Origin of the sequence: Lysobacter sp. Root667, assembly GCF_001427715.1 — a bacterium.
Taxonomy (GTDB): Bacteria; Pseudomonadota; Gammaproteobacteria; order Xanthomonadales; family Xanthomonadaceae; genus Lysobacter.
In genome coordinates this window covers 111034-166616 of sequence record NZ_LMHF01000009.1, presented here as the reverse complement: position 1 = coordinate 166616, position 55583 = coordinate 111034, and the positions used below count along the sequence as shown (strand labels likewise).

The window sequence follows — 55583 nt, the reverse complement described above, 5'->3', positions numbered from 1 at the left end:
CGATCGTCCTGACGCGGCTCGACCTTCTGGTAGCCGTCGACGGTGGCGACGATGCGCGGAGTGAGCGCGGCCAAACCGGCCTTGAGGCCGGCGGCGGCCACCGGATCGGCCTTGGCCGGCTTCGCCGGTGCGGCGGCCGGCGCGACGGCGGCCGGCGTCTCGGGCGCAGTGGCGGCCGGGGCCGCTGCCGGCTCGGTCTTGGCCGCGTCGGAGCTGCTGTCCTTCCAACAACCGGTGCCCAAGGCCATAAACGCGATCGCGCTGCCCAGACCCACTGCGAACTTCTTGCTCATTGTCTTCACTGTCTCCGGTTACCGGCCGTCGTAAGGCCTAGTTTTGCATGTGCTTCGTGATGGACCGTCGACACCCTGTGCCTCAGCCCCAGGGGGCGTCGTAACCGGGGCGGCCGAAAACGATCACGTCCTGATGGTCGGCCCACGCACGCTCGATGTAGCTGAATATGCGCACACCCTGAATCTGCTCGATCATCCGCAACATCGCGTGCGGCTTGGCCAGCGATACGCCGTAGTTGCCGGGCACATACTGGCTCGATTCCGCCGGCGCGTAGTCGCTGTAGCCATAACCGCGCTCGCGGTAACCGTCCATCACCTGAGCCCACTTTTCGGCCCCCAGATACGGCGAGCGCTGATGGACCTGCTCGCACCAGCGTCCGTGCATCGTGGCCACGATGATGCCGTTCGGCGCCAGGAATCGCGCCAGATGCGCCAGCCAGCGCGCCGACTGCTCTTCCGCGACATGGGTGAACAAGGAACCGACCCAGATCAGTTCGAACTCGGTCCCGAAGTCGACCTCGGTCAGTTCCGGCTTGGACACCACCGGCGTCGCGTTGAAGCGCTGCGCGCAATAAGCGACGCCGTCGGTATCCAGGTCGCAGGCATGGAACTGCGCCTGCGGAAACATCCGGACCAGGTGCCGCAGCACCCGGCCGTGGCCGCAGGGCAGATCCAGAACGCGATCCACCCGATGCAGATAGCTCGACATGATCCCCGCGAGGATCACCTCGATCGCACTGCGTCCCACCTCGAAATACCACTGGTTATTCATCAGATCGTTCGGAGCGATTTCCGCGTCGATCGGTGCTGCGTTGTATTCGCTGACCCACTTGTTGATCAAATCGAGGTTGTACATGGACGCTCCCTGTCGAGCTCGCCTTTTATGGATCAGCCCTTGCGCTTGAGCGCGAAACAAGCCTGGTCGTACTTCGCACCATCGAAGTAGCCGGCGACGAATTCGAACTGGTCGCCGAACTGCGTACGCGCGTAGGCTTCCGGAATCCAGGTCTCGCCGTAGAAGCTCTCGTCGCGCGGTCCGCCGCCACCGACACCGGCCGACGAAGCGTGCACGATGCGGCCTTCGCGGTAAGCGGCGCGCGCCGCGTCCAGGTCCGGGAACAGCGAGCCGAGCGCAGCCGCGTACGGCGCCGCCACCGGATCCTGCTCCTTGCACCAGGCGCAGTAGTCGAAGAAGGTTTCGTGGCGCGTGGTGAACGCGACCATCCCGCCCGGCTTGAGAATGCGCGCGAACTCCTGCATCCAGGCCTGGCACGCGGCCTCGGACAGGTGCGAGAACACCGAGTACGAGTAGATCAGGTCGAACGACGCATCGGCGTGCCGGGTCGGCGGGAACGGCGTACAGACCTCGAAGCGCGACGACTGGAACAGATCGCGGGTGACGTCGACGAACCACGGATCGACGTCCAGGCCGTGGATGTTCTCGACGCTCAGGTGCTCCATGAACACCCGCGAGATGCGACCCCAGCCGAAGCCGAAGTCGAGCGCGCGGGTATTGCGGTCCAGCGGCAGGCCGATGCGGCCCGCGGCATCGACCACGTTCTCGTAGAACGCGTGGGCCTGGCGCAGCGCGGCCTCCGACGACAGGCCGGTGGTGTTGCGCTGCAGCTCTTCGGTCGGGAACGCCGGCAGCTTTTCGCCCAGAGGGCTGACCTGAGTGGACTCCAGGCTTTGGATCAGGGTGCCCAGCCAAGCATTCTCGTTACCGCCGATATGTTCCATGAATAGTCTCGTTCTGCAGAAAATGGAGCGGCGCGCAGCCGCCTATGGCTCACGGCCGCAGGCGAAGCCCGCCGCCGTTCCGACTCAGAGCTTGCGCACCAGCGTCAGACCGTCCAGATCGCGCGCATCGCCCCAATCGAGCGTGGTCGACTGAACCACTTCCAGGCCCGCCTCGGCGGCGTAGCGATGGAAGGTTTCCATCGTCATCTTGTTGCGCGCATGCGGATTCATGCCGTAATGCTGACTCGGATCGGCGTCGTAGTTGGAGTGGTGGAACAGCGCCATGCCGCCGGACTTCAGGATCCGCGCCGAGTCGCGCAAATAGGACGCCACCAGATCGGGGCTGAAATGGACCATCGCGTCGTAGCAGAAGATCGCGGTGGCGCTCTCCGCTTCCAGCGGCTGGAAATCGTAGCCGTTGTTGCGAATGACCTGGACGCCCTCGAAGCGCTCCATACGGCGACGGCAAACCTCGAGGTTCTCCTCATGGATGTCCATCAGCGTGAGCTGCCTCGCCATCGGCGCGACCATCTCGGAGTGACGGCCATGGCCGCACGCGAGCTCGACCACGTTATCCAGGTCGAGACGATCGAAGTAGGGACGGAACAGATGATCCGAGTTCCAGAACATGAAAGTCCAGCGTTCCGCATCCGCGTAGTACTGGCTTTCCTTCCACGGTTCACCGACAACTTCGACCGACGATTTAAGATCCGACATAGTCTTTCCCATTTCTCTAGTTAGCGCAGAAAATATTCAAAGAAACCACATAGAAGCGCAGATACGCAGGAGCGCGCGACGGCGACGCTCCGGCCCTACAGATGCCAACCCGAGCTGCCGCGAATATACGCCATCGGCACCGGCCCGGCGTGGTGCATCGCGACAGAATATGCCCGCTTCACGGCGTGTCCGCGACCTCCCGGCGGGCGCGGGCGCGTAACGCAATATTGACGCGCTGTCCTAACCGGATTCCCAGCTCCTCGACGAAACGACAGGTCAGCTCGGACACGAAGATCGCGGCGACCAGGGTTATCGACCACAGAGAACGCAGCCAGGCCGCGCAAGGCATCGAGAAAGTCCAAACACACTGCCGCCGCAAGCGCATGACTGGCCCGTATGGCAGCGGTCATGTCAGTAGGTCCTGTACTTCCTTGCGATCCGAAAGGACCTTCACCTGCTCGTCGGCCAGACCGAAGTAATGGTGCAGATGTTCGGCGTATTCGCGCGCCAGCGCCTGCATCCTGGGCGACACGCTGTACTTCTTGCGCACCAGCTGCTGCATGCGCAGGACTTCGCGCAGATGCGGCAGGTTGTCGCTGCCGATCGTCACGCTGCCCGAATGGCGGCGATGGCGGTTGAGCGCGATCGGCGCGAACGCCAGATCGCCGTGTTCCAGCACCTTGAGATAAGTCAGCCAGTCGCCGGCGATGCGATAGCTGGTGATCTCGTCGATCGCGCCTTTCAGACTGCGCAGCAGCACGTCGCGGCGGAATACGGCAGCGCTGACGTTGGGCACGGTGTTCTTGACCGCCAGGCCATGATCGAGTTCTTCGGACAGGGTCGCGACGAAGGGCTGGGTCCAGCGTTCGCGGCCGAGGTCGCTGACGTAGTCCAGATAGTCCGGCGCCAAGGTCCGGCCGGTGCCGTCGATCTGGGTCGATTGGCAGTAGCTCATGGCAACGGCGGAACGCGCCAGCGGGGCCGTCACCGTGGCCAGGAAATCCGGCGCCGACAGATCGTCCGCCTCGGCAATCCAGACCACGTCGCCGCGCGCGGCTTCCACGCCCTTCAGCCATTGGCGGAATACCGAGCCGGAATTCTGCGACGAAGTGATCACCCGTAGCGGCACGGGCGAGGACGCCTGCAACTCGCGCAGCAGGGACACGCTTTCGTCCGAGGATGCATCGTCCAGCACGATGATTTCGTACACCGGCAGGGTTTGGCGAACGATGGAATCGAGGCGCTCGGCCAGATAGTGCGCATAGTTGTAATTCGGCACGACCACCGAAACCAACGGCCGTTGCTGACGGGTCAGTGCGAGCAGATCCAGCACGTAGGAACGGAACGAGTACTCGGACTCGATCAGTTCGCGCACGCGTTCCGAGATCTCTTGGCGACGCGGCCTATCGGCGAGCAGTTTCAGACACTGATCCGCGTAGGCCTCGATGTCGAGCATCGGCGCCAGCGACCCACACTGATGCTGGATCAGGGCGTCGAGTCCGCCGGTACCGGCAAAGCCGACCACAGGCACGCCGACGTCGAACGACTCCAACACCACCGAGGGATATGGGTCCTCACGCGAGGTCAGCGCATACAGGTCGGCACCGGCGTAGTAGTGATCGGTATTGCTGCGCCGGCCGATGAAATGCACCCGATCGGCCAGGCCCGCGCGCGCGACAGACGCGCGCACCTCGCGCTCGATCGACACGTCCGGATGCCCGACCCAGACGAAGTGGGCGGCGGCACGCTCGCGACAGACGCGCTCGGCCACCTGCACGAACAGGTCCACGCCCTTGCGCAGGTCGGCATAGCCCACGCAGAGCACGATCTCGGCGTCCTGGGCCAGGCCGAGCTCGTCGCGCAGCTCGCGACGCGCGCTGGCGATGTCGTGGCGCAGGGCATTGCGCTTGTACAGACCCTGCGGCCGGATCAGGGCCTGCTGCGGGGCCAGCGAGGCGTAACGCTCGAAGCCCTGCTTCACGGCGTCGGCAGCGAACACCACGCGCACCGCCGCGTCGGCGATGTCGCAAGCGTGCCCGGCCAGGCTGTACTGCTCGATGACGCCGGGGAGCTCATGCACGAGAGACACGACTTCGATGCCCGCCTCGTACAGGTGGCGCGCAAAGCGGCCGCTCACCGTGGTGTTGGCGATGGCCACATCGACCCCGCGCGCGCGCAAGGCCCGCGCGGCGCTCGCCAGTTCGGCGTCGTTGGACGCGTCCAGCACGGTCGTCGGCGCCGAATCGTGGAACTCCGGTTCGAGCATGCCGCCGCCGAGCAGCACCGCCTCGACCGGAACGCCCATGCGTGCCAGTTCCCGCACCAGATTCAACGAAAGGTACTGAGCGCCGTGCGGGTGCGCATCGTGGGCGACGATCGCGACCGCGCCGATATCGGCGCTGGGCCGGATCGACGGAACCTCGATCGCGTCGCGGGTCGCCTGCAGGTAGGCGTAGCCGTAGCGGCGGTCGGGCTCCAGGTGCGCGCCCTCGGCCCATTCGTTCCACGCATTGATGAAGACGACGCTTTCGCCGCAAACCGGATGCTCGTGCGAGTAGCTCACCGCATGTTCGAGCCAGTCGCGGTAACGCTCCGGGGTGGAGTGAGCGAAGCTGTAGCCCTTGCCGGGCTTGCGCGCTTCATTGTCCCAACGCGGCACCACGCCCTTGAACAGCGGGTAGTTCGGCGTCGGCCAATGCTTGCCGCGGTCGGCCAGTTCGGCGTAGTCGAGAATATGCCCCGCATAGTCCGGGTTGACGATCTCGACGGTGTGATTGATCGAACGTAGGCCACGGCCGATCTTGTGCGGCGGAAATTCCAGGGCGGCGTCGAAACCGAACACGCCCGGATCGTCGATGTCGAACTGCACCATCGCCAGGAAGATCTCGCCCAGGCCCTGCTCGCGGCAGTGCTCGCGCCAGACTTCCAGCGTGCGCTTGCAATCGGGCAGCAGCGACGGCCGATAGACGATCAGCAGCGGGCGCCCGTCGATACGGATGTAGCGCGAGTCGCGCAGGTACGGCAACGCATCGTGGATGAAGTTGAGATCGTTGTCGTGACTATGGTTCTGCCCGAGCAGGATGTCCTCGTCGTGACCGTCCCAACGGCGCGTCCAGTTCTCGTTCGCCCAGCACAGGCAGAACGGCAGATCGATGTCGGGATGGGCGATCAGCTGATCGAGCGGGCGCTCCAGCAGACGCCGGCCGGAGAACCAGTAGTGGTGGAAACAGAAACCATGCAGGCCGTACAGCTTGGCCAGTTCGGCCTGCCGACGCATCACGTCGACCAGACGCAGATCGTAGAAACCCAACTCGCCGGGCAGATGCGGCTGGTGATGGCCGATGAACTGCGGCAGCGCCTTGGAAACGTTGGTCCATTCGGTGAAGCCGCGCCCCCACCACTCGTCGTTCTCGGCGATCGGATGGAACTGCGGCAGGTAGAACGCGATCGCCTTCGCCGCCAACTGGGTCGGAGCGGCCAGGTCGGCCGGCGTGGCCACGTACTCGGAGCCGTGCGCGGTCGACGAATGCGCGCGCAACGCTTCGGCGTAGCGCTCAAGCAGCGCGGACGACTGCGGCGCGCCTGAAGCGCACTGGGAGCCCGGCGAGCCGGCCTCGACCATGGCGGGCACGGCGAAGCTGCCGCCATGGTTCAGCCAGCGCTGATAGGCGTTGGTACGGCCGAACACCGACCGGAAATTTCGGAACAGCCATCCCTTGATCGCCAGCCGTCGCTCCCAATCGAGCGGCAAGCGGCGATAGGACGCATGCAGCGCCCGGCCGATCCATGACCTCAACTTAGCCATGCGCTCTCCCGAGCAAGTGCTGAGACATCCAGCGCAGCGGCTTCGTCAGGCGCCAGCTCAGGGAATTGAACACTTCGGTCAATTCTCCCTGACGTTGAATCAAATCGTTCTGCAGCGCGGCTTCGTGCCGGTGCGCGGCATCCAGCTCCTCGTGCAGGCGTTCGAGCGAGCTCAAAGCCTCGGCACCCTGGCGCGCCAGGGCCTCCAGACGCTCGTTCAGATCGGCCACATGCTCGCCCAACGTCGCCAGCTGCGAACCCTGGCGATCGGCGATGTGGGTCGTGCCCAGCAGCTCACGCTCCTTGTCGCTGAGCACCTCGGACAAGGCGATCAGGTCTGCGCTCTGGCCGTCCAGCTTGCCGCGCAGGGCATCGAGTTGAACCTGCATCTCCGGCAGCATGCTGGAGCGCGCATCGGCGCGATCCACACGCTGCAGGACATTGGCCTGATACGTGGCCAGCTCGCCCTTGAGTTGCGCGATCAGCTCTTCGCGCGCGACCGATTCGCGACTGTGCGTCACCAGCTCGGCTTCACGGTCGGCGACACCCTGCTTGAGGTGGGCGATGAGCGTGCCGCGCTCTTCGATCACGTGCAGGTAATGCTTGATCTGGCCATCGCGATCCGCCACGCCCGCGCTCATCACCTCGGCGATCTCGGCGTTGCGCACGCCATCGCCCAGCACTTCGAATAGGCGATTCACCTGTGCGCCGGCATCGCCACGACCCAGCTCGGCCATGCGCCGCACGGATTCGGGCAGCTCGCTGCCGACCAGCAGCACACCCAAGCCATGGGTATGGCGGAATTCGAAACTGGGATAGCGCGCCGACAGCTCGTCCCACAAGCGCCATACACCGAAGTTGCGTTCACGCACCTGGGTGTCGTGGAACAGGATCACGCCGCGCTTTTGCGAAACCTTGGGCAGCCAGGTATCGAAGTCGTGCTTGACCGCTTCGTAGGTGTGCAGGCCGTCGATGTGCAGCAGTTCGACGGTACCGTCTTCGAAGCAGGCCAAGGCGTCGTCGAAGGTCATGCGCAGCAGCTGCGAGAAACCGGCGTACTGCTTCTGGTGGTGCTGCAGCAGGGTGCTGTACACGTCCTCGCCGTAGTGGCCGGCGTGTTCGTCGCCTTCCCAGGTGTCGACCGCGAAGCAGTTGGTCGGCAGCGCGTTCTGCTTCACCGCTTGGCAGAAGGCCAGGTAGGAGGCGCCGTTGTGAGTGCCCAGCTCGACCAGCATGGACGGCTTGAGCTCTTCGACCAGCCATGCCGCGAACGGGATATGGCCCTGCCATGCGCTCGGCGGCAGCTTGACCGGGCGCATGCACATGCTGGGGTTGAGATCGAACATCGTCATGGCTATGCGCTCTTGTAAAAGCGGAATGCAACTCGCATCGCGGCCTGGAATACACGGGCCCGCAGGCCCAGGCGCAGCTTGCGGAACACGCCCACGGTATCGCCCCAGTCCTGGCTGCTCGGATCGGGATGGTTGCGCTCCCAATCCGTGCTGACTTCCAGCAGCTCGCAGGCGCCGAACTTGGCCAGCGCGCGGTAGCCGTCGGGATAGAACCGCCAGCAATCTTGCGGGTAGCGATGCTCCGGGCCGCGTGAAGGCGCGATCAAGAAGATCCGGCCGCCCGGCTTCAGCACCCGCACCATCTCCAGCCAGCTCATCCAGAAGAACTCGACATGCTCGAAGGCCTGTCCGGAGATCACCAGATCGACCGAGCCGGACGCGAACGGCAGCCGGTACGGCGAGGCCAGAACCACGTCCACGCCCGGACCGGCTTCCAGGTCGATGCCGGTGTAGGACCACTTCGACTGGCCGAACAGGGTGCGGTAGGAACCGTTGACGTCGTAGGACCCGATGTCCACGACCGACAGCGACTGCTGCGGGTCCAGATGGCGGGCCACCAGGTCCTGCATGTGTTCGTACGAACTGACGTGCACTTAAGCGCTCCAGGGGGCCGTTCGCGGGCCGCGAACGGACTTGGCGGGGAGAATTCGGGGCGCCAGGGCGCGGCGCGGGTTCATGCAGCGCCCTTGCGCGCCTGCAGGCGGATACTGCGGAACGGGATGCCGACCAGGCCGGTCGACACGCTCGAAGTATGCGATTCGACCACCAGGCCGTCGTGGATCCAGTCGGCCTGCTCGTGCTCCATATAGGTGCCGTCGGCGACCGCGATGTCGAACGAGTAATGGCCCTGGGGCAGGATTGGCATCGCGAACTCGAACACCGCCGATAGCGACTCGCCGGCGGTCACGCCGACCGGCTGGTGCTGGTAGCTCAGATAGGTGTTGTCGCCGAACAGCGGCTGCCCCAGACGGTCCTTGACGAAGAAGCCGACGATCGGTTGCGTCAGGTCTCGATTCACATCGATCTCGACCTCCAAGCGCACCACCTCGCCGCCGACGACCCACGGCATCGTGTGCCCCTCGGTGTCGGTGAGCCTGACCGATGCGATCGAAGCCGCGCCATTGCCGAAGCCGGCGCGGTTGGGATCGAACTTGAACACTTCGATGTCGTTACGCAGCGCGGATTCGTTGATGCGTTCGATCCGGAAATCCGGACGGACGGGTTCCGGTGCGGCGACGCGACGCGCAACGGCCGCGGGCCGCACGGTTTGATCGTAGGTGCTGGCGTGATAGGCCTCGCACACGGTCTTGGCGTCGCCGCTCATGCGCAGATGACCGGACTCCATGAGGATCGCGCGTTCGCACAGGCTGGTCACCGCCGTCGCGTCGTGGCTGACGAAGATCACCGTGCCGGTTTCCTGGAACTTGCGCAGGAAGCGCATGCACTTCTGGCCGAAGAACACGTCGCCGACCGACAGCGCCTCGTCGATCACCAGGATGTCGGCGTCGGCATGGGCGATCACCGCGAACGCCAGGCGCACATACATGCCGCTGGAATAGGTCTTCACCGGCTGCTCGATGAAGTCGCCGATATCGGCGAAAGCCACGATGTCGTCGAAGCGCTGATCGATCTGCTCGCGGGTCAGGCCCAGCACCGCGCCGTTCATGTAGACGTTTTCGCGGCCGGTGAACTCCGGATTGAAGCCGGCGCCGAGCTCCAGCAGCGCGGCGACGCGGCCGTTGACGTCGATGCTGCCGCTGGTCGGGGTCAGCGTGCCGCAGATGGTCTGCAGGAGGGTCGATTTGCCGGAGCCGTTGCGGCCGATGATGCCGACCGTCTCGCCGCGACGAATTTCCAGCGAGACGTCGCGCAGCGCCCAGAACTCTTTGAAGTACGCGCGCGGAGCGCGGCCGGCCAGCCGCTGCAGGCGCGGCATTATCGACTGCTTCAGTCGATCCTCAGGGCGGCCGTAGACCTGATAGCACTTGGACACCGATTCGACGCGGATCGCGATCTCGCGCTCGTCCGCGGCGTCCGGCGCGACCTGGGTTTCGATCTCGGTCATGGCGCGCTCCTCAGACGACATCGGCGAATCCATTGCGGCTCTTCTGGAACCACCAATAGCCGATCCACGCGAACACCACCGCGAGCACCGAATACACTCCCAGCCCGATCCAGTCCGGCGTCTCCCCCGCGATCAGCACGGCGCGGCCCTGCTCGATGATGAAGGTCAGCGGGTTGAACAGGATGTACCAGCGAAATTCCTTTGGCAGCGCCGAAAGCGGGTAGAACACCGGCGCCATGAACATCAGCGCTGTGGTGAACAGGCCGGTGATCATGCCGATGTCGCGCACGAATACCGACGTCGCCGCGAGCAGCCAGCCGAAACCCATCGCCACGAATACCAGCGGCAGCACCACGATCGGGAAGAACACCGCGGTCCATGGGATCTCGTGCCCCAGGGCGAGCTGCGCCACCATCAGCACGACGAAGCTGACCAGCGCGTGGAACAGCGCCGAGCCGATCGCGACCCAGGGCAGCACTTCCAGCGGGAACACCACGCGCTTGACGTAGACGACGTTGCCCAAAACCAGGCCGGGCGCCTTGATGATGCATTCGGCAAGCAGGCCATGAATGATCACGCCGACGAACATGATCGCAGCGAAGCCGGCGCGCGTCTCCTCATGACCGACTCCCCAACGCGCCTTGAAGACGGTCGAGAACACGAAGGTGTAGATCGCCAGCATCAGCAAGGGGTTGAAGAACGACCAGGCCAGGCCGATCAGCGAACCGCGGTAGCGGCTGATCACATCGCGCTTGGTCATCTGGGTGATCAGCGACCAGTTGCGGCGCAGGCTGGCGAACATCGAGCCCAAGCTGGCGGGGTGTTTCGAATGCGGATTCATGCCTGCACCCCCTGCGACCGCGGAACGGCTCCTCCGATACCGCGGATGCCGGCCGAGAGCCGGACATGCGATCGCGTTGCGACCCGCATCAAGCCAACGCGCCTTCTAGTTCGGCGCGCAGATCCGCCAGGTCCTCGACGCCCACGCTCAGGCGAACGAGGTTGTCGGCGATGCCCAGCGCGGCGCGCCGGTCCGGCGGAATCGAGGCGTGGGTCATCACCGCCGGGTGGTTGATCAGGCTTTCCACGCCGCCCAGGGATTCGGCGATGGCGAACAGCTCGCAGCGCTCCATCATCCGGCGCGCGCCGTCCATGCCGCCCTTGACGAAGATGCTGACCATGCCGCCGAAGCCGTGCATCTGGCGTTTGGCCAGTTCGTGCTGCGGGTGCGAAGTCAGGCCGGGGTAGATCACTTTCTCCACCGAGGGATGCGTCTGCAGCCACTCGGCCAGTGCCTGTGCGTTCTCGCAGTGCGCCTTCATGCGCAGGTGCAGGGTCTTGAGGCCGCGCAGCGCAAGGAAGCTGTCGAACGGGCCCTGCACGCCGCCGACGGCGTTCTGCAGGAAGGTCATCTGCTCGGCGATGCCGGCGTCGTCGCCGACCACGACCATGCCGCCGACGATGTCGGAGTGGCCGTTGAGGTACTTGGTCGCCGAATGCATGACCAGGTGCGCGCCCAGTTCGAGCGGACGCTGCAGGATCGGCGAGCTGAAGGTGTTGTCGACGACCACGATCAGGCCGCGCTTGCGCGCGATCTCGGCGATACGGGCGATGTCGACCAGCTTCAGCAGCGGGTTGGTCGGGGTTTCGATCCAGACCAGTTTGGTCTCGGGACGGATCGCGGCTTCGAACGCGGCCAGATCGCTGAGGTCGACCCAGCTGAAGTCCAGGCCGGCCGAGCGGCGGCGCACGCGCTCGAACAGGCGGTAGGTACCGCCGTAGACGTCGTCCATGGCGATCACGTGGCTGCCCGAGTCGAGCATTTCCAGGATCGTCGAGGTCGCGGCCAGGCCGGAAGCGAAGGCGTAGCCGTGGCTGCCGCCCTCCAGGCCGGCGACGCAGCGCTCGTAGGCGAAGCGAGTCGGATTATGGCTGCGCGAGTACTCGAAACCCTGGTGCACGCCCGGGCTGCTCTGGGCGTAGGTCGAGGTGGCGTAGATTGGGGTCATCACCGCACCCGTGGTCGGGTCGGGTGACTGTCCCGCATGGATCGCGAGCGTACCCAGTCCGGGCTTGTGCGCCCCGCCATCCGGCTGTTGTTCAGTCATTGCGTCCTTCCGCTTCGGCTAGCATGCGCAAACGCGAATTCTAACATCGCCCATGAGTCCGACCCGGCGCTTGCCGCCCGACTTCAGTCACAGTGCAGCCTTTCCGTTGTTCGCTTTCGATGCGGCGGCGGGACGCGGCTGGGTGCTGCATTTCGAGCCCCAGGATTACCGCCGCGCGAGCTTCCTGGATCAGCGCGCCCTGGACCACCGAAAGGTCAGCGGCTGGGAGCTTTCGATCGCCGAGATCGAGGCCGCGCTGGCGCCGCCGGAGCCGGGGCTGCCCCTGCACTGGATTTTCCATATCGGACACTGCGGCTCCAGTTTGGTCAGTAAATTTCTGGATATGCTAACCGGCGTGCTCGGCTTGCGCGAGCCCCTGCCCTTGCTGAGCCTCGCCCATGGCGTCGCCGATCCCGCCACGCAACGTTGGCAAGGCCCGGTGCTGCGCTTGCTGAACAGGGGGTTCGGCGACACCCAGGCCGTGGTGGTCAAGCCGACCAGCGCGGTGACCGCCATCGCCGGACGGCTGCTGGCGCAGGCGCCGGGCCGGGCCTGCCTGCTCTGGATCGACCTGCGCAGCTGGTTGGCGACGATGCTGCGCGACGAGGGCCTGCGCGACGACACCCTGGCCGGCGAGCCCCTGCGCCTGGCCGAATTCGGGCCCGAGGGCCTGCCGCCGGCCTCCGGCGACGGCGCCCGTCTGGCCCGGCTGTGGCTGGCCGAGCAGTTGCGCTGGCGCCGGCTGGTCGCCGATCCGGCCCTGGCCGGGCGCCTGATCGACCTGGATTTCGCCGAAGTGCTGGCCGACCCGGCCGGCCAGACCGCGCGCCTGGCCGTGCACTACGGCCTGACGGTGCCCGAAGACTGGGCGGCCCGGATCGCCGACTCGGGGCTGCTGCAGCGCTACGCCAAGGACCCGCGCCAGGCCTTCGACGCCGATGTGCGCGAGCGCGAACTGGCCGCGGCGGCGCAGGCGCATGCGGCGCAGATCGCGCAAGGATTGGACTGGGCTGGGGCGGCGCTGGAAACGCTGGATGCGCAAGCGCTGCGGGCGCGACTGGGATTGCGTGGTTGAGTCCGCGCGGTTGAGTTCGCGTCGGGCGAGGCGAGGCGCAGGCGCTGCATCGCGGTAAGCCGCGCGTTCGCGGCGGCTCGCGCTCAGGCAAGAAAGGTCGTCATCGCATAGCGCGTGCCGCGTCGCACCGGCAGCACTTCGTGCAGCAGCGAGCACGAGAACACCAGCGCCGATCCGGTCGCCGGCGAAAACAGATGCGGGCCGAACTCGGGATAGCGGAATTCGCCGCCCTCGTAACCGCCGGTATTGAGGTTCACCGACAGCGCGAAGCGGCGATAGGCGACGTCGGGAGTTTCGTTGTCGCGATGGGCGCGGAAATACCCCGCGTCCTCGGGATAGGCGAGCAGCTTGAAGGGATCGCGCCGGCCGACCTGGAACTGATAGACACGCGCGATCTCGGGCAGCGCGCGACGCAGCAGGCGTTCGTGCATGCGCGCCTCCAGCGCGGGATCGCGCGGGAAACTCTCGCGCCGCTGCTTCACGTTGGGGTCGAGCTGGAAGCGCTGTTCGCCGTCCTCCAGCACCAGTACGCCGGAGGCGTCGCCGCCGCCGCAATCGCTGTCCAAATGCCGGATCAGGTCCGCGCACAGCTCGGCTTCGAACACGTCGGGGATCTGCAGTACCGGTGCGATGCGCGCGGTCTGTGCGGGCATCAGCGCGGCTTCGCCGGTCGTGGGCAGCGGCGCCATGGCGGCCGGCAAGCGCGTCGCGGCCTGCAGGCGCAGATTGGCGTCGGCCAGCCACAGCGCATCCGCGCCCAGCCCGGCCAGCCAGCGCGGCTCGGTCGCGTAGGCGCGCCAGCCCGTGGGCGGGCGGGCGTACGCGATGGGTCCCAGGCACAAGGCGACCGTGCCGGCCGGCGGCGCCGGCAGAGCGGCGGTCGCGGCTTCATCGGACGGCGTCGCCAGCCACAGCGGCGCGCCGGCGAACTCGGCGTGCAGGGTCTGGGCGACGCCGGCGGCATCGCGCAGGCGTACGTCGGGCAGGCGGTCGCCCGGCAGCCAGCGTTCGGCCGCCGCCGCGCTCACTGCACGCGCCGCCGCAGGAAGTTGAGCAGGTCGATGCGGGTGATCAGGCCGAGGAAGCGCTCGCCATCCATGACGATGGCGACATGGCCGCGATCGAACACCGGCAGCAGCGACTCGATCGGGTCGGCCACCGGGATCTTGTCGAGCTTGCTGACCATCGCCGTCGAGACCGGATCGCGGAATCGCGATTCGTCGCCGTAGACGTGCAGCAGCACGTCGCTCTCGTCGACGATGCCGACGATGTGCTCGCCGTCCATCACCGGCAGCTGCGACACGTCGTACAGCTTCATGCGCTGATACGCCGTGACCAGCAGGTCGTTGGGGCCGACCACCACCGTGTCGCGCTGCGAGTACGGGCGCAGGATCAGGTCGCGCAGATCGTTGTGGCTTTCGCGCTGGATGAAGCCGTTGTCGAGCATCCAGTAGTCGTTGTACATCTTCGACAGGTACTTGTTGCCGGTGTCGCAGACGAACACCAGCACGCGCTTGGGTTCGGTCTGTTCGCGGCAGTACTTCAGCGCCGCGGCCAGCAGGGTGCCGGTCGAGGAGCCGCCGAGGATGCCCTCCTTCTCCAGCAACTCGCGCGCGGTCAGGAAGCTTTCCTTGTCGCTGATCGCGTAGGCCTTCTTGACCCGGGTGAAGTCCGAGATCGGCGGCAGGAAGTCCTCGCCGATACCCTCGACCATCCAGCTCGCCGACTTGTCCGAGAGCGTGCCGCGGTTGATGTATTCCTCGAGGATCGAACCGACCGGGTCGGCCAGCACCAGTTCGGTGTCCGGCGACAGCTTGGCGAACGCGCGCGACAGGCCGGTCATGGTGCCGGAGCTGCCGCAACCGAACACGATCGCGTCGAGCTTGCCGTCCATCTGGGCCAGGATTTCCGGGCCGGTGCCGAGCTCGTGCGCGGCCGGGTTGTCGGGGTTGCCGAACTGATTGATGAAGTAGGCGCCGGGGGTTTCGCGGGCGATGCGCTCGGCCAGGTCCTGGTAGTAGTCGGGATGGCCCTTGGCCACGTCCGAACGGGTCAGCACCACCTGCGCGCCCATCGCCTTGAGATTGAAGATTTTCTCGCGGCTCATCTTGTCCGGCACCACCAGCAGCAGCTTGTAGCCCTTCTGCTGGGCGACCAGGGCCAGGCCGATGCCGGTGTTGCCGGCGGTGCCTTCGACCAGGGTGTCGCCGGGCTTGATCCTGCCGGCCTTCTCGGCCGCTTCGATCATCGACAGGCCGATGCGGTCCTTGATCGAACCGCCGGGGTTCTGCGATTCGAGCTTGAGGTAGAGCTCGCACACGCCGGTGTCCAGGCGCTGGGCTTTGACGATCGGCGTCTGGCCGATCAGTTCGAGTACGGATTGGTGGATGGCCATGCGGTTACGCGGCTTCTGCGGGGCCGCATACGGCGCGGCGGGACCCGGCCATTCTAGCGGCGGTCCGCGCGCCGCGAAGCGCCCAAGCCGGCACGCGCTTAGGCCGCCGTCGCAGCTCGGGCCTGCGTCGGCCGCGGGCGGACCGGCCGGGTTCGTCGGATTCGCTGGAAACTGAGGATCGGCGGGCCGGCGATGCTCACGGCCTGTCCGGTAGCCGCGGGCGGTGGCGGCCGACGAGGATGGCCGCCACCGCCCGCGCTGAAGAAGATTCAGTGGGTTTGCGTGTCGTACAACTGGGTCAATCGATCCTTCGCAGCCAGCTTCTCGCGCTTCATCTTCGCCAGGGTGACATCGTCGATCGGCAATACGCCGAGTTCCGCGTCCATCACCTTCTTATCGAGGTCCTTGTGGCGCTGGTAGAGCTGCTTGAACTCGGGGTTGCTCTTGATCAGCGCGTCGATTTCGGGCTGCGGTCGTTCTTCGAACATGAAAGCCTCCTTCAGCAGAAAAGCAAACGCCCCGGTCGATGACCAGGGCGTCGCGGGGGGTCCGTGAGGGGCGCCAGGCGGGGCGTACGGCCGGCCTCATACAGGCCGGCCACCGACTTGCTTGCGGTGGCGGGGTCCTGCAGAAGGTGGGCTTGCGTCATCGGCCTGGCTCTTCGCCAAGCGGAAATCCGGCCGCTTGGGTATTCGACCCTACTCCTCCTTTTCGGGACCGGCAAGGCCGAACGTCGCATTCGGCAGCTTCGGCATGCAATCCGCGCCGGGGCGGTGCTCCCGGCGCGGACTTAAGCCACAAATAACTGATTTTTAAGATTATTTGTCGGAAACCACGACGTCGATGCGGTCGCCCTTGCCGCTGCGGCCGCTGCTCTGGATCTTGCTCTTGGCGACGCCGCCGGCGACCAGGGCATCGCGCACCGCGTCGGCGCGGCGCTGGGCGAGTTTGGCGTCGCCGGCCTGGGCTTCGACCTTGACCGTGCCCGAGGGGCCGGCCTGGACGTAGGCCGCCAGGGTCTTGACCTGACCGGCCGCAGCGCCGCCCAGGGCGGCCTTGCCGGCCGCGAAGCCGTCGCGGTTGAGGGCGAACACTTCCCCGCGCGCGTCGCGCTTGGACGCGGGCAGCTTGCCGCCGGCCATCAGTTCGGCTTCCTGACGCGCCAGCGCCGCTTCGCGTTCGCGCGCGGCGTTGAGCTTGGCGGTCTGGGCGTCGCCGACGGTCGCCAGCGCGGCATCGGCGTCCTGGATGGTCAGGGCGTCGGCGGCGGCCTGGGCGCGCAGACGCTCGGCCTCCTCGGCCTGCATCTGCGCCTGCAGGCGCAGGCGTTCGGCTTCGGCGCGGGCGCGGTCGGCGTCGCGGCGGCTGGCTTCGACCAGCAGATCGCTGCGTTCGCGGTCGAGGCGGTCGACCTCGCGCTGCGCGGCCTGGCTGTGCGCAGCGATCTCGGCGATCTGGACCCGGCGCTCGGCGATGTAGAAGGCGCCGTCGCGGTCGCGGCGGTTGGCCTCGGCCAGGGCCTGCACGGCCTGGCGCGCCTGCAGGCGCTCGTAGGCGCCGAAGCTGTTGAGCGCGGGGTCCGCTTCGACGGCGGACAGGCGCCGCGACAGCCGCGCCACGTCGGGATCCTCGGCCGCCCGCGCGGACGGCAGCGCCGCGCTCAGGGCCGCGGCCAGCAGGGTGCAGCAGATCGTGTGGCGCAGGCTCATCGGTCGTCTCCGGTCTGCAGGCGGCGGCGCAAATCGGCGATCTCGGCGCGGCGCTGGGCCAGTTCGGCGTTGATCACCGCGTCGCGGCTCTTGGCCGTGGCGAGGTCGGCGTCGACCGCGGCGGATGCGGCCAGGCGGCGCGCATCGTCCTCCCGGCCGCGCGACATCGCCCCCTGGGCCTGGCCCAGGGCGTTGCGCGCCGCGGCCAGTTCCTGCGGGGCGTACTGGTCGGCGTCGGCGCCGTCGGCGCGCGAAACCGCCTGCTGGGCGGCGGACAGCTCCGCGGTCGGCGGCGGCAGTGAGGCGCATGCGCTCAACGCCGAAGCGAGAACTAGTGCCAGCAGCGCGGAGCGCATCTGTGAGAAGCTGATTCGTGCGAAGCTTGCGGTCATAGGGGATGCCGTTGCGTAAGGAGTGCGCTCGGCCATTGTCGGAAGCCGGCGGCGTGCTTGCAACGGTACGTAGTCGTTAACAAGGGGTGTGTGCATGGACATCGGCTATTTCCTGAAGCTGATGACGGAAAAAAACGCGTCTGACATGTTCCTGACCACCGGGGCGCCGGTTTACATCAAGGTCGAGGGCAGACTGTACCCGCTTGGCAACACCGGTCTACCGCCGGGCATGGTCAAGAAGATCGCCTATTCGCTGATGGACGAGGGCCAGGTGCCCCAGTTCGAACGCGACCTGGAGCTGAACATGGCTCTGGCGCTGCCCGATGCCGGCCGCTTCCGCATCAACGTGTTCAAGCAACGCGGCGAAGTCGGCATGGTGATCCGCGCCATCCGCAGCATCATCCCCAGCATCGAAGAACTGCAGCTGCCGCAGGTGCTCAAGGAGATCATCATGGCCCCGCGCGGCCTGGTGCTGATCGTGGGCAGTACCGGCTCGGGCAAGTCGACGACGCTGGCGTCGATGATCGACCACCGCAACAGCAGCACCTCGGGCCACATCCTCACCATCGAGGATCCGATCGAGTACCTGCACAAGCACAAGAAGTCGATCGTCAACCAGCGCGAGGTCGGCCTGGACACGCACGCCTTCCACAACGCGCTCAAGAACGCGATGCGCGAAGCGCCGGACGTGATCCTGATCGGCGAAATCCTGGACGCGACCACGATGGAGGCGGCGATCGCCTTCGCCGAGACCGGTCACCTGTGCCTGGCGACGCTGCACTCCAACAACGCCGACCAGACCCTGGAACGCATCCTCAACTTCTTCAACGAGTCGGCGCACAAGAACGTGCTGATGAACCTGGCCTTGAACCTCAAGGCGGTGGTGTCGCAACGCCTGGTGGTCGGCACCGACGGCCGCCGCCTGCCCGCGGCCGAGATCCTGATCAACACCCCGCACGTGCGCGATCTGATGCGGCGCGGCCAGGTGCACGAGATCAAGCAGGCGATGGAAGAGTCGCTGGAAGAAGGCATGGAGTCGTTCGACCAGTGCCTGTTCCGGCTCTACAAGGAAGGCCGGATCGAGATGGAGGAGGCGCTCAAGGCCGCCGACTCGCGCGACGGCCTGGCGCTGAAGTTCCGCCTCTCCGAGGGCGGCGCCGAGCACGATCCTTACGCGGACATGTACGACGCCAACGCCGCGCATTGAGCGCGCCGCGGGTCTCGCGACAATGAAAAAGCCGGGCGTCGCGAGACGTCCGGCTTTTTTGTCGGCCAACCAGCGGCTACGCACTCACTCCGGCGGCCGGTCCGGCTGGTTCTCCGGCCGCGCCGCGTCGAACGCGGGCAGCTCCAGGCAGGCCTGCTCGATCCGCACGATGGTCGGGAACTCGTCCAGCGGCACGCCGAAACGGCGCGCGTTGTAGACCTGCGGCACCAGGCAGCAGTCGGCCAGGGTCGGCGTGTCGCCCTCGCAATAGCGCCCGGTGGCCGGGTGGTCGATCAGGGTCGCCTCGACCGCTCTGAAGCCCTCGCGCACCCAGTGCTTGATCCAGTCCTCGCGCTCCGGGTGCGGCACGCTCCAGGTATGGTCGAAGTACTGCAGCACGCGCAGGTTGTTGAGCGGATGGATGTCGCAGGCGATGGTCTGGGCCAGCGCGCGCACGCGCTGGCGGTCGCGCGCGGTGGCCGGCAGCAGGGCCGGCTGCGGCCAGGTTTCGTCCAGGTATTCGAGGATCGCGATCGACTGCCGCATCTTGCGATTGCCGTGCTCCAGCACCGGCACCAGGCCGAGCGGATTGATCTCGCGATAGGCCTCGCTGTGCTGCTCGCCGCCGTTGCGGACCAGATGCACCGGCACGGTCTCGTACGCCAGGCCCTTGAGATTGAGGCCGATGCGCACCCGATAGGACGCGCTCGACCGCCAGTACGAATACAGCCTGAGTTGCTCGCCCACTGCCTGTCCCTGGATCTGCCGTCGTGCCGGATCGACCGTCACCTTAGCCGTTGGCCGGCGCGCCGGGGATACCTCTCGTCCGGTGCGCCGCTGCCGTCAGGCGGACGGCTGTTGTTCGATGCGCTGTTCGATCGCGCCGAAAATGCTGCGGCCGTCGGCGTCGAGCATCTCGATGCGCACGGTATCGCCGAACTTCATGAACGGGGTCAGCGGCTTGCCGTGCTCCAGGATTTCGACCGTGCGGCGCTCGGCGAAGCAGGACGCGCCCAGCGAGGTGTCCTGGTTGGCGACTGTGCCCGAACCGACGATGGTGCCGGCCGACAGCGGACGGGTCTTGGCCGCATGCGCGACCAGCTGGGCGAAGTTGAACTGCATGTCGACGCCGGCCTCGGGCGCGCCGAACCATTCGCCGTTGACGTGGGTCAGCAGCGGGCGGTGGACCTTGCTGTCCTGCCAGGCGTCGCCGAGCTCGTCCGGGGTCACGAACACCGGGCTCAGCGCCGAGCGCGGCTTGGACTGCAGGAAACCGAAGCCCTTGCCCAGCTCGTTCGGGATCAGGTTGCGCAGCGACACGTCGTTGACCAGGCCGACCAGTTGGATATGGGTGGCGGCCTGCTCGGGCGTGGCCGCCATCGGCACGTCGTCGGTCACGATCACGACTTCGGCTTCCAGGTCGATGCCGTAGTCCTCGCTGACCACGCGCACCGGATCGCGCGGGCCGTAGAAGCCGGCGCTGACCGCCTGGTACATCAGCGGATCGACGTAGAAGCTCTCCGGCACCTCGGCGCCGCGTGCGCGACGCACGCGCTCCACGTGCGGCAGGTAGGCGCTGCCGTCGACGAACTCGTAGGCGCGCGGCAGCGGCGAGGCCAGCGCGGCGCAGTCCAGATCGAACGCGCCTTCGGCGGTGCCGGCGTTGAGCGCATCGGACAGCGCGTTAAGGCGCGGCGCGGTGTTGCTCCAGTCTTCCAGCGCGCGCTGCAGGGTCTCGGCAACCCCGGTAGCGCGCACGGCGCGGGTCAGATCGCGGGAGACGACGATCAGCGTGCCGTCGCGGCCGCCTTCCTTCAGGGAACCGAGCTTCATCCAGACCTCAAATCGCAGGGCGCCGCAGCGCAATGGTTTCAATTGTAACCGAATCGCCGCGGACCCAGACCCGCGAACCGGCCTACACCCTACGGGAAGCGGCGGTGACGGACGAGTCGTGCTGCGGTGCGCCGATGCGATTCGCCCCAGGCCCGACGCCTACTGCCGACGAGCACGACAGCGAACCCGCAGCCGCCGATCCGCGAGCATCCGGAGGCGGAACATACGGACGCGGAACATCCGGACGCGGAGCCCCAAAACAAAAAACCCGCCGGATGGCGGGTTTTTCGTTGCCGATCCGCGCCGTTGCCGGCGTGGATCGTCCTGGTTTGGCAGCCCCGGATGGATTCGAACCACCGAATGCCTGAGTCAGAGTCAGGTGCCTTACCGCTTGGCGACGGGGCTATAAAACAAATCTTAGCAAAAAACGCAGAATTGCTGCTGCGATTAACGCTTCGAGAACTGCGTGGCGCGACGTGCCTTGTGCAGGCCGACCTTCTTACGCTCGACTTCACGGGCGTCGCGGGTCATGAAGCCGGCCTTGCGCAGCTCGGACTTCAGCGTCTCGTCGTATTCGACCAGCGCGCGGGCGATGCCGAGGCGGATCGCACCGGCCTGGCCGGTGATGCCGCCGCCGGCGACCGTGACGTTGACGTCGAACTTGTCGCTGGACTGGGTCAGCTCGAGCGGCTGGCGCACGATCATGCGCGCCGTCTCGCGACCGAAGAACTCTTCGATCGAACGCTGGTTGATGGTGATCTTGCCGTCGCCCTTGCGCAGGTACACGCGAGCGGTGGAAGACTTGCGGCGGCCGGTGCCGTAGTTCTGCTGGATAGCCATGTGCGTGTCTTTACCTTAGATGTCCAACGGCTGCGGCTGCTGGGCAGCATGCGGATGCTCGGAGCCCTTGTAGACCTTGAGCTTGCGGTACATGGCACGGCCGAGCGGATTCTTCGGCAGCATGCCCTTGACGGCGATCTCGATGACGCGCTCCGGGTGGCGCTCCAGCGCCTGGCCCAGGGTTTCGCTCTTCAGATTGCCGACGTAGCCGGTGAACCGGTAGTAGATCTTGTCCTGGAGCTTGTTGCCCGTGACAGCGATCTTTTCGGCGTTGATCACCACGAGGTAATCGCCGGTATCCACGTGAGGGGTGTAGACGGGCTTGTGCTTGCCGCGCAGACGACGCGCGATTTCGGAGCTCAAGCGGCCGAGCGTTTTGCCCGACGCGTCAACGACGTACCAGTCGCGCTGGACGGTCTCGTTTTTGGCGGTAAAAGTCTTCATGAAAGATCTGCTATGGGTACCTGGTCGGGCTGATTCCGCTTGCGTCCAGAATGGCCGCGGCGTCGGAATTTCGCCTCGCGTTGTGAATGTGGAACGAAAGAGGCGGAATGATAGCGGGGTCGGCCAGCCCCTGCAAGTCGGCCGGACCTGCGTGCTAGCATCGTCCTTTATGTCCGCCGCCCGCCTGCCCTCCGCCGACCCGCTGGTGGCGCTGGCCGACCGCTGCGTCCAGTGCGGGCTGTGCCTGCCGGCCTGTCCGACCTATGGCCACGACCGATCGGAAGCCGAATCCCCGCGTGGACGCATCGCTGTGGCGCGGGCCTGGGCCCTGGACGCCATCGAGCCGACCACGGTCGCCGACACCCATCTCGACCACTGCCTGGGCTGCCGCAGCTGCGAAGCCGTGTGCCCGGCGGGCGTGCAGTATGGGGAATTGCTTAGCCTGGCGCGCAACCGTCAGCGCGAGCGCCGCCCGCCCGCACGCCGGCAGCGCTGGATCGAAGCCCTGGCGGCCCGGCCGCGCGCCTTAAGGAGCCTGCTGGGGCTGTATCGCCTCGCCTACCCGGCCTTGCCCACGGTCTGGCGGCCCCTGCCGCGCCCTCCAGGCCGGCGCGCCGCCCCCACCGAGCCCACCGATGACGGCCGGCGCGGCGAGCTGGCCCTGTTCGTCGGCTGTGTCGCCGAGCCTTATGAGACCGGATTGCGCGACGCGCTGACCCGGCTCTGCCGCAGCCTCGGCTACCGCGTCCGCGCGGTCCAGGACCAGACCTGCTGCGGCAGCCTGCACGCGCACGCCGGCGATCAGGCCCGCGCACAGGCCCTGGGCGCCCGCAACCGCGCCGCATTCGCCGGCGTCGACACCGTGCTGACCCTGGCCAGCGGCTGCCACGAAGCGCTCGCCCAGTCCCTGCACGGCGGCCCGCGCACGCTCGATGCGATCGCCTTCCTCGACCGCCACGCCGACGCCCTGCGCCTGCGTCCGCAGCGCGAACGCGTCGCCTTGCACCTGCCCTGCACCCAGCGCAACGTAGTTGGTTCGGCGCCGGCCCTGCGGCGTCTGCTGGCGCGGGTGCCGGGGCTGGAGGTGATCGAACTGAACGCCGGCTACGGCTGTTGCGGCGCCGCCGGCACTCAGATGCTGACCGAGCCCGAGCGCGCCGCCGACTACCGCGCGCCGCTGCTGCGCCAATTCGCCGACAGCGGCGCCACCCGCCTGCTCAGCGCCAACATCGGCTGCCGCCTGCACCTGAGCGCGGCGCTCGCCGCACCGGTCGCGCATCCGCTGGAGTTCCTGGCCGGGCTGGCCGAGGCCGGCGCGGAAGGCACGCCCGATTCACTGCCGGCGAACCCCGCCGCAACGTAAACTCGCCGCATGAACACGATCCGCGAGCTGACTCCCCTGGACCGCCTGCTCAGCGATGCGCAGCGCGCCCTCGACACCGTCTTCGGCGCACCCCGCGCCGAGCGGCCCAACCCGGCCGCCGACACCGCACAGATCGAACTCGACGACGCCGAGCGCCGCCACGCCGCCGGCCTGATGCGCATCAATCACGTCGGCGAGGTCTGCGCGCAGGCGCTGTACTGCGGCCAGGCCGCGGTCGCGCGCGACGCGGCCACGCGCGAGCACCTGCTCGAAGCCGCGCAGGAAGAAACCGACCATCTGGCATGGTGCGCGCAGCGTCTGGACGAACTCGACAGCCGCCCCAGCCTGCTCAACCCGCTGTGGTACGCCGGCAGCTACGCGATCGGCGCGCTGGCCGGGCTGCGCGGCGACGGCTGGAACCTGGGTTTCGTGGTCGAAACCGAGCACCAGGTCGAAGCCCACATCGACGAACACCTGGAATCGCTGCCGCAAGCCGATGCGCGCAGCCGCGCGATCCTGCGCACCATGAAGGAAGACGAGGCCCGCCACGCCGCCAACGCCGAAGCCGCGGGCGCGCGCCTGCTGCCGCCGCCAATGCCCAGCCTGATGGCGGCCGCGTCGAAGCTGATGAAGACGGTAGCGTACCGGCTGTGAGCGCGCCCAGCGCCGCCCTGAGGTAGGAGCGGCGTGAGCCGCGACCACGAAACTTCGGTGGCCGGCGTGGTCGCGGCTTACGCCGCTCCTACCCGAAGCCCCTAGAAACGAAAAAGGCCGGCTTTCGCCGGCCTTTCGCTGCGCGCGGTTCCGATCAGTCGACCAGGTTGCGGCCGTGGAACAGCTCTTCGATCTCGCGCTTGAGCCGCGCTTCGATCTTCATGCGCTCCTTGAACGACAGGTTCTTGGCCTTCTCCTCGAACAGGTAATTGTCGAGGTCGAATTCCTTCAGGTGCATCTTCGTGTGGAAGATGTTTTCCTGATAAACGTTGACGTCGAGCATCTCGTAGCGCGACTTCACGTTCTTGGCCAGGTAGTCCTGGATCGAGTTGATCTTGTGGTCGATGTAGTGCTTGCGGCCCTTCACGTCGCGGGTGAAGCCGCGCACGCGGTAGTCCATCACCACGATGTCGGACTCGAGGCTCTCGATCAGGTAGTTCAGGGCCTTCAGCGGCGAAATCACGCCGCAGGTCGCCACGTCGATGTCGGCGCGGAAGGTCGCTATGCCGTTGTCCGGGTGGGTCTCCGGATAGGTGTGCACGGTGATGTGCGACTTGTCCATGTGCGCGACCACGGCGTCGGAGATCACGCCCTTGGCAGCCGACTTGTCGATCACCGGCTCTTCCGAGATCAGGATCGTCACCGACGCGCCCTGCGGATCGTAGTCCTGGCGCGCGATGTTGAGGATGTTGGCGCCGATGATGTCCGCCACATCCGTGAGGATCTGGGTCAGGCGGTCGGCGTTGTAGGCCTCGTCGATGTACTCGATGTACCGCTGGCGCTGCTCTTCGGAGACCGCGTAGCAGACGTCGTAAATGTTGAACGAGAGGGCCTTGGTGAGGTTGTTGAAACCCTGCAACCTCAGGCGCGGCAACGGCTTGACCACGGTAGGGGGATTCCCGGTCGGACGGCGAAGACGCGGATTATGCGGCAAACGGCGGCGGGGGGAAACGCGCCCTGTCACCCCGCAGTCATACGCCGGGTGGCGACTGTCTGCTCGGGGGACTGCACATATCGGGCTGGGGTGACGTAGAGTGCCTTAGGTTGACGCTATTTGCCCAATCCCCCGGTTCGCCCTAAGCTCACTCGATAACCTAAGCCCAATCCCATGTCAGCCAACCCGGTAGCCCCCTTGACTGCCCTGCGTCGAACCAATAGCCCGTTGCTGCCCGACGGCGCAACGATCGAACGCTTCCTGGCGCACTGCCACCGCCGACGCTATCCGTCGCGGACCGACGTGTTCCGCCCGGGGGACCCCGCCAGCACCCTGTACTACGTCGTTTCCGGCTCGGTGAGCATCATCACCGAGGAAGAAGACGGCCGCGAACTGGTGCTCGGCTACTTCGGCCCCGGCGAATTCGTCGGCGAGCTCGGCCTGTTCATCGAAAGCGACCATCGCGAGGTGATCCTGCGCACGCGCAGCACCTGCGAACTCGCCGAGATCGGCCACGAGCGCCTCTACGACCTGCTGCTGACCCGGCTGTCGCTGGACGCGCCCAAGCTGCTGTACGCGATCGGCGCGCAGATTTCGCGGCGCCTGCTCGATACCAGCCGCAAGGCCGGCCGCCTGGCCTTCCTCGACGTCACCGACCGCATCGTGCGCGCCCTGCACGACCTGGCCAAGGAACCCGAGGCCATGAGCCACCCGCAGGGCACCCAGTTGCGGGTGTCGCGCCAGGAGCTGTCGCGCCTGGTCGGCTGCTCGCGCGAAATGGCCGGCCGCGTGCTCAAGAAGCTGCAGGCCGACAACAAGCTCCACGCCCGCGGCAAGACCGTCGTCCTGTACGGGACGCGCTGAGCCGCCGACGATGGGCCGCGCCGCCACCTCCGCCGAGACCGCACCCCGGGTGCGTCCGGCGGAATTGGGCGATGCCCACGATGTCGCCCGCCTGCTCGGCGACCTCGGCTATCCCTGCAACCGCGACGAGGCCGCCGAACGCATCGCGGTGGTGCGTCACGATCCGCGCCAGCACCTGCTGCTGGCCGAGATCGACGGCGAAGCCTGCGGCCTGGTCTCGCTCTACACCCTCTATTCGGTCGTCCACGGCAACGAATTGGCGCGGATCACCGCGCTGGTGGTATCGCCGGCCTGCCAGCGCCAGGGCATCGGCCGGCGCCTGCTGCGCGAGGTCGAGCTGATTTCGCGCCGCACCGGCGTGTCGCGGATCGAGGTCACCAGCAACCTGCGCCGCAGCGAGGCGCATGCGTTCTATCGCGATTGCGGCTACAGCGATGGTTCGCTGCGGTTTGTTAAGGCGCTGGGCGACTGAGGGCCTGGGTGTTCCGCCGACGGCGGAATGCTGCTATCCGATGGGGAATGAACGGCTGCGCCGGAAGGACTGCGGGCCTTGGGGGTGCGTGGTCGCGGCTTACGCCGCTCCTACCCCAGAGCGATGGTGAGTGCGGCGAGCGCCGCAGCCTTCTTCGGCACTGCGCCGGCGCGCGAATTCACGCGAATCGCGGCTTACGCCGCTCCCACAGCGGGTCGTACTGGCCTTCTGTGGGAGCGGCGTAAGCCGCGATCGCGACACCCCGCAAGCCGACGCAGGCCCGATTCGCAGCCCAATCCCAATCCCAATCCCAATCCCAATTCCGATCCCTAGCCCGCCGCCGAGGCCACCGCGTCGCCACCGCGCCCGGGGCAACCCCAATTGAGGATCGGCGTGCCCGGGGGCAGCACCTGCCGGAACATCTCGATCCGGCGCGGTTTCGGGTTGACCACGACCGGCCGGCGCGCGGCCTTGAGCAGCGGCAGGTCGGCGCTGCTGTCGGAATAGGCGACCTCGACCGGCGCGGTGTAGCCGGCCTCGCGCAGCATGGTCATCTTCATTTCGGAGTGGCAGTGGCGCAGCGCGCCGACCGCGCCCAGGCGCGGACCGACCAGGGTGCCGACCACCGGCACGTCCTCGTGGGCGACGAAGGCCAGGATCGCGCGCGCCAGCTCCGGCGGCGCGCCGGTGGCGATCACCACCCGGTCGCCGCGCTCGCGGTGGTGATGCAGCACGTCCAGCGCCACCGGCAGCAGCCGGCGCCGGATCTCGTCGGTGTGCGCGGCGACGTAGCGGTCGATGGCGGCGTCGAACTCGCGGCGTCCGCCCATGCCGACCGAACCGACCCAGACGAATCCGGAAATACCGACCCGCCGGGTCGGCAGGAACGCGATCATCGGCCCGAACACCGGCGCGATCAGCAGCGCCAGCAGCTGCCGCCACCACGAGCGCCGGATCAGCCAGGCGAACAGGTGACTGCCGGAATCGCCGTCGTAGAGGGTGTGGTCGAAGTCGAACACCACCAGCGGCGCGTCCTCGCGCGCGGGCGGGAAGCGCCCCTCCGCGCTCATGCCGCGAACAGCCGCTGCAGGGCCGCGCCCGGGTCGCGTTCGCGCATGAAGCTTTCGCCGATCAGGAAGGTCTCGATGCCGGCCGCGCGCATCTTGGCCACGTCGGCGCCGGTGGCGATGCCGCTCTCGGTGACCAGGGTGCGGTCGCGCGGCACGGCGTCGCGCAGGGCGATGCTGGTGTCCAGCGAGACCTCGAAGGTGCGCAGGTTGCGGTTGTTGACGCCGATCAGCTCGCAATCGGTCTGCAGCGCGCGCTCGAGCTCGTCGATGTCGTGGACCTCGACCAGCACGTCCATGCCCAGCTCCATCGCCAGCCCGGCCATCTCGATCATCGGCCCGTCCTCGAGCGCGGCCACGATCAGCAGGATCGCGTCGGCGCCGATCACCCGGGCCTCATAGACCTGGTAGGGGTCGATGGTGAAGTCCTTGCGCAGCACCGGCAGCGAGCAGGCCGCGCGCGCCTCGCCCAGGTACAGGTTGCTGCCCTGGAAGAAATCGACGTCGGTCAGCACCGACAGGCAGGCCGCGCCGCCGGCCTCGTAGCTGCGCGCGATCTGCGCGGGCTGGAAATCGGCGCGGATCAGGCCCTTGGACGGACTGGCCTTCTTGACCTCGGCGATCACCGCGGCCTCGCCGGCGGCGTGCTTGCGCTTGATCGCGTCGACGAAGCCGCGCGTGGGCGCCTGCTGCGCCGCGCGCACGCGCAGGTCGTCCAGCGAGCGCACCCGGCTGCGCTGTTCGATCTCCTCGGCCTTGCGGGCCAGGATCGTGCGCAGGACATCGGTCATTCCATCATCTCCACTTCGCCCGTCAGGGGCCGGCCGGGGCGCCATTGTCCCAGTTGCAGCCGATCGAGCAAGACGACGACCGCCTCGCGAGCCTGGCTGTTGTGGATCGGCAGCACCAGCACGTCGCCCGGCCCGGCCCAGCGAAGCAGCCGCGTGGCGGCCTCGACCTCCTGCAGGCAGACCTCCAGCGCGTCTTTGGGCAGGCCGTGGCGCAGCAATTCGTCGCGCAGGATCCCCGCGACCTCGCCCTCGGCGCGGCCGCGCAGGTAGCCTTCCATGTCCTTGAGCACGACCCGATCGGGGCGGAAACCGGCCGCGACCGCGGCGAGTTCGCGGATGTCGCGGTCCTTGCGGTTGCCGGCCTGGCCCAGCAGCAGGCCGAGCCGGTGCCCGGGCCGGGCCGCGACTTCGAGCAGCTTGCCCAGGCCGTCGGGGTTGTGGGCGTAGTCCAGGTAGACCTCGCTGTCGCCGTAGGACCAGCGCTGCAGGCGCCCGGGGTTGTCGCCGGGTGCTGCGCCGAAACGCGCCAGCACCTGGGCGATGCGCTCCGGTGCGACGCCCAGCGCGGCCGCGGCCAGCGCCGCACCGGCCAGGTTGGCGAGGTTGTAGGCGACGCGGCCGCCGAGGGTCAGCGGCATCGCGGCGACTTCGCCCAGGTCGTGATCGCGGCCGTCGTAATGCAGGCGCAGTCGGCCGTCGCGCACGCCGCAAGTCGCGCCGCCCTGCTCCCGGTGCGCACGCAGGCGCGGATGCGATTCGTCGAGCGCGAACCAGCCGATCCGCTGCGGCAACGCCGCGCTGTGCCGGACCAGTAGTTCGTCGTCGGCGTTGAGCACCAGCAGGCCGTCCTCGGCCAGGCTGCGCGCGACGGTGAGCTTCACTTGCGCCAGGTCGTCGAGGTTGTGGATGCCGTACTCGCCGAAATGATCGGGGCTGATGTTGGTGACCAGGGCCACGCGCGCGCCCTGCGGGGTGAGGCCACGGCGCAACAGGCCGCCACGCGCGGTTTCCAGGATCGCCGCTTCGACATCGGTCCGGCGCAGCAAGGTGCGTGCGCCAACCGGGCCGGAATAGTCGCCACCGTCGATGCACTCGCCGCCGACGTATAGCCCGTCGGTACTACTGTGCGCGGTGTTCCAGCCCTGCGCGCGCGCCATCGCCGCGAGCAGGCGCACGCTGGTGGTCTTGCCGTTGGAGCCGGTAACGACAGCCTTGGGGATCGTGCGCAGGTCCTGCCAGGGCACTTCGTCGCCCGACGGAAGATCGTCGAGGCTCCAGGTCCGACTGGTCGCGCCCTCGCCCAGCGATAGCGCCTCGTCGTCGCTGTAGGCGGGCACGCCCTGCGCCCGCGCCTGCTCGATCAAGCCGAGCAAATCGGAACGCGCTTCGGCACGCGCCAGCGCATGCAGCGTGCGCAAGGCGTCGTCGCGATCCCAGTACGCGGCATGCCCGGGCGCATGCGGCGGCAATGCATCCTGCGGGACCGGGCCGACGACTTCGGCCCAGGCCCATTCGTTGATTTCGGTGGCGGCGTACAGGCAGTCGAGCGGTGCGACGAAGGCCAAGGAAGCGCCGCTGGCGTGCTCGCGCACGACGACATCGTCCTGCTGCGACCACTGCAGCAGCTCGCGCGCGCCGGCGATGTTGGTCCGCCAACGCGCGAGCGCCTGCGCCGGCGGCCGCGCGCCGCGTGTTTCCAGCACGACGCCAGGCCGGTCGAAATACAGATTCGCACCGGTCAGCCGGCGCGAATCCTCGAACGGAAACTCGAACTCCGGTGCCGCGACGTCGCCTTGGGAATCCGCCGTCACTCAATCGCTCTCTTCGCGTTCGAAACGCAGCCCGCGCTCGTCGCGGACCACGCCTTCCATGGCCGCGACCACGGCCTCGTCCAGGGTCTGTTCCAGCGGCGGCAATTCGATCCGTGCCGTCGCCGCGGCCACCGCGCCCTCGGGCTGGAAGTGGATGATCTGCTTCCACGACCGCGCCAGGGCATCGGCGAACACCAGCAGCAGATCGCCGAATTGGGCCATGCGCAGGGCGCCGTCGATCGCGGCTTGTTCGTCGGGGATGATCGTGATCGCTTCGGCGCTCACGCCACGCGCCTGCAGGGCCTTGGCGATGATGCGCGGCACCTCGTCGCCGTCGCGCCCGCGCAGGCCGTCGTCGCGGCGGCAGACGTAGTGGTCGAACTTGCCGGCCACGGCCTCGGCGATCGCGTGCAGGTCTTCGTCGCGACGGTCGCCGGGACCGGCGACCACGACCAGGCGGCGCCCGGCCACGTCCAGGCGCTGGGCCAGGTCGGCCATGACCCCGACCGCGTGCGCGTTGTGGCCGTAGTCCATGAGCACCTTGAACGGATGCTCGTTGTAGACGTTCATGCGCCCCGGCGCCTGGAAGAACGTGGTGTCGAAGGTGCGCAGGCCGTGGCGGATCGCATCGAGCTTGATCCCCATCGAGAACGCCATGGCCGCGGCGACCATCGCGTTCTGCACGTTGTGCAGCGCGCGGCCTTCCATCGTCGCCGGGATCAGGTGGGTCCACAGCAGCGGGATATGGCTGCCCTTGTCGTACAGGGTGATCATGTGGCCGTTGACGCCGGCCTCGAGCGCGCAGGCGCGGCCGCCGGCGCGTATGTGCTCGCGCACCAGCGCGTGGGCCGGATTCATGGTGACGTAGCAGATCACCTTGGCGTCGGTGTAGGCCGACATCTTCAGCACGTTGGGGTCGTCGGCGTTGAGCACCGCGCAGTCCTTGGCGACCTCGACCACCACGCGCTTGACCTCGGCCAGCTGCTCCAGGGTGTCGATGCCCTTCAGACCGAGATGGTCGGACTGGATGTTGATGACCGCGCCGACGTTGACCTCGGACACGCCCATGCCGGCGCGCAGCAGGCCGCCGCGCGCGGTTTCGAGCACCGCCAGATCGATCTGCGGATCCGACAGCACCATGCGCGCCGACACCGGCCCGGTCATGTCGCCTTCGACCGTGCGCTGGCCGTCGATGTAGACGCCGTCGGTGGTGGTCAGGCCGGGGGTGTAGCCGCCCATCTTGGCAATGTGGGCGAGCATGCGCGCGGTGGTGGTCTTGCCGTTGGTGCCGGTGACCGCAGCGATCGGCACCCGCGACGGCGCGCCGGGCGGGAACAGCATGTCGATCACCGGACCGGCCGCATCGCGCGGCGTGCCTTCGCTGGGCGCGACGTGCATGCGGAAGCCGGGGGCGGCGTTGATTTCGCAGATGCCGCCGCCGGCGTTCTTGTAGCTCTCGGCGATGTTGGGCGAGATGAAGTCGACGCCGCCCACGTCCAGGCCGATCGCGCGCACCGCGCGTACCGCCATGTCGCGGTTGTCGGGATGGATGATGTCGGTGACGTCGGTGGCGGTGCCGCCGGTGGACAGGTTGGCGGTGGAACGCAGGTAGACGACCTCGTCGTCGGCCGGCACCGATTCGGCGGTGTAGCCCACGCGCTCCATCATCAGCACGGCCTGGGCGTCGAGCTCCAGCCGGGTCAGCACTTTCTCGTGGCCGACGCCGCGGCGCGGATCCTGGTTCACCGCTTCGACCAGTTCGGCGATCGTGCGCTTGCCGTCGCCGACCACATGGCCGGGAGTACGCCGGGTCGCGGCGATGAGTTCGCCGTTGACCACGAGCAGGCGATGGTCGTCGCCGCCGACGTAGGTCTCGACGATCACCGAGCGCGAATGCTCGCGCGCGGCTTCGAAGCCGGCGCGGATCTCGTCCTCGGCGGAAATGTTGATGGTGATGCCGCGGCCGTGGTTGCCGTTGTAGGGCTTGGTCACCACCGCGCCGCCGAGCTTGCGCGCCGCGCGTACCGCGCCGCTGGCGTCGGTGACCAGTTCCTGGCGCGGCACCGGCAGGCCCAGCGAGGCCAGGATCTTGTTGGTTTCTTCCTTGTCGCTGGCCAGTTCGACCGCGATATGCGGGGTGCGGCCGGTGATCGTAGCCTGGATGCGCTGCTGGTACTTGCCGTGGCCGAACTGGATCAGCGACTGGGTGTTCAGGCGCAGCCACGGAATCCCGCGCTCCTCGGCCGCCCGCACCAGCGAGGCGGTCGACGGGCCCAGCGCGCGGCGCTGGGCGTAGCGGATGAAGTCGTCGCGCGCCGATTCCCAATCCCAATCCTCGGGCACGCTGCCGGCCGGACGCAGTTCGGCCGGCAGCAGCGAGCACAACAGCTTCAGGCCGAGTTCGCCGGCGGCGATGCCCTCCTCGCGCTGCGCGTACTCGTAGACCACCGAGTACACGCCGGGACGCTCGTCGCCGACGCTGCGGGTCTTGCCGAAGGTGACGTTCTCGCCGGCGACGTTCTGCAGCTCGATCGCGACGTGTTCGAGCACATGGCCCAGCCAGGTGCCCTCGTCCTCGCGCAGGCGCCGCACGAAGCCGCCGGCCTCGCGATAGGAACAGCCGTGTTCGCCCAGCCCGGGCAGCGCGGCGAGCAGACCGTCGACGAAGGCCGGCCCCAGGCGCGCGGTCGGCCAGGCTTCCAGCGCCTGCAGGTCCAGCTCCAGCCGTATGACCGGAAAATGCGCATACAGCGAAGGGCCGACGTAGACGGTACGTTCGAGTATGCGCATGTGAACCTCACTTCATGTCTTGGGTGACGCCAGCGAACCGGCGGATGCTTTGCGGGTGTTGAGATTGAACGTGGCGCCCTTGGTGAGTATGTGCACGCCCAGGCCGAGCAGGCACACCGGCTCGTTCTCGCCGACCAGGTGCATGGACGAGAACTGCAGACCATCGGCGTCGACCACGGTGACCGAACCGCTGCCCTCGACCTCGATCGTGTTGTCGGGACCGATGAACGCCGCCGTGTCCTCGTCCAGACCGATGCCGACCGCGAACGGGTTGTAGGCCAGCGACGCCACCAGACGGCCGAGACGGTCGCGCTGGCGGAAGTGCTGGTCGATCACCACGCGGTTGGTCAGACCCAGGCCCGGCGCGAGCCGGACGCTGTTGGCGCGCGGCGACGCCCCTTCTACACCGTAAGCGATCATGTGCTCGCTGAGAATACTGGCGCCGGCGCTGGTCCCGCCGACGGTCACGCCCTGAGCATTGCGCGCACGGATCGCTTGCGCAACCGGCGTGCCGCCCAGCATGGTCGAAATCCGGATCTGATTGCCGCCGGTGAAGAAAATGCCGCTGGCGCGCTCGATCCGCCGCACCCGGCCCGGTTCGTGGCAGTCGCGGCGCGTGTCGAAGTCCATCACCTCGACTTGCGCCGCGCCGAGCTCGGTGAACAGCTTCTCGTAGCGATCGCCGGTGTCGGCCAGACGGCTGGCGGTCGGGATCACCACGATGTCGGCAGCGCTGCCGCCGCTGATCTTGAGAAAACGCCGCAGGATGGCGGTGTCGTTCTCCTTGTCTTCCGCTCCGCCGATCGGAACGATCCAACCCCGCTGTTCGCCATCGGGGATTTTGCTGGGTGCCATCCTACGTACTCGCTTCTACTAACTATTCGGAATGCTGCGACGGGGTTTCGAACTGACCATGGCGCAGCACCGCGCCATCGCGCAGGTGCGGCCGTCCGCCGATGAAGACATCATGCGCCGCGCCGCGGCCGTCCAGGGACACCAGATCGGCATCGCAGCCGACTTCGATCCGACCCTTGCCGTCCAGGCGCAGCAACTGCGCGGGGTTGCGGGTGAAGGCCGGCAGCGCGCGCTCCAGGGCGACGCCGCGCGCCAGCACCGCATTCAGGCACTGCAGCAGCGCGCCGGACTCGCCCACGTCCATGCCGCAGACGCGGCCATGGGCGTCGAAACAGGGCAGGCAGCCGCCCACGTCGGAACTGACCGTCACCCGCTCCGGCGGCGCGCCGCTGTCGAGATAGCGGATCAGGGCCTCGTCGGCGCTCCACGCGTCCTCGCCGTCCTCGACCGGAAACGCGGTCAGGTCGATCCAGCAACCGCGCCGCGCCAGCTCCAGCGCTTCCTCGAACAAGGCCTTGCGCCGATTGACGTGGGTCGGGTTGAACACGCGCGCCGGCAGTTCGCTGCGCTCCAGCGCCTGGCGCACGAACTCCAGCCCGCGCGGGCCGTCGCCCAGATGCAGATGGACGATGCCGGCCTTGCCGGTCATCAGCCCGGCGACGTGCGCCTCCGAGGCCAACCGCAGCAATTCGTCCAGGGTCGGCTGGCTGGAACGGTGGTCGCTGATCGCGACCTCGCCCACGCCGATCAGCGGTTCGACGAAGACCACGTCGCCGCGCACGCTGCCGGTCAGCGTGGTCGGCGGCAGGTGGTAGCCGCCGCAATAGCCCCAGGCGTTCAGACCTTCTTCGCGCAAGGCGTAAATCGCCGCGACCAGCTCGCGCGTGCTGCGCGCGAGGTCGTCGGTGCCGAGCAGCCCGACCACGCTGGTCACGCCGGCGCGGGTGTAGCGCGACAGCATCGGCGCCGGCACGCGGGTGCGGAAGCCGGCTTCGCCGCCGCCGCCGGTGACGTGGACGTGGCCGTCGATCAGGCCCGGGATCAGGCGCCGGCCTTCCAGGTCGATGCTCTCGACCGACAGCTCGGCCGGCAGGGACGGCGCGTCGGCGCCCATCCACAGGATCTTGCCGCCGCCCAGCAGCAGATGCTGCCGGCCCAGCGGCTGCGGCGCATAGACCTCGGCGTTGCGCAGCAAGCGCAATCCGGCCTGCGGCGCGGCGTCATTCATCCTGTGGCCCCTTGGTCCAGCCGTAAGCGCGCTCGACCTTGGCCACGCGCAATTCGTAGCGACCATACCAGTGTTTGCGGCCGCGCTCGCGGGTCGCGGCGTGTTCGAGATTGCGTTTCCAGGCCACGATCGAGGCCTCGTCCGCCCAGTAGCTGACGGTGATGCCGAAGCCGTCGGCGCCGCGCGTGGACTCGACCCCGAGGTAGCCGGGCTGCTGCGCGGCCAGTTCGACCATGCGCTCGGCGGCCTCGCCGTAGCCGGCATCGTCCTGGTCGCTGCGTTGCGAGCTGAAGATCACCGCGTAGTACGGCGGCGCGGGCAATTTGGCGAAAGGATCGCTCATGGACGGACTCGCTGGCTAAGGCTGGCGAAAGGAATCAGGACGCGAGCCGACGGGTCGCGGCGACGAACTCGTCCAGCTTGGCCCGCGCGGCGCCCGAAGCGAGCGCGGCGCGGGCGCGGGCGATGCCGTCGGCGATGCTCTCGGCGGCGTTGGCCACGTACAGCGCGGCGCCGGCGTTGAGCGCGACGATCTCGCGCGGCAGGCCGTCGCGGTTCTCCAGTGCCTGCAGCACCATCGCCTTGGACTCGCCCGCGTCGGCCACGCGCAAATTGCGGCTGGCGGCCATGGCGATGCCGAAATCCTCCGGGTGCACTTCGTACTCGCGCACCACGCCGTCGCGCAGCTCGCCGACCAGCGAACCGGCGCCCAGCGACAACTCGTCCATACCGTCGCGGCCCCAGACCACCAGCGCGCGCTGCGCGCCGAGTTCCTGCAGCACGCGCACCTGGATGCCGACCAGGTCGGGGTGGAACACGCCCATCAGGATGCTGGGCGCACCGGCCGGATTGGTCAGCGGCCCGAGGATGTTGAACAAGGTGCGCACGCCCATCTCGCGGCGCACCGGCGCGACCACCTTCATCGCCGGGTGGTGCACCGGCGCGAACATGAAGCCGATGCCGGTGTCGTCGATGCATTGCGCGACCTGCTCGGGCTGCAGCTCGATCGCCGCGCCCAGCGCTTCCAGCACGTCGGCGCTGCCCGACTTCGAAGACACGCTGCGGTTGCCGTGCTTGGCGACCTTGGCGCCCGCCGCGGCCACCACGAACATGCTGGCGGTGGAAATGTTGAACGTATGGGCGCCGTCGCCGCCGGTACCGACGATGTCGACCAGGCCGCTGCGGTCGGCGACCTCGACCGGGCGCGCGAATTCGCGCAGCACCGTGGCCGCGCCGGCGATCTCACCGATGGTTTCTTTCTTCACCCGCAGGCCGGTAAGAATGGCCGCGGTCATGGTCGGCGAGACTTCGCCGCGCATGATCATGCGCATCAGATCGACCATCTCGTCGTGGAAGATCTCGCGGTGCTCGATCGTGCGCTGCAGGGCTTCTTGCGGAGTCAGGGGCATGATGCGGTCCGGGTCAGAGCGAGGCGTGCTCGAGGATTTCCTGGCCCATCAGGACGCAGTCGTTGCCGAGGCGGTAGTACTCCAGGCGCATCCGGTACTGGCCCTTGTAGACGTAGCCCCAGACTTCGAGCACGTCGAAGCGCTGCTTGGCGTTGGCCGGATTGACGATGGACGGCAACGGCTTGGCCGGCCCGGACACCCGGGCGCGCTCGTCGTCGTCGGTGTGGAAGGCCAGCAGCTTCTGGGCCTGGACCAGGGCGTCGGCGGCGCAGGCATGGCTGGACGGCTTGGTGGCCGCGGACGCGTGGCCAGCCAGTCCGGCCAGCAGGACGGCGGCGAGGGCTCGGTGGGTACGGGTCATTCAACGCTCCAGGAAGTTCTTGAGCAGGGCGTGGCCGTGCTCGGTCAGGATCGACTCGGGATGGAACTGCACGCCTTCGACCGGATGCTCGCGGTGGCGCAGGCCCATGATCTCCTCGAAGCTGCCGTCCTCGTTCTCGGTCCAGGCGGTGATCTCCAGGCACTCGGGCAGTGTCTCGCGCGACACCACCAGCGAGTGGTAGCGCGTGGCCTCGTAGCGGTCGGGCAGCCCGGCGAACACGCCCTGCCCTTCGTGGCGGATGCGCGAGGTCTTGCCGTGCATGATGGTCTTGGCCCGCACCACGTCGCCGCCGTAGGCCTGGCCCAGGCTCTGGTGGCCGAGGCAGACGCCCAGGATCGGCACGCGCGCGCCGAGCTCGCGGATCAGTTCCAGCGACACGCCTGCCTCGTTGGGCGTGCACGGACCGGGCGAGATCACGATCCGCTCCGGCTGCAGCGCCTCGATCTGCGCCACCGACAGGTCGTCGTTGCGGATCACCTTCACCTCCGCCCCCAACGCCTGCAGGTACTGCACGAGGTTGTAGGTGAAGCTGTCGTAGTTGTCGATCATCAGAACGGACATGACGCGTCTCGGATTCGGGGGAGGCCGGGTGGGCAACGGCGGATGCGGGTGCCGGACCACGACCCGTCGCGCGCGCACGCGCCCTGCGGCCATGGGGCCGGGGTCGCCGGCCCGCGATTATCCGGCCGCGGACGGTCCGCGGGAAATAACGATCGGAGAGGTGGGGCGGCGGTCGGCGCGGGGACGCGCGCGCGGCGCTCAGCGGTCGCTGCGCAGCGGACGACGTGGTGCTGGATCGAAGGCGGATAGATCACGCGGGGTTTCCCGGAAGGACGGCGGAACGCAGACGGAGGCAGCACGCCACCATCGCCAGCCCGGAGCGGCCTTGGACGGGAATTGCGGGTTCGCGCGAACGGTCATGGCCCTACTGTAGCCGCTCCGCAGCCGCGGCGCGACGGCGCCCTGCCCTCGCGGCCCGGCGGGATCAGGTCGGGCGGCGATCAGGCCGGGCCGGGTTCGGCCGGCGTCAGCGCGATCCGCACCTCCAGCCCGGGCGCGTTGTCGCCCAGGCTGACGTGGCCGCCGTGGCGGTGCGCGATCGCGCGCACCAGGCTCATGCCCAAGCCGGTGCCGGGCGAGCCGCGGTGTGCCTCCAGGCGCTGGAAACGGTCGAACACCCGCTCGCGGTCGGCGACCGGGATGCCCGGGCCGCGATCGCCGATGCGCAGCACCACCGCGCCGCGCTCGCGGCGCAGGCCCACGCCGACCTCGGTGCCGGCCGGCGCGTACTTGACCGCGTTGTCGAGCAGGTTGACCAGCATCTGGAACAACTGGTCGGCGTCGCCGCGCACGGTCGCCGGCGCTTCGTCGGCGCGCGGCAGTTCGGTGCGCAGGACGATGCCGCGCTCGCCCGCGCTCGGCGTGTACAGCTCGACCGCGTCGCGCGCGAGTTCGGCCAGGTCCAGCACCGGCTCGTCGTGCACCGGCGGCTGCGCCTCGATCCGCGCCAGCCGCAGCAAGGCACCGAAGGAATGCAGCAGCTGGTCGGTTTCGGCGATCGCCGCGTCCAGCTCGGCGTCGCGACCGGCATCGTCTGGGCGATCGCGCAGCTCTTCGAGACGGTTGCGCAGGCGGGTCAACGGCGTACGCAGGTCGTGGGCGATGTGATCGGTGGCGTGGCGCACGCCGCCCAGCAGTTCGCCGATGCGGTCGAGCATGCCGTTGAAGCGCCGCGCGAGCCGGTCGAAGGCGTCGTCGCTGCCGTCCAGGGCCACGCGCAAGGCCAGCTCGCCGGCGCCGACGCGTTCGGCGGTGTCGTCCAGGTTGCGCAGGCGCCGCGACACCCAGCGCGAGGTCAACCAGCCGACCAGCGCGCCCAGGGTCGTCGCGACCAGCAGCGCCGCCAGCGCGGTGCGCAGCATCAGTGCCAGGAAGCGACCCTGCGAGCGCAGGCGCACGCCGGTCAGCAAGGTGTCGCCGCCGGACAGGCGCTGCAACTGCGCGACCACGCGCAGGCGTTCGTCGCCGTCGCGCTCGACGAATTCGGTCCAGCGCAGCTTGCTCGCGTGCGCGAGCGGACGCCCGCCGTAGCGGCCGGCGAGTACGCGCCCATCGGTCGCCATCAGGGCATAGACCGCGTCGACGTCGTCCTGCGCGGCGATGCGCTCGCGCAGTTCGGACTGCAGCGCGTCGCGACCGCCTTCGCGGTACAGCTCGACCAGGCCGGCGGCGTCGGCGCGCACGACCTCGCGCGCGTCCTCGACCAGCAGCGCCGATACCGCGTAATGCACGCCCGCGCCGAGCAGCACGAACGCGAGCAGGAACGAGGCCGTGACGGCCAGCGCCAGGCGCGCGCTGGTCGAGCGCAGGGTCGGGCTCATCCGCCTAACCGGTAGCCCGCGCCGCGCACCGTGTGCAACAGCGGCTTCGGATGGCCCAGGTCGATCTTCTGCCGCAGGCGGCTGATGTGGACGTCGATGACGTTGGTCTGCGGATCGAAGTGATAGTCCCAGACCGCCTCCAGCAGCATGGTCCGGGTGACCACGCGTTCGGCCTGGCGCATCAGGTATTCGAGCAGGCGGAACTCGCGCGGCTGCAGTTCGATGCGCTTGCCGCCGCGGTGCGCCTCGCGGCTGAGCAGGTCGAGTTCGAGATCGGCCACGCGCAGCCGGGTCGGCTCGCTGCCGCCGGCGCTGCCGCGGCGCAGGATGCTGTCCAGGCGCGCGCTGAGTTCGGCGTAGGCGAAGGGTTTGACCAGATAGTCGTCGGCGCCGGCACGCAGGCCTTCGACCCGGTGATCGACCTCGCCCAGCGCGGTCAGCAGCAGCACCGGCGTGCGGTTGCCGGCGCCGCGCAGGGTCTGCAGCAGGATCAGGCCGTCCAGTGCGGGCAGCATGCGGTCGAGCACGATCGCGTCGTAGCTCTCGGTGGTGGCCAGGAACAGGCCGTCCTTGCCGTTGTCGGCATGATCGACGGCGTGCCCGTCCTCGCGCAGGCCCTTGGCGATGAAACCCGCTGTGTGGGGATCGTCTTCGATCAACAGGACGCGCATGCCGACTCCCGGTCTCGCAAAAGAATACCCCGCCGGGAGGAAGCCGGCGGGGCAGCCACCTGGGGTCGAGGTGGGCTTCGGGGACGTAATGGAGAACGGTGGAACGTAGGAGGGAACCGCAGACGCAGGCTTACGCGGTGGATCAGCTCTTCTTGGCTTCCGGCGCGCCGGCCTTGGTGTCGGCCTTGGCCTTGTGGGCCTTGTGCTTGACCGTGGCGGTCTTGGCCGGGGCGGCGGCGCCCGGGGCGGGGGCCGGCGCGGCGGCGAAAGCCGAACCGGCGACGGCGGTCAGGGCGAGCGCGAACAGGGCATTGCGGACGTTCATGATGAGGCTCCTGGACACTGTATGGATGGGTTCATTGCCGGTGGGGTCGGGCCCCATCGCAGGTACAGATTGCGCGCCGCGGCCTGGCGGCGAGCTTTCCGGCACATGAACTATCCGTAATGTTCGGCGCGGGCCGTCGCGGCCCGCGCACGCAGGGTTCGGAGCCACGCCGGCGTCAGTCGGCGAGCAGGAAGACGGTGTAGATCTTGTCCTGGAAGTCGATGTAGCCGGCCTGGAAGGACGAGGCCGCGCCGGCGCGCAGACGGCTGCCGCTGACCACGACGCGCTCCAGGTTGCCGCTGCCGGCGGCATAGCCGTAGGTGTTCCAGTCGTAAGCCGTCGGCCACGAGCCTTCCTGCACGCCGTACTGAAACTGCGGCGCGACATCGGACACGCTGTAGACGCCGCCGAGCCTCGCGCCGTACGCGCGGGCGATGACCTCGGCTTTTTCGCGCGAGGACTCGATACTCTTCTGACGCAGCTGACGGCGCAGTTCGGCTTCGCTGGCCAGTTCGGCGGTGACGCCGGAGATCGACAACTCCTTGGACGTCCGTACCGTCGCCAGGAAGCGCTCCAGCGCTTGCTTCTGGCCGAAGCGCGCGGTGAGCGTGCGGCGCACGCCGGTGCCGAGAAACACCTGTTCGCGCGATTCGCTGTCGTAGCGCTGGCGAGCGTCGATCTGCAGCGAAGTGGCGACGATCTCATGCTCGGCCACGCCGACGGCCTTGAGCTTGCCGATGACGTCCTGCACCTGGGTTTCGACACGTTCGCGCGCCGCCGCCGGCTCGGCATCGACCGCGTCGAACTGCATCGCGATCTTGTACCGGTCCGGCACCGCCCGCGCCTGCGCGTCGCCGTAGACCAGGATGTGCCGTGTCGGCGGCAGGGCGGGTTGACCTGCGCCTGCGCGGCGGTGGATAGCAAAACCAGCCCGAGCAGGCCGAGGGTACGGAACAGCATGTCGCCTCCTTGATGACGATCGTCATGTCGATGCGAGTTCGCGGGCCCGTCGCGGGCGGCGCCTACTCATCGCAACGGGCGTGGCGGCGGCATGGGGTTATCGAACATCGCCCGAGGCAGGCGCACGCCGCTTTGGGGTAGGAGCGACGTGAGTCGCGACCACGACAGTCGACGTACCGCGCCAGCCCGGAATCGCATCGCAAACGCATGCTGCGGTCGCGGCTCACGCCGCTCCTACCCCACGGCGAACCGCCGGCGCCGCGGCATGTGTAGGAGCGACGTAAGTCGCGACCACGGCAATCGGCGTACCGCGCCGGCCCGGAATCGCATCGCGAACACATGCTGCGGGGTCGCGGCTTACGCCGCTCCTACCCCACGGCGAACAGCCGGCGCCGCGGCACGGCGGCGCCGGAGCGACGCGATTACAAGCCGCGCGCCGCCTGGGCCACGGCGCGGAACAACGCGCGGCCCTTGTTCATCGTCTCTTCCCATTCCTTCTGCGGATCGGAGTCGTAGACGATGCCGGCACCGGCCTGGATGGTCAGGCGGCCGTCCTGGATCACCGCGGTACGGATCGCGATGGCGGTATCGGCGTCGCCGTGCCAGCCGATGTAGCCGACCGCGCCGGAGTAGACGTTGCGCTTGATCGGTTCGAGCTCGCGGATGACTTCCAGCGCGCGGATCTTGGGCGCGCCGCTGACCGTGCCGGCCGGGAAGGTCGCGCGCAGCACTTCGGCGTAGCTCAAGCCCGGCTTGAGACGGCCGGTCACCTCGCTGACGATGTGCATCACGTGGCTATAGCGTTCGATCACGAACTGCTCGCCGACCTGCACCGTGCCCGGCTCGGCGACCCGGCCGACATCGTTGCGGCCCAGGTCGATCAGCATCAGGTGCTCGGCGCGCTCCTTGGGATCGGCCAGCAGTTCGGCCTCGAGCGCGTTGTCCTCTTCGACGGTCTTGCCGCGCGGGCGGGTGCCGGCGATCGGGCGCACCGTGATCTCGCCGTCCTGCAGGCGCACCAGGATTTCCGGCGACGAACCCACGACCTGGGTCTCGCCGACGTCGAGGAAGTACATGTACGGCGACGGATTGAGCGCGCGCAGGGCGCGGTACACGTCGACCGGGCGCGCCTTGAACGGCACGCTCAGGCGCTGCGACAGCACCACCTGGAAGATGTCGCCGGCGCGGATCAGCTCCTTGGATTTCTCGACCGCGGCGATGAAGCCCTCGCGGGTGAAACCCGAGACGAAGTCGTCTTCTTCCAGCCCGACCGAGTCCAGGGTTTCCGGATAGCCGGCGCCGGCGTGACGCAGGCGGTGGGTGAGCTGATCGAGGCGGCGGTTGGCGCGCGCGTAGGCCTGCGGCTCGCTGGGATCGGCGTGCACGATCAGGTACAGCCGGCCCTTGAGGTTGTCGAACACCGCGACTTCCTCGCTCTGCATCAGCAGGATGTCGGGCGTGCCGAGTTCGTCGGGCTTGGAGCTGCCGTCGGCCTGCGGACCGGCCAGGCGCGGCTCGATGTACTGGATGCATTCGAAACCGAACCAGCCGACCAGGCCGCCGGTGTAGCCCGGCAGGCCTTCGATGCGCGGCACCGAATGCGCGGCGCGCAGGCGTTCGACTTCGGCGAACGGATCCTCGACGGTGTGGGTTTCGATCAGCTCGCCCAGTTCGGTCACGAACAGGGTGTGGCCGGCGAAGGCGTACACGCGCTTGGCCGGCAGGCCGATGATCGAATAGCGGCCGAAGCGTTCGCCGCCCTCGACCGATTCGAACAGATAGGTGTGCGGGCCGTCGGCGAGCTTGAGGTAGACCGACAGCGGCGTGTCGAGGTCGGACAGGACCTCGCGCACGACGGGGATGCGGGTGTAGCCGTTAGCGGCCTGTTGCTGGAAGAGTTCGGGCGAAATCACGCGGCGGTTCCTTCATGAGCGAGTGGGCAGGAGCGACGATGGCCGACGGCCACCATCGCCAACCCACGTCGGCGCAAAAGGAATGCGGGTTCGCCCAGGCTTTCATGGCCGACACTCTAACGGCTTCGCCGGGCCGGCGCGACGGGGCCCGGCCGCTCAGGCGGACCGGAGCTGCGCCGCGACCGAGGCCGCGAGCAGCGGACAGCCCTCGGGCAGGTGCATGCGCACGCGCGCGGGCACGCAATCGATGCGGAAATGGCGCGAACTCACCGGCTCGCCGTCCAGGTTGAGGGTGAGTTCCGACTCGGCATCGATCTCGACGCTGCGCAGCCGCGCGCGCACCGCGACCCGCTCCAGCGCGGCGTGCTGGCCCTGGGTCAGCAAGGTCCTGACGGTGGCGCCGACCTCGCCGGAGAGCTCGGGCACCACGCTCAGATCGAGCAGGCCGTCGTCGATCAGCGCGTCCGGACACAGGGCCTGGCCGCCGCCGGCCTGGCGGCCGTTGCCTATGCCCAGGGCGATGAAGTCGCCTCGCCAATCGAAGCCTTCGCCGCTCAGATGCGCGCGGATCGGGTCGATGCGGCCGAGCTTGGAGATGCCGGTGATCAGATAGGCCAGGCCGCCGAGCATCTTCTTGAGGCCTTCGTCGGTTTCCACCGTGACCTGGGTGCCGAAGCCGCCGCTGGCGAGGTTGGCGGCCCAGTGCAGGCCGTCGGCGGCCTGCAGGCGCAGCAGATCGATCGGCTGCGCCCGGCGCGAGCGGATCAGCCGCAAGGCCTCGCAAGCGTTGTCGGGCAGGCCGGCGGCGGTGGCGAAGTCGTTGGCGGTGCCCAGCGGCACCAGCCCCAGCGAGGGCAGCGCGTCGGCGTTTTCGTCGCGGTGCGCCAGCGTCGTGGCGACCTCGCTGAGGGTGCCGTCGCCGCCGGCCGCGACGATGGTATCGGCGCCGTCGGCGATCGCCTCGGCGACGTAGCGTTCGGCGTCGCCGCTTTCCCAGGTCACGCGCACGTCGAGGGCGACGCCGTCGGCACGGATCGCGGCGACGGCCTCGCGCAGGGCATCGTCGCCGGCGGATTTGCCGTTGAGGATCAGACGCCAATGCGGCATCGGCATCAGGCGGGCTCTCGCGCGGAAGGATCGGCGAGGCTAGCAGCGCGGCGCTAAGTCTCAGTGAACGCCGCAGGCCACGGTCGCGCCGTTGTCATCGTCGCGTCATCGCCGGCCCGGAGTATCGAAGGCCATATCAGGGACGACGGGCGGAGGCTGGATTGCCTCCAATATTTCGGACGGGTGCCGCGGCGCCCGTCCAGGACGCCGGGCAGGACGCCTGGCGTAGCTAAAAAGCGGGAATCAGCGGAGGACGGCGTCGGACAGGACGACGCCGTCCTCGTCGGCGCACAGCCAGTCGCCCGGCCGCACCACCACACCGCCGATTTCCACCGCCACGTCGCGCACGCCGCGGTCGTGCTTGTCGGTCTTGCGCGGGCAGGTGCCCAGCGCCTTCACACCCAGCTCCAGGGTGCCGATCGCGGCGCTGTCGCGGATCGCGCCGATCACGACCACCCCGGCCCAGCCGTTCTCCACCGCCTTGGCCGCGAGCAGGTCGCCGAGCATCGCGCGCCGCATCGAGCCGCCGCCGTCGATCACCAGCACCCGGCCCTGGCCGGGCTCGGCCACCGCCTCGCGCACGCGCGAGTTGTCCTCATGCGCCTGCACCGTGCTGACCAGGCCGTCGAACGCGAGGCGTCCGCCGTAGTCGCGCAGTGGCAGGTCGATCACGCGTACGCGATCGCCGTGCAGGTCGCACAGGTCGCAGGTGTTCATCCGCGCGCGCCCTGCACCGCGGCTTTCATGCGCTCGACCACGTCCGCGTAGGCCTGCTGGTTCGCGCCCGGAGCGTTGAAGATCGCCGAGCCGGCGACGAAGGTGTCGGCGCCGGCCGCGGCGATCTCGGCGATGTTGTCGGCCTTGACCCCGCCGTCGATCTCCAGCCGGATCGGCTTGCCGCTGCGGTCGATGCGCTCGCGCACGCGGCGCAGCTTGTCCAGCGCCGAGGGAATGAAGCTCTGGCCGCCGAAACCGGGGTTGACCGACATCAGCAGCACCAGATCGAGGTCTTCGAGCACCCAGTCCAGCACCTCGATCGGGGTGGCCGGGTTCAGCACCAGGCCGGCCTGGCAGCCGTGCGACTTGATCAGCTGGACCGTGCGGTGCACGTGCGCGCTGGCTTCGGGATGGAAGCTGATGATGCTGGCGCCGGCCTTGGCGAAGTCGGGGACGATGCGGTCGACCGGCTCGACCATCAGGTGCACGTCGATCGGCGCGGTCACGCCGTGCTTGCGCAGCGCCTCGCAGACCAGCGGGCCGATGGTCAGGTTGGGCACGTAATGGTTGTCCATCACGTCGAAGTGGACCCAGTCGGCGCCGGCCGCGAGCACGGCGTCGACCTCCTCGCCGAGCTTGGCGAAGTTCGCCGAGAGGATGGACGGGGCGATCACGGTGGGCTGCATGGGCGGGGCTCGGGCGGACAGGCGGCCATTGTCGCCCCGCTGCCCCCCCGGGCCAAGGAGCAGGAACCCGTGGCCGGGAATTTGGAACCAGTAACAGCGGAACCCGCCTCCAGTCCCTAATTCCTGGCCACTATTTCCTAGCTCTAAGGGTCTTGATGCGGTCGTAGGCGCCGTTGATGTCGCGCGCCTTGCCCTCGGCCTGCTGGCGCAGCTCCGGCGCAGCGCCGTTGAGGCGGTCGGGGTGGTACTGCGAGATCAGCCGGCGGTAGGCCTGGTCGACCTCGGCGTCGCTGGCGTCGGCGGTCAGGCCGAGCACCGCGTAGGGGTTGTCGCGGCTCAGCCGGAACCAGTCGCTATCGAAGGCGTGGCCGATCAGCAGCCCGATCAGCGCCCCCAGGAACGGGTTGGCGCGCATCAGCGCCGCACCGGCGAAAAAGCCCAGCAACTTGCCGTACCAGCGTTTCGTCGCCATCGCCGCCGCAACCGCCTGCCCAGAACCGGCCGCCAGTCTACCTGCACACGACGCCCGGCCGGCGTACACTGCCCGGCCCCGTCGCGACCGCGCGCGCGGCACGGCGACGGGGATTCCGCCCGCCGCCATGGGGACTACACGTTGTCGAACACTCTGCGATCCGCCCTTTCCGAATCCAACCTGCCCGGCCTGCCGTTGCGTCACCGCGGCAAAGTCCGCGACGTATTCGACCTGCCGCTCGAGCGCCTGCCGCCGGGCACGCCGGCCGGCGACTATCTGCTGATCGTCGCCACCGACCGCCTCAGCGCCTTCGATGTGGTCCTGCCCGACCCGATTCCGGGCAAGGGCGAGATGCTGTGCCAGATCAGCAACTTCTGGTTCGGCAAGACCTCCCACATCGTCGCCAACCACCTCACCGGCATCGACGTCGCCGCGGTCCTGCCCGAGGGCACCGACCCGGCGCCGTACGCCAAGCGCGCGGTGGTGACCAAACGCCTGAAACCGGTGGCGATCGAGTGCATCGCGCGCGGTTACGTGATCGGCAGCGGCTGGAAGGACTACCAGCGCACCGGCCGGATCAGCGGCATCGCCCTGCCCGACGGCCTGCGCCAGGCGGAAAAACTCGCCGAGCCGATCTTCACGCCCTCGACCAAGGCCGCGGTCGGCGACCACGACGAGAACATCGATTTCGACACCGCGGTGCGCACCGTCGGCGCCGAACTGGCCGAGGCCGTGCGCGACGCCACCCTGCGCCTGTACCGCTACGCCGCCGACTATGCGGCGCAGCGCGGCATCCTGCTGGCCGACACCAAATTCGAGTTCGGCACCGACGCCGACGGCCGCCTGTACGTGATGGACGAGATGCTCACGCCCGACTCCTCGCGCTATTGGCCCGCCGACGAGTACCAGGTCGGCACCAGCCCGCCCAGCTACGACAAGCAGTACGTGCGCGACTATCTGGAAGCGCTGGGCTGGGACAAGACCCCGCCGGGCCCGCCGCTGCCCGGCGACGTGATCGAACGCACCCGCGCCAAGTACGCCGAGGCGCTGCAGAAGCTGGCGGGGATTTCGGTCGACTGAGGTCGGCCGGGCGACGCTGGCCGCGATGCGGCGCAGGATGCGGCGAGCCCTGGGCGAACCGCATCGCCTCGAACGCAGATGCGGCGATGCGGTTGTCAACGCACACAGCAACGTCCGCGGGATGCGGTGAGCCGAACCGCATCGAACCCGACGCCGGTGCGGTTATCACCGCACCCTACGACTGCCCCCGTAGGATGCGGTGAGCCGCAGGCGAACCGCATCGCCCGCGCCCGTTTCGCGGCATCGCACGCCCCTACCCGCCCATGCACCCGGCGCAACGCTGCCACCGCCACCGGAGCCATCGTCATGCCCAAGGGTCTGCTCTACCTCGCCGTCGCGATCCTGGCCGAAGTGGTGGCGACCAGCGCGCTCAAGGCCTCCGAGGGCTTCACCCGGCTCGGCCCTTCGCTGATCGTCGCGACCGGCTATGCGATCGCGTTCTACTTCCTGTCGCTTGTGCTCAAGACCGTCCCGGTGGGCGTGGCCTATGCGATCTGGTCCGGGGTCGGCGTGGTCCTGATCGCCCTGATCGGCTGGCTGGTGCTGAAACAGCCGCTGGATCTGGCCGGAATGATCGGAATCGCCCTGATCGTGGCCGGGGTGACGGTAATCCAGCTATTCTCCCGTACTGGGGCGCATTGAACCGCCCCGTCCGCCGCCGCGCGCACGCCTGACCAGCCGGGAGCCCGTCATGAGCACTGTCGCCGAGTCTTCGCAACACCCGACGCAACGTCCGATCGACCGCTATTTCGCCAACTATTCCGGCGATCACCAGAACCACGCCAATCAGCTGATCCATGTGATCTGCGTGCCGGCGATCGCCTGGAGCGTGATCGCCCTGCTGTGGTGCATCCCCTCGCCGGGCACCTGGTTCCGCGCCGGCTTCTGGGCCGGCCTGGCGATGTTCGCGGCCTGGATGTTCTATTACCGCGCCTCGCGCCGGCTCGGCCTGGGCATGCTGGTGCTGTTCGTGCTGTCCGGCTGGCTGACCCAATGGCTGTACCTGCGCCTGGGGCCGACGCAGTTGCTCTACCTGGGCATCGGCGTGTTCGTGATCGCCTGGATCGGCCAGTTCGTCGGCCACAGCAAGCTGTTCGAAGGCAAGCGCCCGAGCTTCTTCACCGACCTGCGCTACCTGCTGATCGGTCCGGCCTGGGTGCTGGCCAAGCTCTACCGCAAGCTCGGCTGGTCGTACTGAGGCGAGCGCGTCTCAGGCGTCCAGCGCGGCGCCGCCGTCCACGCGCAGCTCGTGCACCGTGATGCGGCGTGCGCGGCCGGACGGCAGGGGCGCGAGTTGCGGCTTTCGCTCGGCAACCTGTTCCGACCCGCCCGTCACCGGCTAACGGAAATCCTCGTTCCACGATTGCGGACCGCAGCCGGCGCAGGATCGGCGACACTGGGCCGATGCTGCCCGTCCGCGACATCGTCCTGCTCCTGCTGATCGTCCTGGCCTGGGCCGGCAACTTCCTGACCTCGGCCTTCGCGCTGCGCGAGATTCCGCCGTTCCTGTTCACCGGCCTGCGCTTCGCGGCCCTGGCGCTGCCGCTGATGTTCTTCGTCAAGCGGCCCGCGCCCGGGCAATGGCCGCGCCTGATCGCGGTCTGCCTGTGCATCGGCGTGCTGCATTTCGGCCTGAGCTTTACCGCGCTCAAGCTCGCCGGCGACCTGTCCTCGCCGGCCATCGTGATGCAGAGCTATGTGCCGATGACCGCGCTGCTGGCCTGGCTGATCCTGGGCGAGCGCTTCGCCTGGCGCACCGGCGTCGCGATCGCGGTGAGTTTCGCCGGCGTGCTGGTGCTGGGCTTCGATCCGCTGGTGCTGGACAAGCCGATGTCGCTGGTGCTGATGCTGATCTCGGCCGCATTCCTCGCCGCAGGCACGGTGCTGATGAAAGGCCTGCGCGGGCTCGACGCCTACAGCCAGCAAGGTTGGACCGCGCTGTTCAGCGTGCTGCCGCTGCTGGCGATCAGCGCGACGCTCGAACCCGGCGGGATCGCCGCACTGGGTTCGGTCAGCTGGGTCGGCTGGTTCGGCGTGGTCTACGCCGCGTTCGTGTCCTCGCTGCTCGGCCACGGCCTGTACTACGTGCTGGTGCAGCGCCATCCGGTCGCGCAGGTCACGCCGTGGCTGCTGCTGGTGCCGGTGTTCGCGATCGGCCTGGGCGTCGCGTTCTGGGGCGACCGGCCGGGTCCGCGCCTGTTGCTGGGCGGCGCGATGGTCCTGGGGGGCGTGCTGATCATCGCCTTGCGCGCGCTGGCCAAGTCGCGCCCGATTCCGGCTTCCGAAACGCCCTGAATGCGGGTATCCGCGCACGGCGGCGGCGCGGCCGTGTCCGTTCGCGCGCCGTTGTGCCGTTGATCGTCCTTGTCAGCCGCACCTCCACGCCCACCGACAAGGACGCCCTGCCATGACGATACGGACTTCCACCGCGGCCCTGTCGCTGCTGCTCCTGTCCGCTGCGCTGATCGGCGGCTGCCGCCTCGAGCGCAGCGCGCTGAACGGCATGGGCCAGGTGACGCCGATGCAGTACTGCCCGGGCGATACCGCCACCGCCTCCTACGATCTGCTGCGCGAGGAGACCTGCCCCGCGGACGTCGACTGCGCGATGCATTTCCCGACCATGAACATCACCAGCGCGCCCGAGGTCTTTCCGCCGCGCACGGTGCGCGCCTTCGCCGACAGCTTCACCTTCTCGCCCACCGGCGACAGCGTCGCGGTGACCTTCGACATCGACCGCGACGCGGTGACCATTCCGACTGCGCGCTTCGACGGCAGCACGCGCATCTTCGTCCAGCGCACCAACCTGCGCGACCACACCCACACCATGACCCGCTACACCGGCTCGGACCACGAACTGCTGCACGACGGCATGTGCGCGGGCTCCACGCCGGTCAATGCGCCTGCCGAGATCCCGGGCCCGCCGCAGCTTTCGCCGAGCGTGCGCCTGGTCGAGCTGTGCAACATCAACGGCGTGCCGGTGTCGGTGGAAATGTCGAGCACGTCCGGCAGCTTCAGCGCGACCCTCACGCCCGGCCAATGCCTGGCGCCGGGCGCGGGCGGAGTTCCTGCCGGCATCGACAGCGCGCGCGTGGTCAACGTGCGCTCCCTGATTCCGGACCCGGCCGCGCACTGCAGCGCCCTCGACGGCGCGATACCGCCGGCGGCCCTGCGCACGCGCGTGCGGCTGGCCTGCCGCTGATCCGGCCGCCCGCCCCCGCATCCCTCTCCTGCCCCGGACCCATCGCCATGAAACTGCACCTGCGCCTCGCCGCCAGCGTCGGCCTCGCCTGTCTGTTGCCGATCGGCCTGCACGCCGCCACTTCGCCCAGCGCCCTGCTGCAGTCGCTCGACAAGAGCTCCTACAGCGGCCAGGCCACGATCCTGCTCACCCGCTACGCCGCGCCGGAGAAAGGCAAGACCAGCTATCCCGCGCCCGTCTTGGACAGCGCCGAATTGCTGTTCGAACGTCCGGACCGCTTCCGTCTGACTCTGCGCCCGGGCCGCAAGGACGAACTCACGTTCGTCGCCCAGGCCGGGATCGCGCGTTGGCGCGACAAGGCCACCGGCGCGACCGGCAAGGCCCCGACCGCGGACGTCGCCGATTCGCTGTCGCTGATCGCCCTGGGCACCGTCGGCGAACTCAAGCGCTACGCCGACCTGAGCGATCTGCCGGAAGCCAAGCAGTCGCCGCTGCGCGCTGCGCGCCTGGACCCGCGCAGCTTCGGCACCGATGTGGCCCGCGCCACCGCCTATTACAGCAACGACCAGCTCAGCGGCTGCGGCTTCGACATGAGCGACGGCAGCCGCGTGTTCGTGGCGATTCTGACGTACAAGCCCAACGTGCAGACCAAACCCGGCGATTTCGAACTCTGAGCGCGGCGCTTCAGCGCGGGTCGAACATCGCGCGCTCGGGCACGAAGCGGCGCGGCGCGTAACCGAAGTCGCGCTGCGCGGGCGCCAGGTCGAACACGAGATCGCTGCGCATGCGCCGCACCGCTGCTTCGCCCAGGCCGGTGGCATGGCCGCTGGCCTGGGCGGCCAACAGCGCCAGGTTGAACACCGGCGACGGCAGCTCGATCAGCCGCGGCGGCGGCTCCAGCACGGCCAGCACGCGCGCGATCATTTCGCGATAGCTCAAAGTTTCGCCGCCCGGCAAGGCGTAGCCGCGGCCGTGGCTGGCCGGCGCCGACACGCAGGCGAACGCGGCTGCGGCGAGATCGTCCACGTGCACCGGCTGACGCAGCCCGGTGGCGTTGCGCGGCAAGGGGAAGCAGCCCCAGCGCTGCGCGATCGCGGCGATCCGGGTCAGGGTGGCGTCGCGGCCCGCGCCGTAGATCAGGGTCGGACGCAGCATGGTCGCGGCCGCGGCGCGTTCGTTGGCTTCGGCGAACAAGCTCGCTTCGCCCTCGCGCAGTCGCGCAGCGACGTCGCGTTCGTCGGGATCGGCCGAACCGCGCTTGGTCTCGACGCTGGTCGAGCCGAACGCCACCACGCGCGGCGTTTCGATGCGCGTAGCCGCGTACCAGCGCGCGAAGCCGTCGAGCGGACCGCAACTGAAGATCGCATCGACCCGGCGCGGCAGCTCGTCCAACCGGGAGAAATCGCCGCGCAGCCAGTGCAGGCCCGGCTCGTCGTGATGGTCCTGGCGCGATACCGCGCTGACCCGCCAGCCGTCGCGGCGCAGCGCGCCCAACAGTGGCAGGCCGATCTGGCCGCTGGCCCCGAACACCAAGGCATGGCGCATGCCTCAGCTCCGCTGCGCCTGCGACGGCAGCACCACACGCAACCACAGATAGCCGATCACGGCCGAGATCACCGATGCAGCCAGCACGCCCAGCACCGCTTCCTCGTAATGCAGCGGGTTCTGGTAGGCCAGCGAGGCGATGAACAGGCTCATGGTGAAACCGATGCCGCACATCAGGCCCAAGCCGACCATCGCCCGCCGGTCCATGCCGGCGGGCAGCTTGACCCACCCCAGCGCGCGCAGCAGCAGGGCGATGCCGACGATGCCGATCGGCTTGCCGATCACCAGGCCCAGCATGATGCCCAGCGGCAACGCGGCCATGGCGTCGCCCAGACTCAAGCCGCCCAGTACCAGGCCGGCATTGGCGAACGCGAACACCGGCAGGATCGCGTACGCGACCCAGGGATGCAGCGCGTGTTCCAGGGTTTCCAGCGGCGAATGCTCGTGCGCATCGTCGATCTGATTGGTCTTGTCGATGTGCGGAATCATCAGGCCGGTGGCGACGCCGGCCAGGGTCGCGTGCACGCCGGACTTGAGCACGCACACCCACAGCACCACGCCCAGCAACAGGTAGGGCGCCAGCGCGGTCACTCCGCGCCGGTTCAACAGCCACATCCCGGCCAGGGCCACGCCGGCCCAGATCAGCGCGGTCATCGACAGGCCGTGCGAGTAGAACAGCGCGATGATCAGGATCGCGATCAGGTCGTCGATCACCGCGATCGTCGACAGCAGCAGTTTCATCGCCGCCGGCACGCGCGAACCCAGCAAGGCCAGCACGCCCAGAGCGAAGGCGATGTCGGTCGCGGTCGGCACCGCCCAGCCGCGCATGGCGTCGGCGTCGCCTCGGTTCATGGCGTAGAACAACAGCGCCGGCACCGCCACGCCCGCGCTCGCGCAGGCCAGCGGCAGGATCAGCTGGGCACGGCCGGCGAGCTGGCCGCTGAGCATCTCGCGCTTGATCTCCAGCGCCACCAGCAGGAAGAAGATCGCCATCAGCCCGTCGTTGATCCACAACAGCGCCGGCTTGGCGATGTCGAGCGCGCCGATCCGCACCTGCACCGGCAATTGCCGGAACGATTCGTAGGCCTCCTGCAGCGGCGAGTTGGCGGCGATCAGGGCCAGCGCGGCGGCGGCGATCAGGACCAAACCGCCCGCGGCCTCCAGGCGGAAGAATTCGCTCAGGGCGCGCAGGGCGCGGGTCGATACCGGGCGCGCTGGCGAAGGAGTGACGGGTGTATTCATGCCCGCAGTATATCGACCCGTATCCAGCCGGTTGGCATCAACGGTGCAGCATCGCCAGTTCGAAGCCGACCCAGGCCAGCAGTGCGATCAGCAGGATCGCGCCCTCGCCCTTGCTCACGCGCAGATCGCCGCGCAGCATCGGATACAGCATCAGCGCGAACGCGATCGCCGCCGGCAGCTCGAAGCGCACGAACGACGCCGGCAGCGCCACCGCGTTCCAGGCCGCCATGCCGCCGACCACGATCAGCAGATTGAACAGGCTGGAGCCGATCACGTGGCCGACCACGATGTCGCCCTGGCCGCGGCGCGCGGCGGCGATGGCCGCGGCGGCCTCGGGCAGCGCGGTGCCGATCGCGACCGGCAGCAGGCCGGTGAGCAGCGGGGTGAGGCCCAGCGAGGCGCCCAGCCGCGGCGCCGCGCCGACCACGAACTTGGAGCCGAAGTACAGCAGCACCGCGGCGATGACGAAGCGCAGCAGATTGAGGCCGAGGTCGGTGCGGGTGCGCGCGAACGCGGCGATCGCGTCCTGCAACTCCGGCGCCTCATGCCGGGTGCGCGCCATCGCGTAGGCGACCACGGCGACGAAGGCAACCACCAGGCCGGTGCCCTCGGCGCGGCTGAGCACGCCGTCCAGGCCGAGCACGATCACCGCCGCCGTGCCCAGAATCAGCACCAACAGCAGCGGCGCCAGCGAACGCCAGCGCACCAGCAGCGGCGCGGCGAAGGCGGCCAGGCCCAGGGTCAGACCGAAGTTGACGATATTGCTGCCGACCGCGTTGCCCAGGGCCAGGCCCTGCTCGCCGCGCACGACCGCCTGCAGATTGACCGCCAGCTCCGGCAGCGAGGTGCCGAACGCGACCAGCGCCAGCCCGGCCATGAACGGCGACGCGCCGAAACGCTGCGCCAGCCCGGACGCGCCCTTGACGATGGAATCGCCGCCCAGCGCCAGCAGCACCAATCCCAGCACGAACAAGCCGATGGCTTCGAGCATGGCGTCATTCCCCTTGCGGTTAAGCCCCGATTCTATGCCGAGTGCGGGGCGCCGCGTCCATGGCCGGCCGCTCTGCCCGCCGGCAGCGACCCGCAGGCTGCGGTGAGCGCAGCCAACCGCACCGTCGCTATGCCCCGGCGCACTCGCCTCGGCACCATCAGCGCACCTTGCCGGTCCCTGCTGGAATCAGGAGCAGCCTTCGACGTAGTCGACCTGCGGCGCCAAACCGACGCGCCAGGCGGTGATCTTGCCGCCGACGACCTCGAACAGCAGCACGCCGGCCCCGCCGGCAACGTCCTTGATCCGCCAGTACTGGCCGTCGTCGACGTACTTGTGCGGCTGCTGTTCGATCCGCCCCGGATAGAGGGCGCGGATCTCGTCCGCGCTCATGCCGATCTTGCCGCCGCCGGGCGCGTTCAGGCCGGCATCGCTGTGGTTTTCGTAGCGGACCAGCTTCTCGCCTTCGATCATGAAGGCGGGCGTTTGAGCCTTCGAGCCCGGCTGCAGGTAGTAGCAGCCGCCGGCCTCATCGGCCTTGCCGGTCGCGTCGGGTCCGAGCTTCTTCCGCGCCTCCTCGGCGCCCATGCCCAGACGCAGGTCGCCGTAGCCGTCCATGCGCGCCAGCGCGTCGGCGGCCGGCGTCAGCGGCGTGGGCGCGGTGGCCGGCGGCACATCTTCGGCCGGCTGATCGTTCGCCGCAGACGGCGCCGCGGCTGATGTCGTGGCTTCGCCGGCAGCACGATCGCCGCAGGCGGACAGGGCCAGGCTCAACACCAGTGCGCTCGCGCACGGCCACGGCAGGATCGAACGACGCTTCATCGAACACGGCCCCCGCTGCAATGCAGCGCATGAAAGACGCGCGCAGCCTAGCGGCCGCATGTGAACGGCGCGCGAAGCGCCGCGCGGCGGATCAGGCCGTATGCGGCGGCTCGAAATTCCGACGCAGGCCGGCCCAGCAGGCCTGGTACTCGCGCTGACGGTGCGGCGCCTCGACAGCCTGCGCGGTCGGGCGGATCACCGCGCGGGTCTCGAACATGAAAGCCATAGTGCCGCCGATCACGTCGGGCTTACTCAGGTCGGCGCGGCTGGCCTTGTCGAACGTGGCCGCATCCGGACCGTGCCCGCTCATGCAGTTGTGCAGCGAGGCGCCGCCGGGCACGAAGCCTTCGGCCTTGGCGTCGTAAGCGCCGTGGATCAGGCCCATGAACTCGCTGGCGACGTTGCGGTGGAACCACGGCGGCCGGAAGGTGTGCTGCGCGACCAGCCAACGCGGCGGGAAGATCACGAAATCCAGGTTGGCCGTGCCGGGCGTGTCGCTGGGCGAAGTCAGCACGGTGAAGATCGACGGGTCCGGATGGTCGAAGCTGATCGAACCGAGGGTGTTGAAGCGGCGCAGGTCGTACTTGTACGGCGCGTAATTTCCGTGCCATCCGACCACGTCCAGCGGCGAGTGCCCGAGGTCGGCACGCCACAGCTGGCCCTGGAACTTGGCGATCAGCTCGAACTCGCCGTCGACATCTTCGTAGGCAGCGTTCGGAGTCAGGAAGTCGCGCGGATTGGCCAGGCCGTTGGCGCCGATCGGGCCCAGGTCGGGCAAACGCATCAAGGCGCCGAAGTTCTCGCAGACGTAGCCGCGGGCG

General features: G+C 68.5%; 57 protein-coding genes and 1 tRNA gene (2 of these 58 only partly in view). 12 read left to right on the top strand and 46 right to left on the bottom strand.

What is annotated here, in order from left to right:
- The 10 genes from ASD78_RS21155 to ASD78_RS04450 all read right to left on the bottom strand — a co-directional run.
- A protein-coding gene (locus tag ASD78_RS21155; protein WP_056098667.1) for a hypothetical protein crosses the window boundary here: on the bottom strand, positions 1–293 show its 5' end (the start). It extends 319 nt beyond the left edge of the window; 293 of the gene's 612 nt are visible here — the first part of the coding sequence; its start codon is at positions 291–293; its stop codon lies beyond the left edge, outside the window.
- 82 nt (positions 294–375) lie between these two features.
- Positions 376–1149 (bottom strand): class I SAM-dependent methyltransferase, encoded by a 774-nt coding sequence (locus ASD78_RS04495; protein ID WP_055908822.1) that lies wholly within the window; start codon positions 1147–1149, stop codon positions 376–378.
- Positions 1150–1181: 32 nt separating this feature from the next.
- Positions 1182–2033 carry a class I SAM-dependent methyltransferase gene (locus ASD78_RS04490; protein ID WP_055908825.1) on the bottom strand — a complete coding sequence of 284 codons (852 nt, stop codon included), beginning with the start codon at positions 2031–2033 and terminating at the stop codon, positions 1182–1184.
- 84 nt (positions 2034–2117) lie between these two features.
- Positions 2118–2762 (bottom strand): class I SAM-dependent methyltransferase, encoded by a 645-nt coding sequence (locus ASD78_RS04485; RefSeq protein ID WP_082575427.1) that lies wholly within the window; start codon positions 2760–2762, stop codon positions 2118–2120.
- A gap of 394 nt (positions 2763–3156) precedes the next feature.
- Positions 3157–6555, bottom strand: coding sequence for a glycoside hydrolase family 99-like domain-containing protein (locus ASD78_RS21420; protein ID WP_056098660.1), 3399 nt, complete (start codon positions 6553–6555; stop codon positions 3157–3159).
- Complete coding sequence (locus tag ASD78_RS21415; protein ID WP_056098658.1) at positions 6548–7906, bottom strand: class I SAM-dependent methyltransferase; 1359 nt, start codon at positions 7904–7906, stop codon at positions 6548–6550. The genes ASD78_RS21420 and ASD78_RS21415 overlap by 8 nt, the downstream gene beginning before the upstream one ends.
- 2 nt (positions 7907–7908) lie before the next feature.
- Positions 7909–8499 (bottom strand): class I SAM-dependent methyltransferase, encoded by a 591-nt coding sequence (locus ASD78_RS04465; RefSeq protein WP_055908836.1) that lies wholly within the window; start codon positions 8497–8499, stop codon positions 7909–7911.
- An 80-nt stretch (positions 8500–8579) separates the two neighbouring features.
- Positions 8580–9971, bottom strand: coding sequence for an ABC transporter ATP-binding protein (locus tag ASD78_RS04460; RefSeq protein ID WP_055908839.1), 1392 nt, complete (start codon positions 9969–9971; stop codon positions 8580–8582).
- Between the two features lie 10 nt (positions 9972–9981).
- Complete coding sequence (locus tag ASD78_RS04455) at positions 9982–10812, bottom strand: ABC transporter permease (RefSeq protein WP_055908843.1); 831 nt, start codon at positions 10810–10812, stop codon at positions 9982–9984.
- Between the two features lie 88 nt (positions 10813–10900).
- Positions 10901–12079, bottom strand: coding sequence for a cystathionine gamma-synthase (locus tag ASD78_RS04450; RefSeq protein WP_055908846.1), 1179 nt, complete (start codon positions 12077–12079; stop codon positions 10901–10903).
- A gap of 52 nt (positions 12080–12131) precedes the next feature.
- Between ASD78_RS04450 and ASD78_RS04445 the strand changes: the two genes are divergently transcribed.
- Positions 12132–13154: a hypothetical protein gene (locus tag ASD78_RS04445; protein ID WP_156087580.1), complete on the top strand. Its 1023-nt coding sequence runs from the start codon at positions 12132–12134 to the stop codon at positions 13152–13154.
- A gap of 83 nt (positions 13155–13237) precedes the next feature.
- Here the strand turns inward: ASD78_RS04445 and ASD78_RS04440 are convergent, their stop codons facing one another.
- The 5 genes from ASD78_RS04440 to ASD78_RS04420 form a co-directional block, all read right to left on the bottom strand.
- The gene (locus ASD78_RS04440) at positions 13238–14182 is read right to left on the bottom strand and encodes a 2OG-Fe(II) oxygenase (protein ID WP_056098655.1); all 945 of its coding nucleotides are present in this window, start codon (positions 14180–14182) and stop codon (positions 13238–13240) included.
- Complete coding sequence (locus ASD78_RS04435) at positions 14179–15549, bottom strand: pyridoxal-phosphate dependent enzyme (protein WP_056098653.1); 1371 nt, start codon at positions 15547–15549, stop codon at positions 14179–14181. The genes ASD78_RS04440 and ASD78_RS04435 overlap by 4 nt, the downstream gene beginning before the upstream one ends.
- Before the next feature lie 269 nt (positions 15550–15818).
- Complete coding sequence (locus tag ASD78_RS04430; RefSeq protein WP_055908858.1) at positions 15819–16037, bottom strand: YdcH family protein; 219 nt, start codon at positions 16035–16037, stop codon at positions 15819–15821.
- Positions 16038–16367: 330 nt separating this feature from the next.
- On the bottom strand, positions 16368–17258 hold the full coding sequence (locus ASD78_RS04425; RefSeq protein ID WP_056098651.1) for an OmpA family protein: 891 nt from the start codon (positions 17256–17258) through the stop codon (positions 16368–16370).
- Positions 17255–17575 (bottom strand): DUF4398 domain-containing protein, encoded by a 321-nt coding sequence (locus tag ASD78_RS04420; RefSeq protein WP_235566441.1) that lies wholly within the window; start codon positions 17573–17575, stop codon positions 17255–17257. The genes ASD78_RS04425 and ASD78_RS04420 overlap by 4 nt, the downstream gene beginning before the upstream one ends.
- 169 nt (positions 17576–17744) lie before the next feature.
- On the opposite strand from ASD78_RS04420, the gene ASD78_RS04415 reads away from it, so the two are divergent.
- The gene (locus tag ASD78_RS04415; RefSeq protein WP_055908868.1) at positions 17745–18857 is read left to right on the top strand and encodes a PilT/PilU family type 4a pilus ATPase; all 1113 of its coding nucleotides are present in this window, start codon (positions 17745–17747) and stop codon (positions 18855–18857) included.
- An 84-nt stretch (positions 18858–18941) separates the two neighbouring features.
- Here the strand turns inward: ASD78_RS04415 and maiA are convergent, their stop codons facing one another.
- The 5 genes from maiA to rplM all read right to left on the bottom strand — a co-directional run bounded on the left by maiA (position 18942) and on the right by rplM (position 21974).
- Positions 18942–19604, bottom strand: coding sequence for a maleylacetoacetate isomerase (gene maiA, locus ASD78_RS04410; RefSeq protein WP_056098649.1), 663 nt, complete (start codon positions 19602–19604; stop codon positions 18942–18944).
- 96 nt (positions 19605–19700) lie between these two features.
- Positions 19701–20690 carry a fumarylacetoacetate hydrolase family protein gene (locus ASD78_RS04405; RefSeq protein ID WP_056098647.1) on the bottom strand — a complete coding sequence of 330 codons (990 nt, stop codon included), beginning with the start codon at positions 20688–20690 and terminating at the stop codon, positions 19701–19703.
- Between the two features lie 330 nt (positions 20691–21020).
- Positions 21021–21095, bottom strand: a tRNA-Gln gene (locus tag ASD78_RS04400).
- Positions 21096–21137: 42 nt separating this feature from the next.
- On the bottom strand, positions 21138–21530 hold the full coding sequence (gene rpsI, locus ASD78_RS04395; protein ID WP_055908877.1) for a 30S ribosomal protein S9: 393 nt from the start codon (positions 21528–21530) through the stop codon (positions 21138–21140).
- A gap of 15 nt (positions 21531–21545) precedes the next feature.
- Complete coding sequence (gene rplM / locus ASD78_RS04390; protein WP_055908880.1) at positions 21546–21974, bottom strand: 50S ribosomal protein L13; 429 nt, start codon at positions 21972–21974, stop codon at positions 21546–21548.
- A gap of 169 nt (positions 21975–22143) precedes the next feature.
- On the opposite strand from rplM, the gene ASD78_RS04385 reads away from it, so the two are divergent.
- Together ASD78_RS04385 and coq7 are read left to right on the top strand one after the other, a co-directional pair.
- Positions 22144–23337: a (Fe-S)-binding protein gene (locus ASD78_RS04385; protein ID WP_056098643.1), complete on the top strand. Its 1194-nt coding sequence runs from the start codon at positions 22144–22146 to the stop codon at positions 23335–23337.
- Positions 23338–23346: 9 nt separating this feature from the next.
- Positions 23347–23991, top strand: coding sequence for a 2-polyprenyl-3-methyl-6-methoxy-1,4-benzoquinone monooxygenase (gene coq7, locus ASD78_RS04380; protein WP_055908886.1), 645 nt, complete (start codon positions 23347–23349; stop codon positions 23989–23991).
- Positions 23992–24145: 154 nt separating this feature from the next.
- On the opposite strand, the gene speD is transcribed toward coq7, so the two are convergent.
- Complete coding sequence (gene speD, locus ASD78_RS04375) at positions 24146–24937, bottom strand: adenosylmethionine decarboxylase (RefSeq protein ID WP_055908890.1); 792 nt, start codon at positions 24935–24937, stop codon at positions 24146–24148.
- A gap of 246 nt (positions 24938–25183) precedes the next feature.
- On the opposite strand from speD, the gene crp reads away from it, so the two are divergent.
- Together crp and ASD78_RS04365 are read left to right on the top strand one after the other, a co-directional pair.
- Positions 25184–25849, top strand: a complete 666-nt coding sequence (gene crp, locus ASD78_RS04370; RefSeq protein ID WP_055908892.1) for a cAMP-activated global transcriptional regulator CRP — start codon at positions 25184–25186, stop codon at positions 25847–25849.
- Between the two features lie 10 nt (positions 25850–25859).
- Entirely contained in the window at positions 25860–26321 is a 462-nt protein-coding gene (locus tag ASD78_RS04365) for a GNAT family N-acetyltransferase (protein ID WP_056098641.1), read from the top strand.
- Between the two features lie 329 nt (positions 26322–26650).
- Here the strand turns inward: ASD78_RS04365 and ASD78_RS04360 are convergent, their stop codons facing one another.
- From ASD78_RS04360 to ASD78_RS04270, 19 genes are all read right to left on the bottom strand, one after another.
- Positions 26651–27391: a haloacid dehalogenase-like hydrolase gene (locus ASD78_RS04360; RefSeq protein WP_055908898.1), complete on the bottom strand. Its 741-nt coding sequence runs from the start codon at positions 27389–27391 to the stop codon at positions 26651–26653.
- A complete protein-coding gene (gene trpC, locus ASD78_RS04355; protein WP_055908901.1) occupies positions 27388–28179 on the bottom strand; it encodes an indole-3-glycerol phosphate synthase TrpC in 792 nt (263 codons plus the stop codon). Before trpC ends, ASD78_RS04360 begins: the two co-directional genes overlap by 4 nt.
- Entirely contained in the window at positions 28176–29990 is a 1815-nt protein-coding gene (locus ASD78_RS04350) for a Mur ligase family protein (RefSeq protein WP_056098640.1), read from the bottom strand. Before ASD78_RS04350 ends, trpC begins: the two co-directional genes overlap by 4 nt.
- Entirely contained in the window at positions 29991–32780 is a 2790-nt protein-coding gene (gene cphA / locus ASD78_RS04345; RefSeq protein ID WP_056098637.1) for a cyanophycin synthetase, read from the bottom strand. It abuts the gene before it with no gap.
- A gap of 12 nt (positions 32781–32792) precedes the next feature.
- On the bottom strand, positions 32793–33635 hold the full coding sequence (locus ASD78_RS04340; protein WP_056098635.1) for a cyanophycinase: 843 nt from the start codon (positions 33633–33635) through the stop codon (positions 32793–32795).
- Between the two features lie 22 nt (positions 33636–33657).
- Complete coding sequence (gene iadA, locus ASD78_RS04335; RefSeq protein WP_056098633.1) at positions 33658–34863, bottom strand: beta-aspartyl-peptidase; 1206 nt, start codon at positions 34861–34863, stop codon at positions 33658–33660.
- Positions 34856–35206 (bottom strand): antibiotic biosynthesis monooxygenase, encoded by a 351-nt coding sequence (locus ASD78_RS04330; protein WP_056098631.1) that lies wholly within the window; start codon positions 35204–35206, stop codon positions 34856–34858. The genes iadA and ASD78_RS04330 overlap by 8 nt, the downstream gene beginning before the upstream one ends.
- Before the next feature lie 34 nt (positions 35207–35240).
- Positions 35241–36272: an anthranilate phosphoribosyltransferase gene (trpD, locus tag ASD78_RS04325; RefSeq protein ID WP_056098630.1), complete on the bottom strand. Its 1032-nt coding sequence runs from the start codon at positions 36270–36272 to the stop codon at positions 35241–35243.
- A gap of 13 nt (positions 36273–36285) precedes the next feature.
- A complete protein-coding gene (locus tag ASD78_RS04320) occupies positions 36286–36633 on the bottom strand; it encodes a hypothetical protein (RefSeq protein WP_056098628.1) in 348 nt (115 codons plus the stop codon).
- Positions 36634–37215, bottom strand: coding sequence for an aminodeoxychorismate/anthranilate synthase component II (locus ASD78_RS04315; RefSeq protein WP_055908925.1), 582 nt, complete (start codon positions 37213–37215; stop codon positions 36634–36636).
- Between the two features lie 440 nt (positions 37216–37655).
- Positions 37656–39035 (bottom strand): ATP-binding protein, encoded by a 1380-nt coding sequence (locus ASD78_RS04310; protein ID WP_056098625.1) that lies wholly within the window; start codon positions 39033–39035, stop codon positions 37656–37658.
- Entirely contained in the window at positions 39032–39706 is a 675-nt protein-coding gene (locus ASD78_RS04305) for a response regulator transcription factor (protein ID WP_055908931.1), read from the bottom strand. Before ASD78_RS04305 ends, ASD78_RS04310 begins: the two co-directional genes overlap by 4 nt.
- A gap of 142 nt (positions 39707–39848) precedes the next feature.
- Positions 39849–40031: a hypothetical protein gene (locus tag ASD78_RS04300; protein ID WP_056098622.1), complete on the bottom strand. Its 183-nt coding sequence runs from the start codon at positions 40029–40031 to the stop codon at positions 39849–39851.
- Positions 40032–40206: 175 nt separating this feature from the next.
- Positions 40207–40896, bottom strand: coding sequence for an SIMPL domain-containing protein (locus ASD78_RS04295; protein WP_255355375.1), 690 nt, complete (start codon positions 40894–40896; stop codon positions 40207–40209).
- Between the two features lie 517 nt (positions 40897–41413).
- Positions 41414–42904 carry an anthranilate synthase component I gene (gene trpE / locus ASD78_RS04290; RefSeq protein ID WP_056098618.1) on the bottom strand — a complete coding sequence of 497 codons (1491 nt, stop codon included), beginning with the start codon at positions 42902–42904 and terminating at the stop codon, positions 41414–41416.
- 156 nt (positions 42905–43060) lie between these two features.
- The gene (gene yegS / locus ASD78_RS04285) at positions 43061–44017 is read right to left on the bottom strand and encodes a lipid kinase YegS (protein ID WP_055908943.1); all 957 of its coding nucleotides are present in this window, start codon (positions 44015–44017) and stop codon (positions 43061–43063) included.
- A gap of 237 nt (positions 44018–44254) precedes the next feature.
- Positions 44255–44728 (bottom strand): ribonuclease E activity regulator RraA, encoded by a 474-nt coding sequence (gene rraA, locus ASD78_RS04280; RefSeq protein WP_055908946.1) that lies wholly within the window; start codon positions 44726–44728, stop codon positions 44255–44257.
- A complete protein-coding gene (gene rpe / locus ASD78_RS04275; protein ID WP_055908949.1) occupies positions 44725–45414 on the bottom strand; it encodes a ribulose-phosphate 3-epimerase in 690 nt (229 codons plus the stop codon). Before rpe ends, rraA begins: the two co-directional genes overlap by 4 nt.
- A 130-nt stretch (positions 45415–45544) precedes the next feature.
- On the bottom strand, positions 45545–45886 hold the full coding sequence (locus ASD78_RS04270; protein WP_055908952.1) for a DnaJ domain-containing protein: 342 nt from the start codon (positions 45884–45886) through the stop codon (positions 45545–45547).
- A 153-nt stretch (positions 45887–46039) separates the two neighbouring features.
- On the opposite strand from ASD78_RS04270, the gene ASD78_RS04265 reads away from it, so the two are divergent.
- The 3 genes from ASD78_RS04265 (at position 46040) to ASD78_RS04255 (ending at position 48164) form a co-directional block, all read left to right on the top strand.
- Positions 46040–46966, top strand: a complete 927-nt coding sequence (locus ASD78_RS04265) for a phosphoribosylaminoimidazolesuccinocarboxamide synthase (protein ID WP_056099805.1) — start codon at positions 46040–46042, stop codon at positions 46964–46966.
- 306 nt (positions 46967–47272) lie between these two features.
- On the top strand, positions 47273–47608 hold the full coding sequence (locus ASD78_RS04260) for a multidrug efflux SMR transporter (RefSeq protein ID WP_056098615.1): 336 nt from the start codon (positions 47273–47275) through the stop codon (positions 47606–47608).
- Between the two features lie 49 nt (positions 47609–47657).
- Complete coding sequence (locus ASD78_RS04255; protein WP_055908958.1) at positions 47658–48164, top strand: Mpo1-like protein; 507 nt, start codon at positions 47658–47660, stop codon at positions 48162–48164.
- Positions 48165–48176: 12 nt separating this feature from the next.
- Here ASD78_RS04255 and ASD78_RS21660 read toward each other — a convergent pair whose 3' ends face one another.
- Complete coding sequence (locus ASD78_RS21660) at positions 48177–48302, bottom strand: hypothetical protein (RefSeq protein WP_255355374.1); 126 nt, start codon at positions 48300–48302, stop codon at positions 48177–48179.
- Positions 48303–48370: 68 nt separating this feature from the next.
- Here ASD78_RS21660 and ASD78_RS04250 point away from each other — a divergent pair, with 68 nt between their 5' ends.
- From ASD78_RS04250 to ASD78_RS04240, 3 genes are all read left to right on the top strand, one after another.
- Complete coding sequence (locus tag ASD78_RS04250; RefSeq protein ID WP_055908960.1) at positions 48371–49261, top strand: EamA family transporter; 891 nt, start codon at positions 48371–48373, stop codon at positions 49259–49261.
- Positions 49262–49373: 112 nt separating this feature from the next.
- Positions 49374–50165 carry a hypothetical protein gene (locus ASD78_RS04245; RefSeq protein WP_055908962.1) on the top strand — a complete coding sequence of 264 codons (792 nt, stop codon included), beginning with the start codon at positions 49374–49376 and terminating at the stop codon, positions 50163–50165.
- A 47-nt stretch (positions 50166–50212) separates the two neighbouring features.
- Positions 50213–50839: a hypothetical protein gene (locus ASD78_RS04240; protein ID WP_055908965.1), complete on the top strand. Its 627-nt coding sequence runs from the start codon at positions 50213–50215 to the stop codon at positions 50837–50839.
- 10 nt (positions 50840–50849) lie between these two features.
- Here the strand turns inward: ASD78_RS04240 and ASD78_RS04235 are convergent, their stop codons facing one another.
- The 5 genes from ASD78_RS04235 to hmgA form a co-directional block, all read right to left on the bottom strand.
- Positions 50850–51710, bottom strand: coding sequence for a nucleoside-diphosphate sugar epimerase (locus tag ASD78_RS04235; protein ID WP_056098613.1), 861 nt, complete (start codon positions 51708–51710; stop codon positions 50850–50852).
- Positions 51711–51713: 3 nt separating this feature from the next.
- Complete coding sequence (gene nhaA / locus ASD78_RS04230; protein ID WP_056098610.1) at positions 51714–52952, bottom strand: Na+/H+ antiporter NhaA; 1239 nt, start codon at positions 52950–52952, stop codon at positions 51714–51716.
- 37 nt (positions 52953–52989) lie between these two features.
- On the bottom strand, positions 52990–53943 hold the full coding sequence (locus tag ASD78_RS04225) for a sodium:calcium antiporter (RefSeq protein WP_055908977.1): 954 nt from the start codon (positions 53941–53943) through the stop codon (positions 52990–52992).
- 186 nt (positions 53944–54129) lie between these two features.
- Positions 54130–54762, bottom strand: a complete 633-nt coding sequence (locus tag ASD78_RS04220) for a lectin (RefSeq protein ID WP_235566440.1) — start codon at positions 54760–54762, stop codon at positions 54130–54132.
- A gap of 91 nt (positions 54763–54853) precedes the next feature.
- A protein-coding gene (gene hmgA, locus ASD78_RS04215; RefSeq protein ID WP_056099800.1) for a homogentisate 1,2-dioxygenase crosses the window boundary here: on the bottom strand, positions 54854–55583 show its 3' portion. It continues 596 nt past the right edge of the window; the window shows 730 of its 1326 coding nt (coding positions 597–1326); the start codon falls outside the window, past its right edge; its stop codon occupies positions 54854–54856.

Excerpts from the sequence above, each read along its gene's own strand:
- ASD78_RS04495 (WP_055908822.1), bottom strand. The coding sequence starts at position 1,149 with ATGTACAACCTCGATTTGATCAACAAGTGGGTCAGCGAATACAACGCA.
- ASD78_RS04490 (WP_055908825.1), bottom strand. The coding sequence starts at position 2,033 with ATGGAACATATCGGCGGTAACGAGAATGCTTGGCTGGGCACCCTGATC.
- ASD78_RS04485 (WP_082575427.1), bottom strand. The coding sequence starts at position 2,762 with ATGGGAAAGACTATGTCGGATCTTAAATCGTCGGTCGAAGTTGTCGGT.
- ASD78_RS21420 (WP_056098660.1), bottom strand. The coding sequence starts at position 6,555 with ATGGCTAAGTTGAGGTCATGGATCGGCCGGGCGCTGCATGCGTCCTAT.
- ASD78_RS21415 (WP_056098658.1), bottom strand. The coding sequence starts at position 7,906 with ATGACGATGTTCGATCTCAACCCCAGCATGTGCATGCGCCCGGTCAAG.
- ASD78_RS04460 (WP_055908839.1), bottom strand. The coding sequence starts at position 9,971 with ATGACCGAGATCGAAACCCAGGTCGCGCCGGACGCCGCGGACGAGCGC.
- ASD78_RS04455 (WP_055908843.1), bottom strand. The coding sequence starts at position 10,812 with ATGAATCCGCATTCGAAACACCCCGCCAGCTTGGGCTCGATGTTCGCC.
- ASD78_RS04450 (WP_055908846.1), bottom strand. The coding sequence starts at position 12,079 with ATGACTGAACAACAGCCGGATGGCGGGGCGCACAAGCCCGGACTGGGT.
- ASD78_RS04445 (WP_156087580.1), top strand. The coding sequence starts at position 12,132 with ATGAGTCCGACCCGGCGCTTGCCGCCCGACTTCAGTCACAGTGCAGCC.
- ASD78_RS04435 (WP_056098653.1), bottom strand. The coding sequence starts at position 15,549 with ATGGCCATCCACCAATCCGTACTCGAACTGATCGGCCAGACGCCGATC.
- ASD78_RS04430 (WP_055908858.1), bottom strand. The coding sequence starts at position 16,037 with ATGTTCGAAGAACGACCGCAGCCCGAAATCGACGCGCTGATCAAGAGC.
- ASD78_RS04425 (WP_056098651.1), bottom strand. The coding sequence starts at position 17,258 with ATGAGCCTGCGCCACACGATCTGCTGCACCCTGCTGGCCGCGGCCCTG.
- ASD78_RS04415 (WP_055908868.1), top strand. The coding sequence starts at position 17,745 with ATGGACATCGGCTATTTCCTGAAGCTGATGACGGAAAAAAACGCGTCT.
- ASD78_RS04405 (WP_056098647.1), bottom strand. The coding sequence starts at position 20,690 with ATGAAGCTCGGTTCCCTGAAGGAAGGCGGCCGCGACGGCACGCTGATC.
- rpsI (WP_055908877.1), bottom strand. The coding sequence starts at position 21,530 with ATGGCTATCCAGCAGAACTACGGCACCGGCCGCCGCAAGTCTTCCACC.
- rplM (WP_055908880.1), bottom strand. The coding sequence starts at position 21,974 with ATGAAGACTTTTACCGCCAAAAACGAGACCGTCCAGCGCGACTGGTAC.
- ASD78_RS04385 (WP_056098643.1), top strand. The coding sequence starts at position 22,144 with ATGTCCGCCGCCCGCCTGCCCTCCGCCGACCCGCTGGTGGCGCTGGCC.
- coq7 (WP_055908886.1), top strand. The coding sequence starts at position 23,347 with ATGAACACGATCCGCGAGCTGACTCCCCTGGACCGCCTGCTCAGCGAT.
- ASD78_RS04365 (WP_056098641.1), top strand. The coding sequence starts at position 25,860 with ATGGGCCGCGCCGCCACCTCCGCCGAGACCGCACCCCGGGTGCGTCCG.
- ASD78_RS04360 (WP_055908898.1), bottom strand. The coding sequence starts at position 27,391 with ATGAGCGCGGAGGGGCGCTTCCCGCCCGCGCGCGAGGACGCGCCGCTG.
- trpC (WP_055908901.1), bottom strand. The coding sequence starts at position 28,179 with ATGACCGATGTCCTGCGCACGATCCTGGCCCGCAAGGCCGAGGAGATC.
- cphA (WP_056098637.1), bottom strand. The coding sequence starts at position 32,780 with ATGCGCATACTCGAACGTACCGTCTACGTCGGCCCTTCGCTGTATGCG.
- ASD78_RS04340 (WP_056098635.1), bottom strand. The coding sequence starts at position 33,635 with ATGGCACCCAGCAAAATCCCCGATGGCGAACAGCGGGGTTGGATCGTT.
- iadA (WP_056098633.1), bottom strand. The coding sequence starts at position 34,863 with ATGAATGACGCCGCGCCGCAGGCCGGATTGCGCTTGCTGCGCAACGCC.
- ASD78_RS04330 (WP_056098631.1), bottom strand. The coding sequence starts at position 35,206 with ATGAGCGATCCTTTCGCCAAATTGCCCGCGCCGCCGTACTACGCGGTG.
- trpD (WP_056098630.1), bottom strand. The coding sequence starts at position 36,272 with ATGCCCCTGACTCCGCAAGAAGCCCTGCAGCGCACGATCGAGCACCGC.
- ASD78_RS04320 (WP_056098628.1), bottom strand. The coding sequence starts at position 36,633 with ATGACCCGTACCCACCGAGCCCTCGCCGCCGTCCTGCTGGCCGGACTG.
- ASD78_RS04315 (WP_055908925.1), bottom strand. The coding sequence starts at position 37,215 with ATGTCCGTTCTGATGATCGACAACTACGACAGCTTCACCTACAACCTC.
- ASD78_RS04310 (WP_056098625.1), bottom strand. The coding sequence starts at position 39,035 with ATGAGCCCGACCCTGCGCTCGACCAGCGCGCGCCTGGCGCTGGCCGTC.
- ASD78_RS04305 (WP_055908931.1), bottom strand. The coding sequence starts at position 39,706 with ATGCGCGTCCTGTTGATCGAAGACGATCCCCACACAGCGGGTTTCATC.
- ASD78_RS04300 (WP_056098622.1), bottom strand. The coding sequence starts at position 40,031 with ATGAACGTCCGCAATGCCCTGTTCGCGCTCGCCCTGACCGCCGTCGCC.
- yegS (WP_055908943.1), bottom strand. The coding sequence starts at position 44,017 with ATGCCGATGCCGCATTGGCGTCTGATCCTCAACGGCAAATCCGCCGGC.
- rraA (WP_055908946.1), bottom strand. The coding sequence starts at position 44,728 with ATGAACACCTGCGACCTGTGCGACCTGCACGGCGATCGCGTACGCGTG.
- rpe (WP_055908949.1), bottom strand. The coding sequence starts at position 45,414 with ATGCAGCCCACCGTGATCGCCCCGTCCATCCTCTCGGCGAACTTCGCC.
- ASD78_RS04270 (WP_055908952.1), bottom strand. The coding sequence starts at position 45,886 with ATGGCGACGAAACGCTGGTACGGCAAGTTGCTGGGCTTTTTCGCCGGT.
- ASD78_RS04260 (WP_056098615.1), top strand. The coding sequence starts at position 47,273 with ATGCCCAAGGGTCTGCTCTACCTCGCCGTCGCGATCCTGGCCGAAGTG.
- ASD78_RS04255 (WP_055908958.1), top strand. The coding sequence starts at position 47,658 with ATGAGCACTGTCGCCGAGTCTTCGCAACACCCGACGCAACGTCCGATC.
- ASD78_RS04250 (WP_055908960.1), top strand. The coding sequence starts at position 48,371 with ATGCTGCCCGTCCGCGACATCGTCCTGCTCCTGCTGATCGTCCTGGCC.
- ASD78_RS04245 (WP_055908962.1), top strand. The coding sequence starts at position 49,374 with ATGACGATACGGACTTCCACCGCGGCCCTGTCGCTGCTGCTCCTGTCC.
- ASD78_RS04240 (WP_055908965.1), top strand. The coding sequence starts at position 50,213 with ATGAAACTGCACCTGCGCCTCGCCGCCAGCGTCGGCCTCGCCTGTCTG.
- ASD78_RS04235 (WP_056098613.1), bottom strand. The coding sequence starts at position 51,710 with ATGCGCCATGCCTTGGTGTTCGGGGCCAGCGGCCAGATCGGCCTGCCA.
- nhaA (WP_056098610.1), bottom strand. The coding sequence starts at position 52,952 with ATGAATACACCCGTCACTCCTTCGCCAGCGCGCCCGGTATCGACCCGC.
- ASD78_RS04225 (WP_055908977.1), bottom strand. The coding sequence starts at position 53,943 with ATGCTCGAAGCCATCGGCTTGTTCGTGCTGGGATTGGTGCTGCTGGCG.
- ASD78_RS04220 (WP_235566440.1), bottom strand. The coding sequence starts at position 54,762 with ATGAAGCGTCGTTCGATCCTGCCGTGGCCGTGCGCGAGCGCACTGGTG.